Below are 57,671 nucleotides of genomic sequence, written 5' to 3' on the forward strand. Positions count from 1 at the left end.
CAAGGTCTGCCCAACAGCGTGGTGGTGATGCCCACCAGCGATGACGACCGGATCAATGGCGTCATCGAGCTGGGCTTCCTGCGCCCCTTGACCGATCGCGATGTCGAATTGCTGGAGCTGGTGGCAGGCAACATCGGCACGTCCATCGAGGCAGCCCGTTATCGCCAACGTTTGCAGGAGGTCTTGGCAGAAACCCAGCAATTGAACGAGGAGCTGCAAGTCCAGCAGGAAGAACTCAAGACGGCCAACGAGGAGCTGGAGGAGCAGTCGCGGATTCTCAAGGAATCCCAGGCGCACCTGGAAACCCAGCAACAGGAACTGGAGCAGACCAACGAGCTACTGGCCGAGCAACGCGACGCCATGGACCAGAAGAACAGCGAGCTGAATCTGGCCCAGATCCAGTTGCAGGAGCGCGCCGAAGAACTGCAGCGTTCGAGCAAATACAAGTCCGAGTTCCTGGCGAACATGTCCCATGAGTTGCGCACGCCGCTCAACAGTTCGTTGATCCTGTCCAAGCTGCTGGCGGAGAACCCGCAGAAGAATCTCAGTGAAGAGCAGGTCAAGTTCGCCGAGTCGATCTACTCCGCCGGCAATGATTTGCTGAACCTGATCAACGATATCCTGGACATTTCCAAAGTCGAGGCCGGTAAGCTGGAAGTGCGTCCGGAGAGCACCAGTGTGCAACGCCTGGTGGAGGGGCTGCGGGACATGTTCATGCCGCTGGCCGCCGACAAGGGCTTGAGCTTCGAGGTGCAGGTGCTGCCGGACGCACCGTCGATGCTGTATACCGACCGCCAACGCCTGGAACAGGTGATCAAGAACCTGTTGTCCAATGCCGTCAAGTTTACCGAGCAAGGCGGCGTCAGCCTGTCCGTGGCCGGTCAACCGGGCTCGGGTATCGCGTTCATGGTGCGCGATTCGGGAATCGGCATCGCCGCCGATCAGCAGGAGAGCATCTTCGAGGCTTTCCGCCAGGCCGATGGCACCACCAACCGTCGGTACGGCGGTACAGGCCTGGGGCTGTCGATCTCTCGCGATCTGGCAACGTTGCTGGGCGGCTCGATTTCGGTTTCCAGTGAGCCGGGGCAGGGCAGTGTGTTTACCCTGGTGCTGCCTGAACGCTACGTCGAGCCGGGAGACACGCCGGTAGAGCCAAGAACCTTCACCCCGACGGCGACCGCGCCGGCACCGGCTCCGCAGTCACGCGAAACGGCCCGCGCACCGCTGATCGCCGAGGTGGACCTGCCCATCGTCCGGTTCGCCGATGACCGCAACAAGGCACCGTTCGACACCCGTTGCATCCTGGTGATCGAGGATGAGCCCAAGTTTGCCCGGATCCTGTTCGACCTGGCCCATGAACTGGGTTATCAGTGTCTGGTGGCCCACGGTGCCGACGAAGGCTTCGACCTGGCCTCGCACCTGAGCCCCGATGCGATCCTGCTGGACATGCGCCTGCCGGACCACTCCGGGCTGACAGTGTTGCAGCGGCTCAAGGAGCAGCCCGAGACGCGGCACATCCCGGTGCACGTGATTTCCGTGGAGGACCGCGTCGAGGCGGCCATGCACATGGGCGCCATCGGCTACGCCGTAAAGCCCACTACCCGTGAGGAACTCAAGGAGGTCTTCGCCCGCCTGGAAGCCAAGTTGACGCAGAAGGTCAAGCATGTGCTGCTGGTGGAGGACGATGACCTGCAGCGTGACAGTATCACTCGCCTGATCGGCGACGATGACATCGAGATCACCGCCGTCGGCCTCGCGCAAGAGGCGCTGGACCTGCTGCGCACCAATGTCTACGACTGCATGGTTATCGACCTGAAGCTGCCGGACATGCTGGGCAACGACCTGCTCAAGCGCATGTCTACCGAGGATATCTGCTCGTTTCCACCCGTGATCGTTTACACCGGGCGCAACCTGACCCGGGATGAGGAGGCCGAACTGCGCAAGTACTCGCGCTCGATCATCATCAAGGGCGCCCGTTCGCCGGAGCGCCTGTTGGACGAGGTGACACTTTTTCTGCACAAAGTCGAATCGCGGTTGTCCCATGAGCGACAAAGGATGCTCAAGACCGCCCGCAGCCGCGACAAGGTATTCGAGGGCCGCAAGGTGTTGCTGGTGGACGACGATGTGCGCAACATTTTTGCCCTGACCAGCGCCTTGGAGGCGAAAGGGGCGGTGGTTGTCATCGGCCGTAACGGATATGAGGCGATCGATCGCCTGAACGAAGTCGAAGACATAGACCTGGTGCTGATGGACGTGATGATGCCCGAGATGGATGGTTTCGAAGCCACCGCACGGATCCGCAAGGACCCGCGCTGGCGCAAGCTGCCCATCATTGCCGTAACGGCCAAGGCCATGAAAGATGACCAGGAACGGTGCCTGGCCGCGGGCTCCAACGATTATCTGGCCAAGCCGATAGACCTGGATCGTCTGTTTTCGCTGATTCGCGTGTGGTTGCCGAATATGGAAAGAATTTAGTGGAACGAGACTCTGACATTGAACTTCGGTTGTTGATCGAGGCGATCTACCTCAAGTACAGCTACGATTTTCGCGATTATTCCGGCTCATCGATCAAGCGCCGGGTGCAACATGCGCTGGGCCAGTTCGAATGCAAGACCATCTCGGCGTTGCAGGAGCGGGTGCTGCACGACCCGGGCGCCTTCATGCAGTTGCTGCAGCTGTTGACGATACCGGTCAGCGAGATGTTTCGTGACCCGACGCACTTCCTCGCGATCCGCGAGGAAGTGGTGCCGCTGCTCAAGACTTACCCCTCGATCAAGATCTGGATAGCCGGATGCAGTACGGGGGAAGAGGTCTACTCCATGGCGATCCTGTTGCGCGAAGAAGGTCTGCTGGACCGCACGTTCATCTACGCCACCGATATCAATCCACGCTCGCTGGAAAAAGCCAAGCAAGGCATCTTTTCCCTGGAAAGCGTGCGCGCCTATACGCAGAATTACCAGCGCGCCGGCGGCCGACGCTCGTTTGCCGATTACTACACGGCGGCCTACGATTACGCGATGTTCGACAAGTCCCTGTGCAAGAACGTGACCTTCGCCGATCACAGCCTGGCCACCGACAGCGTATTTTCAGAAACTCAATTAATTTCATGCCGTAACGTATTGATCTATTTCAACAAAAAGTTGCAAGATCGTGCGTTCGGCCTGTTTCATGAGTCCCTGAGTCATCGCGGTTTCCTGGTATTGGGCAGTAAGGAGACCCTAGATTTCTCGGCCTACGGCGGGCACTTCGAGCCGTTGGTCAAACAGGAGCGGATCTATCGCAAGTTATGAACCAGTCGACGGACCGATCCGGGGCCCCCATCGAGGCCATTGTCGTGGGCGCATCCGCCGGCGGCGTCGAAGCACTGCTCAAGGTGTTCGGACACCTGCGCCAGGGCTTCGGCCTGCCGGTCATGGTGGTGCTGCACTTGCCGGACCAGCGCGACAGCCAGTTGGCCGAGGTGTTTGGTCATCGCCTCGCGGTACCGGTGCTGGAGGCACGGGACAAAATGGATATCGTGCCTGGCACCTTGTACTTCGCAACTCCCGGCTATCACCTGTCGGTGGAAGCCGATCGAAGCCTGTCGTTGAGTCTGGAGGAGCCGGTGCACCATTCCCGGCCCTCGATTGATGTACTGTTCGAGTCGGCCGCCGATGTCTATGGACCGCGTTTGCTGGCGGTACTGATGACTGGCGCCAACTGCGATGGCGCCCGTGGCCTGGCGCGGGTCAGGGAACTGGGCGGAACCACGGTGGTCCAGGATCCCGACGAAGCCCAGGTCTCGACCATGCCTGAAGCGGCGCTGGCCCTGCACCAGCCCGATCATATCCTCACTTTGCTAGGCATCGGCCAATTGCTGGCCGGGCTGGAATGAACCACATGCCAAGAGATATTCACGCCAAACTGCTGATCGTCGACGATCTGCCTGAGAATCTGTTGGCCCTGCAGGCGCTGATCAAGGGAGACGACCGCCAGGTATTCAAGGCCCAGTCGGCCGACGAAGCGCTGTCCCTGTTGCTGCAACATGACTTTGCCCTGGCGATCATCGACGTGCAGATGCCGGGCATGAATGGTTTCGAACTGGCCGAGTTGATGCGTGGCACGGAAAAGACCCGCAGCATCCCGATCATTTTCGTCAGCGCTGCCGGTCGCGAGCGCAACTATGCCTTTACCGGCTACGAAAACGGTGCGGTGGACTTCCTGCACAAGCCGTTGGATACCCATGCAGTCAAGAGTAAGGTCAACGTCTTCGTCGAACTCTATCGCCAGCGAAAAGCGGTAAAAGAGCAGGTCATCGCCCTCGAACAGAGCAGGCGCGAGCAGCAATTGCTGGTGCAGCAGTTGGAGGCCACTCGTGGTGAGCTGGAGCAGGCGGTGCGCATGCGCGACGACTTCATGTCCATCGTCGCCCACGAGGTCCGCACGCCCCTCAATGGCCTGATTCTAGAGACGCAGCTGCGCAAGATGCACCTGGCTCGGGATAATGCTGCAGCTTTCACTCTGGACAAGGTGCGGGCCATGGTCGAGCGCGACGAGCGGCAGATCAGGAGTCTGATTCGCTTGATCGAGGACATGCTTGACGTTTCGCGGATTCGCACCGGCAAGCTGTCGATCCGTCCGAGCCGCTTCAACCTGACGGCGCTGGTGGAAAACCTGCTGCGCAATTTCCAACCGCAGATCGCGGTCGCCGAATGTTCGTTGAAGTACACGGCAGAGCCGATGGTCGAGGGGCTTTGGGATGAGTTTCGCATCGAGCAGGTGGTCTCGAACCTGTTGACCAATGCCCTGCGCTACGGCGGCAAGAGTCTGATCGAAGTGCGCGTGTACCAGACCCCCGAGCACGCTTGCGTCGAGGTCCAGGACCACGGTATCGGTATCAGCGAGGAGAACCAGAAACGCATCTTCCAGCAATTCGAACGCGTGTCTTCCAAAGCGGCGGCGTCCGGCCTGGGATTGGGATTGTTCATCTCCGAACAGATCGTCACCGCACACGGGGGGACTATCACGGTTGAGAGTCGGATCAACGAAGGGGCGCTGTTTCGCGTGTGCCTGCCCTTGCTGAACAGCGGTGCGCACAAAACCGTCGAACAGACGCAACCTCTGAGTGACTCCAGGGTCGTATCAGCAGCTATTGATCGAACAAAGGCTTCTCATGAGTGAAGATGCGCAAGATGTAGTGTTGATTGTCGAAGATGAGTCGTCGATTCTGACGGTGCTCTCTGCCTTTCTTCAGCTTCAAGGTTACCGGGTGTTGGAGGCAAAGAACGGCGAGGAGGCTTTTGAAATCCTGGCGCGCAAGCCGCACCTGGACATGATGATCACCGATTTCCGTCTGCCGGGCGGGATCTCCGGGGTGCAGATTGCCGAACCCGCGGTGAAATTGCGTCCCGACCTGAAAGTTATTTTTATCAGCGGCTACGCCCAGGAAGTCCGCGATACCGATAGCCCCATCACCCGCAAGGCGCCGATCCTGGACAAACCGTTTGACCTGGATGAGTTGCAGAAAATCATGCAGAAGATGCTTTCGTAGACCTGCTGAGCACGCTTGACCTGCGGTCAGGGAGCTTTCTGTGGCGAGGGAGCTTGCTCCCGCTGGGCCGCGAAGCGGCCCCTCTCAAGCAGACACTGTCCGATCAGATTTGCCCCCATGGGACCGCTACGCAGTCCAGCGGGAGCAAGCTCCCTCGCCACGATAGCCGTCGTGGGCCAGAGATCTCAAACCTCGATCATCTCCCGCACCTTGGCCGTCAGCAGGTCGAAGGTGAAGGGCTTGGTGATCAACTGCATGCCAGGGTCGAGGAAGCCGCCGCGTACCGCTGCATGCTCGGCGTAACCGGTAATGAACAGCACCCGCAGGTCAGGGCGGATCTGTCGGCCGATTTCCGCCAGTTGGCGGCCATTCATGCCTGGCAGGCCTACGTCGCTGATCATCAGGTCGATGCGTTGCTCTGATTGCAGAATAGGCACCGCACTGTCGGCGTCGGCAGCCTCGACAAAGGCGTAACCCAACTCACTGAGTACCGAGCTGACCAGCACGCGCACTGCCGGATCGTCTTCCACGATCAGCACCGTTTCACCATCCTGCGCTTGCGGTGCATGCGGGATGCCCACTGTCGGTTCGGCGATGGCCTCACCCACGAAGCGTGGCAGGAACAGGTTCACTGTGGTGCCTTTGCCGACTTCGCTGTCAATGGTCACGTGGCCGCGCGATTGTTTGCTGAAGCCATAGATCATCGACAGGCCCAGCCCGGTGCCCTGGCCGATCGGCTTGGTGGTAAAGAACGGATCGAATGCCCGGCTGATCACCGACTCGGGCATGCCGCAGCCGGTGTCCTGAACGCTGAGCACTACATAATCGCCGGGTTCGAGGTTGCTGTAGGCCTCGGTAAAGTCGGCATTCAGGTGCCGGTTGAACGTCTGTACCACCAGCGTCCCACCGTCGTGCATCGCATCCCGGGCGTTGAGCACCAGGTTAAGCAGGGCGCTTTCCAGTTGGTTGGGGTCGGCTTCGGCGACCCAGAGCTGCTCGTCCAGCCGCATCTCCAGGCGGATGCTTTCATTGAGGCTGCGTTGCAGCAGTTCGCCCATGGACAGGACCAGGGTGTTCATCTGCACTGCCTTCGAGTCCAGCGACTGGCGACGGGAGAAGGCCAGCAAGCGATGGGTCAGGCCGGCGGCGCGGTTGGCCGAGGTCACGCCCAGGTCGATCAGGCTGTCCAGGTCTTCGGTGCGGCCCCGAGCCAGGCGGCGGCGCAAAAGCTCCAGGCTGCCGATGATCCCGGTGAGCATGTTGTTGAAATCGTGGGCGATACCACCGGTCAACTGGCCGACCGCTTCCATCTTCTGCGATTGGCGCAAGGCTTCTTCGTTATGACGCAACTGAGCGGTGCGCTCTTCTACTTGCTGCTCAAGGGTTTCCAGGATGGTTTGCAGGCGCTGCTCACTATTGCTGAGATCGATCAGGCGGTCCCGGGCTTCGTATTGCCTTCGTCGCCCGCGCAGGGCCGTGGTAACCAGGCTGACCAGGGTGACCGGGTGGAAGGGTCGTTCCAGGAACGTCACGTTGCCCAGTTGTGCGCCAAGACGCGCCAGCGGGTTGAGTTCCGGGCCTCCATGATGGGTCAGCAACACGATAGGCAGGTCAGACCAGGCCGGTTGCTGTTCGATCAGCTGGAACAAGGTCTCCAGGCCAGGGCCGAGCAGGGCTTCGGCGGAAACCACCACCAGCCCGGCGCCACGTTCCAGTTCTTCGCACAGATGCACCAGGTGCTGGCAGATCAGCCCCGCGAAACCGGCCTCGTTGAGAATCTTCAGTGCGATCAGGCTGTCCCGCCCGAGTGGTGCAAGGATCAGGGCCCGCTCGGACAAGGGCTCGGCCAACGTCACCGCGGGTCATCCTTGAGCAATGGATTGCCTTCTCCCAGGTAGGTGGGCACTCCGCGCAGCACGCCCTGGAAGGCTTCCAGAGGTTCGCCAATGGTCAGGCCCTTGCCACTGATGCGGTACTCGCGAATGGTCGACTCGTGGGTGCCGGTGCGTTTCTTGATGATAGAGATCGCCCGGCGAACCTTGCCCAGTGCCTCGAAATAACGTAACAACACAACGGTGTCGGCCAGGTAGGTGATGTCCACCGGCGCCTGCATGTCGCCCACCAGCCCGTGTTGTGCCACGGTCATGTAGGTCGCGGCGCCCTTGCGATTGAGGTACAGCAACAACTCGTGCATGTGCAGCACCAGGGCATTTTCTTCTGGCATGGCCGCCTGGTAGCCGTTGATGCTGTCGATGATGACAGTCTTGATGTCGGCTTCGTCCACGCAACGGCGCACGCGGTGGGAGAACTCGCCGGGTGACAGTTCGGCGGCATCGACCTGTTCGATCAACAGATTGCCGGTGTTCTGCAGGGCCTTCAGGTCGATGCCCATGTTTTTCATGCGTTCGAACAGCAAGCCCAGCTCTTCATCGAAGATGAACAGTGCGGCCTTTTCGCCGCGATTAACGGCTGCGACGGCAAAGATCGTGGAGATCAGCGACTTGCCGGTGCCGGCCGGTCCGAGGACCAAGGTGCTGGAGCCGGTCTCGATGCCGCCGCCGAGCAAGGCGTCCAGACCGCTGATGCCGCTGGACAGTTGCTGGCGCAGGTAGCCGCTGCGGTGTTCGGCGGCCACCAATCGCGGGAAGACATGCACGCCGTCGCCCATAATGGTGAAGTCATGGAAACCGCCGCGGTATTTCTGCCCGCGATATTTGACCACCCGCACACGCCGCCGCTCGGCGCCGTAGGAGGGGGTCAGTTCTTCCAGGCGAATGACCCCGTGGGCGACGCTGTGTACGGTCTTGTCCAGGGACTCGGTGGTCAGGTCGTCCAGCAACAGGACGGTGGCGTCATAACGGACGAAATAGTGCTTGATCGCCAGGATCTGGCGCCGGTAGCGCAGGGAGCTTTGTGCCAGCAGCCGAATCTCCGACAGGCTGTCGAGGACCACACGGGTCGGCTTGACCTGTTCGACCACTTCGAAAATCTGCCGGGTCGCCTCACCCAGCTCCAGGTCCGAGGAGTACAGCAGGCTCTGCTGGTGCTCGGCGTTGAGCAGATCTTCGGCCGGGGTCAGCTCGAAAATATGCATGTTGTCTGGGAGCACCCAGCCGTGGGACTGGGCACCCTGGCGCAGTTCACGCTCGGTTTCCGATAGCGTGATGTACAGCGTTCGCTCGCCGGCCTGCGCGCCGGCTATCAGGAATTGCAACGCGACCGTGGTCTTGCCGGTCCCGGGTTCCCCTTCGAGCAGGAACACATGGCCGCGGGACAAGCCACCGGAAAGGATATCGTCCAGTCCTTCGATACCGGTGGCGGCTTTAGCGCTGAGCAACTCATTGGATGTAGACAAAAATAACCCTCTCATGACTAGGGAAGTCGGCAGCAGGCTAACGTGCGCCTGCAAATGAACTGCCTGAATACTTGACCTTTTGCGGTGTTGGCGGTTCCGCTTGCTTTTACAAAACGCGGGATACTGCACAAGTTTTGCGGTGATCTGTCGGGTGTCGCTGATGGCTCGTTTATAAAAAAATAATCAGGGTTGCGGGCACCTTGTCAAACCTGTTGCTCCTAAAGGCCTTGTTGCAACGCCGGGTCGTCGGGATTGAGTTGTTCGAGCTGCGCCAGCAGGATCTGCACATTCTGCAGCTGCCCGGTTTCCTTCCAGTAATTGATCAAGAGCACCCGCGCCTTGCGGTCAGCGGGGTAGCGCTGGACGATCTCCTGAAGCTGTTTCTGCGCCGCCTCCACTTCCTGCTCGGCATGCAGGGTTGTCGCCAGGTCATAACGGTATTGTCGGTTCTGCGGTTCGAGTTCCACGGCCTTGGACAGACCGAGCAGCGCAAACTCGCTCTGGCCATGGTGCAGCAGCCACATGCCCAATGCATGTTGCAGATAAGCCGACTCCGGCTGGGTTTGCAACTGCCGGGCAAGTAACTGGCGTGCGGCTTCGCCTTGGCCCTGCTTGTCGAGCACCTCGATCTGCATGACCAGTGCCGGCAGGTTGTCCGGTTGCAGCTTCAGGGCTTGTTCCAGCGCTTGTTGGGCTTTCTTCAGCTCGGCGTTGTGCAGATGCAGACGGGCGAGTTGGTAGTGGTTTTCAGCGCTCGGCGGGGCGTCTTCCAATACCTGCTCCCAGGTATCGATCGCCAGCTGCATCGCTCCGAAGTACAGCCCAAGGTCATCGGGTGACAAGCCCAGCAGGGCGTTCACGGCGGCGAAACGTACGCTTTGGTCGTCGTCATCCAGAAGCGGGCCGATCAACAGCGCACGCTGGCCCGTCGGTACCAGCCCGACGATGCTGGTGATGGCGGCTCGACGCACATCAGGCGATTCGTGGTGCAGGTCTGCATCGGCCAGTTTCAAGGCCTGGGGGCTTGGGTAGTTGGGCAGTTCGGCATGCAGCCGCACGCGGCGCTTGGGTGAGATGTCCGGGCGGCCCAGTTGCTGATACAACACCCGCGCTGCACCGGGCTGGCCGTTGCGCGCCTGTTCCAGTGCCTCGCTGTAGCCACGCTTGATCGCCTCGGGAATTTGCGGTGTGGTGCTGCGTAGCCAGATCGCGACGACACTGATCGCTAGCAGGATCGAAAGGCTGAGAATCAGGTAGCGACGAGGCGAAAGCATGCAGGAAATCCATGACCAGAAGCGTGAAGTCACGCAAGCTTCGACCAGGCCGGGGCTTGAGTCAAACCTTGAAAGTATCTGTACACCTGTGGGAGCGAGCTTGCTCGCGATGGCGGTGGGTCAGCCACTGAAAATATCGACTGGCAGTGCCTCATCGCGAGCAGGCTCCCACAGGGGGGCAGGCAAAAAAAGCCCCGCGTCCGAATGCGGCGCGGGGCAAACAATTGGTTGGTTGCGGCCAACCAAAGGAGCTCGGTTGGGGGAGGGTGGGTCAGTTGCTGGCGACGGTTTCCGGCTTCCAGCCGCCACCCAGCGCTTTGTAGATCGCCACGATGCCGCGGTACAGGTCGACTTCGGCCTGGGCCTGGCTGTCTTCGGCGGCCAGGCGTTCGCGCTGGGCGTCGAGCAGCACGAGGAAATCCACGGTGCCTTCGCGGTAGCGAATCTCGGCCAGGTCGGCGGCGGCGCGGCTCGATTCGCTCTGGCGGATCAGCGAGATCAGCCGTTGCTGACGTTTGCCATAGTCACTGAAGGCGTTTTCCGATTCTTCCAACGCTAGCAACACTTGCTGCTCGTAGGTCGCCAGGGCGCCATCCGCCTCGGCATTGGCACCGCGCAAGCGGGCTCGGACGCTGCCCAGGTCGAAGGCTGCCCAGGTAATGCTCGGGCCCAGCGCCCAGGCATTGGCCGCCGAGGAACCGATCTGCGAACCACGCCCGGCGGTGAAGCCCAGGAAGCCGCTCAAGCTGACCCGCGGGAACAGGTCGGCCTTGGCCACGCCTATCCGTGCTGTCGCGGCCGCCAGTTGCCGTTCGGCACTGAGAATGTCCGGACGGCGTTGCAGCAGCTCACCCGGATCGCCGATAGGCAAGGCCTTGGCAATGGCCGGCAGTGCTTTCGGGCTCAGGTCCACGCTCAGTCTGTCCGGGCGCTCACCCAGCAACGTGGCAATGCGGTTACGCTGGCGCACCTGCTCGGCCTGCAACTGCGGCACGCTGGCTTCTACCGAGGCCAGGCGTGCATCGGCGCGAACCACATCCAGTTGATCGCCGACGCCGGCGTCGCGCAGGCTTTCGGTGATCTTGCGCGAATCCTGCTGGTTCTTCAGGTTCGCCAGGGCGATTTTTTCCCGCAGTTGCGCACCGCGCAGTTGACCGTAGGCGTCCACCAGTTCAGCGATCATCGTCACTTGCAATTGGTAAAGATCGGCCTCGGCTGCCTGCTGATCGGCGTCAGTAGCTTCCAGGTTGCGCTGGATGCGTCCGAACAGGTCCAGCTCCCAGGCCATGTCCAGGCCCAGGTCGTAACGCTCGGTGTTGACCCGGTCGTCGTTCTGGCCCATCGGATTCTGGCCCTTGCCCAGTTCGCTGCTGGCACGACTGGTGATGGTCGGCATGGCGTCATTGCTGGCGTCATCGCGAATCGCCCGGGCTGCTCGCAGACGGGCAAAGGCTACGCGCAACTCGCGGTTGCCCTCCAGCGAACGGGTCACCAACGCATTGAGCGTCGGATCGTCGAACTGCTGCCACCACACGCCTTCGAAACGGGCCCGGTCGAAATTCTTCTGGCCGGCGGCACCGTCGGCGGCGGTGGTGATATTCGCCGCCTCCGTTTGCGGTGCCTTGTAGTCCGGGCCTACTGCACAGGCGCTTAAGGCCAGTACCAGAAGGCTCGGCACGAACGCTTTCAAACTCATTGTTGCGCCTCCAGTTTCAAAGCCCGGGCCGCTTTGCGGGCCTCACTGCGTTCGACGAAGTTACGGATCAGCACATAGAACACCGGTGTCAGCAGCAGACCGAAGAAGGTCACCCCGAGCATCCCGGAGAACACCGCCACGCCCATGGCATGACGCATTTCGGCACCGGCGCCGCTGGAGAACACCAGGGGCACCACGCCCATGATGAACGCGAAGGAGGTCATCAGGATCGGCCGCAGACGCAGGCGGCAGGCTTCCAGGACCGCTGCCAGCGGGTTCAGGCCTTCGAGCTGTTTATCCTTGGCGAACTCGACGATCAGGATCGCGTTCTTACAGGCAAGTCCCACCAGTACGATCAGGCCGATCTGGGTAAAGATGTTGTTGTCGCTACCGGACAGAATCACCCCGGTGATCGCCGACAGCAGGGTCATCGGTACGATCAGGATGACCGCCAGCGGCAAGCTCCAGCTTTCGTACTGCGCCGCCAGTACCAGGAATGCCAGCAGCACACAGAGCGGGAACACGAACAGCGCGGTGTTGCCGGACAGAATCTGCTGGTAGGTCAGGTCGGTCCATTCGTAGGTCATGCCGTTGGGCAGTTCTTCCTTGAGCAGTTTCTCGATGGCTTTCTCGGCCTGGCCGGAGCTGTAGCCCGGGGCGGCGGCGCCGTTGATCTCGGCGGTGATGAAGCCGTTGTAGTGCATCACGCGATCCGGCCCTGAGGTGTCACTGACCTTGATGAAGGTCGCCAGCGGGATCATCTCGCCACGGTTGTTGCGCACCTTGAGCTGGCCGATCTGGTCCGATTCGAGGCGGAACTGTTGCTCGGCCTGGACGTTGACCTGATAAGTGCGGCCAAAGCGGTTAAAGTCGTTGGCATACAACGAACCCAGGTAGATCTGCAGGGTGTCGAAGATGTCGCTGACGGCCACGCCGTGGGTCTTGGCTTTCTCACGGTCGATGGCGGCATCGACCTGCGGCACGTTCACCGTATAGCTGGTGAACAGTCCGGCCAGTTCCGGCACGCTGCGGCTCTTGGTGATGATGTTCATGGTTTCTTTGTACAGCTCGTCGTAGCCCAGGTTGCCCCGGTCTTCGATCTGCAGGCGGAAACCACCAATCGTGCCCAGGCCCTGTACCGGCGGCGGCGGGAAGATCGCCATGTAGGCTTCCTGGATCTGCGAGTACTGGCCGTTCAAGGCCCCGGCGATGGCGCCGGCCGATTGGCTCGGGTCCTTGCGCTCGTCGAAAGGCTTGAGGGTCACGAAGACGATGCCGGCGTTCGGGCTGTTGGTGAAGCCGTTGATCGACAGGCCCGGGAACGCCACGGCGCTTTCAACGCCCGGTTGCTTGAGGGCCAGGTCGGACATGCGCTTGATCACGTCCTCGGTGCGGTCCAGGCTCGCGGCGTCCGGCAGTTGTGCAAAGGCCACCAGGTATTGCTTGTCCTGGCCGGGTACGAACCCGGTCGGCGTGGTGGAGAAGCCGAAGAAGGTCAATACCATCAGTCCGGCGTAGACGAACAGGGCGATGCCGCTGCTGCGGATCACGCGGGCAACCGTGCCGACATAGCCATGACTGGCGCGTTCGAAGAAACGGTTGAACGGACGGAACAGCCAACCACCGAGGATCCGGTCCAGGAACCGCGAGAAACGGTCCTTGGGCGCATCGTGGCCTTTGAGCAACACAGCGGCCAGGGCAGGGGACAGGGTCAGGGAGTTGATCGCCGAGATCACCGTGGAAATCGCGATGGTCAAGGCAAACTGCTTATAGAACTGCCCGGTCAAGCCGCTGATGAAGGCCGCCGGTACGAACACGGCGCACAGCACCAGGGCGGTGGCGATGATCGGCCCGGTGACTTCGCCCATCGCCTTTTTGGTGGCCTCCACCGGGACCAGTCCCAGCTCGATGTTCCGCTCGACGTTCTCCACCACCACGATGGCGTCGTCCACCACGATACCAATGGCCAACACCAACCCGAAGAGCGAGAGGGCGTTGAGTGAGAAGCCGAACAGGTGCATCACCGCAAACGTACCGATCAGCGAGACCGGCACTGCCACCAGTGGGATGATCGAGGCGCGCCAGGTTTGCAGGAACAGGATTACCACCAGCACCACGAGGATCAGCGCTTCGAACAGGGTGTGGACCACCGCTTCGATCGAGCCGCGCACGAAGATCGTCGGGTCATAGACGATGCTGTAGTCCATGCCGGCCGGGAAGCCTTTCTTCAGCTCATCCATCTTGGCGCGAACGTCATTGGAGATCTGGATGGCGTTGGAACCCGGGCGTTGGAAGATCGGGATCGCCACCGCCGGCTGGTTGTCCAGCAGCGAACGCAGGGCATATTGGCTCGATCCCAACTCGACCCGGGCGATGTCCTTCAGGCGCGTGATTTCGCCGTTGGCACCGGAGCGGATGATGATGTTCTCGAACTCTTCTTCATTGACCAGGCGACCCTGGGTGTTGATCGACAGCTGGAACGCCTGGGCATTCGGCGCTGGGGGCGCACCCAGCGCACCGGCCGCGACCTGGCGGTTCTGCTCGCGGATAGCCGTGACCACGTCGGTGGCGGTCAGGTTGCGCGAAGCGGTCTTGTTCGGATCCAGCCAGACCCGCAGGGAGTAGTCGCCCATGCCGAACAGTTGCACATCACCCACGCCGCCCAGGCGCGCCAGCTCATCCTTGATGTTGAGCAGGGCGTAGTTGGACAGGTAGAGCATGTCGTAGCGTTTGTCCGGCGAGGTCAAGTGCACGACCATGGTCAGGTCGGGCGAGGCCTTGTCCACCGTGATACCGATCCGGGTCACTTCTTCCGGCAGCTTGGGCTCGGTGCGGGTGACGCGGTTCTGCACCTGCACTTGGGCGTTGTCCAGGTCGGTGCCCAGGGCGAAGGTGATGGTCAGGGTGATCTTGCCGTCAGCGGTGGATTGCGAGGACATGTACAGCATGTTCTCGACGCCGGTGATGGCCTGTTCCAGGGGCGCGGCCACGGTTTCGCCGATGACCTTGGGGTTGGCGCCGGGGAAGTTGGCGCGCACGACCACGGTCGGCGGTACGACTTCCGGGTATTCGCTGATCGGTAGCTGGAACAGCGAGATAGCGCCGGCGATCAGGATCAGCAGCGAAAGCACCGCTGCGAAGATCGGCCGCGAAATGAAGAACTGGGAAAATTTCATCTTGGATTCAGTCCCTTAACCGCGTGGGGTCGCAGCGGCCAGTTTGCCTGCCGAGCTGGACGCCGCCTTGGAAGGCGCGACTTGCGGCAGGTTGCTGGCTTCGAGCGCTTTGCGTTGTTGTGCCAGGGCCGCGAGGGTCTCTTCGCTGGCCATTGGAACCGTCTCAGGCGTGACCGGCGAACCAGGACGCGCCCGTTGCAGTCCCTTGACGATGATGGTGTCGTCCTTGTTCAAGCCGCTACGCACGATGCGCAGGCCTTCGATCTTCGGCCCGAGCTCGACGGCGCGGTAGGCCGGCTTGTTCTCGGCGTCCATTACCAGCACGAATTTCTTGCCCAGGTCGGTGCCCACCGCTTCGTCGTTGATCAGCACGGCGGAGTAGGTGCCGCTGCCCACCAGCTTCAGGCGAGCGTACAAGCCTGGGGTGTAGGCGCCGTCCTTGTTGTCGAACACGGCGCGACCGCGAATGGTGCCGGTCTGCGGATTGACCTGGTTGTCGATGAAGTTCATCTGGCCCAGGTGTGGGTTGCCATCTTCGTTGGACAGGCCCATGTACACCGGCGTGGCCTGGCCGCGCTGGCCCTGGCGGGCGAGTTGGGTGTACTTGAGGAAGACCCGCTCGTCGGCGTCGAAGTAGGCGTAGACCTTGTCGGTGGAGACCACGCTGGTGAGCGTCGTGGTGTCGGCGGTCACCAGATTGCCGGCGGTGATTTGCGCGCGACTGACGCGACCACTGATGGGCGAGGTGACGCGAGTGAAGCTCAGGTTCAGCTTGGCCAGGTCCAGTTGCGCCTGGATCGCGGCGACGGCAGCACGGGCTTCCTGGGCGGCGGTGGTGCGCGAGTCGGCCAATTCGGCGGAAATGGCATTGCTCTGACGCAGGCGCTCGCCGCGCTGGGCTTCGTTCTCGCTGCGAGTCGCGGTGGCACGGGCCTGGGCCAACTGCGCTTCCAGGCGACGGACTTCAGCCTGGAACGGGCGTGGGTCGATCTGGAACAGCAGGTCGCCTTTCTTGACCAATGCACCTTCGGTAAAGGCCACTTCGTCGATCTGCCCCGACACGCGAGGACGGATCTCGACGGTTTCCGGGGCTTCGAGGCGACCGGTGAACTCATCCCATTCGTTGACTGGCTGCTCCAGTACTTTGGCCACGCTGACTTTAGCTGGCGGCATCGAGGCGGCGGTGTCTGGGGTCTTGCCGCAGGCGCTCATCACCAGCACCGCCAGCAGCGCGAGGGGAAAACGCAGTTTTGAGAGTGACTGTTGTGGAAGTGAATGGTCCATGGATAGCATCCGCCAATGTATTGAGAATGGGCGGATGATGCGTGGCGCGAAGCGGCGGAACGAATCGAATGAAACAAAGGTAACTATCATCCGGAATGATATAAGCCATCGACGAGCCCGCATGAGGAGGAGCTTTTGTTAGGGGGCTATCAATCAGATTGATGATTTGAGTATGACCGCCATCATTACTGAGCCCCTTCATTCCGACAAATAAAGGTCACGGATGCGTTTGACCGAGCCATCCTTGCGAAGCGACTCAACCGCCTCGCGCAGGTCCTCGACCATTTTCGCGGAGCACTGCCTGGAGCAAGCCAGGTACAGGTCGGCGTTACTGCCCACCGGGCTCATCAGCAGCTTGCGTTTGGACACTTTCGGCCAGATGTAGCGGCTTTCCGGGACGCCGTTGAACCAGGCATCGATGCGGCCCATCAGGAGCATCTGCGCCGGATTGTCTCCGATTGCCAGTGGGTAGATCTGCTCATCGCTGAACCCTTGGGTGCGCAGGATTTCTTCTTGGGCACTGCCCAGACCGACGCCGATCTTGCGAAAGCTGTCTTTCGCCTGGGCAAAACTGTCCACTTGCCGGTCGAGGCTGAAGAAGGCGCGCTCCATGGGCATGATCGAGGCGATCCAGGTGAAGTGGTCTTCACGCCCGGGTATGCGCGACAGCGGGGTGATCAGATGGTCATGGTCTTCACTCACATGTTTCTGGGCCCTGGCCCAGGGAAGCACGTGGATCTTCACGGTATACCCGGCCCTGGTCATGGCTGCCACCGCGACATCACCGACGATGCCATGCCCTCGGGGATCATCGACAAACGTCAAGGGGGGCGCGTCGAGGATGTGCAGCTCAACGACTGGCGCTTCAGCGTTCGCCCCATGGGCCGCCAGCAGCGCCAGCAACAGAAAAAGCCGGTGAAGCCCTTTAGTGGCGAAATGCAAAACGCGAGTGGTCGGGCTCATGGACGATACTTCCGGCATTGAAAGTGATGTGCCGATCCGTGCATACGGGCGCCGGATACAACGTCTACAGGCCGGTTTCTTATATGAAGCAGCGATCCGGCCGGATCCGCTGCAACGGCACCATCCTGTCACGTCAATATCGTCGCCCTGGCTTTCTGGGGGATTCTGAAGGTATAGATCATTTGCCAGGCGCAAGCTTCGAATTCGGATAGGCAGCGGCAGGCCCGGTGGATCGATATGCGTTCGGTTTCCATCCAGGCCGCTGCGCTCGATAGCGCCTCCGCGGGCAGAAGCTCTGCAAACCATGGCCAAACCAGTCAGGCAACTTGAAGGCTTTGACCATTGCCGCGCATCTGCTTCGGCGCGAGTATTTCCCCTGCTGTTTACGGTGCCCTCAACCAATAACAAGTAAAAGGGATTCTGGTCATGCGCGACTATTCGTCCGTCATCTCGCAGTTCGATTACCTGAACACCGTCACTGCCGCGCTGCACGGCTCGCTCGAAGCGCTCAATGCCTGCGTCGAATGTTGCGACCGGCATGCGCTGCCCGGGCGCATCGCCTTGTTCTGGGAGGGCCGGGACGGCAGCGACGCGATCTGGACTTATCGTGAGTTGCAGGACAACGCCGCACGCTTCGCCAATTTCCTGCGTGCCCAAGGCGTGGGCAAGGGCGACAGGGTCGCCGGTCTGTTGCCGCGCACGGCCGAGTTGCTGATCGTGGTACTCGCTACCTGGCGCATCGGCGCGGTGTATCAACCTTTGTTCACGGCCTTCGGACCCAAGGCCATCGAGCATCGCCTGGGCAGTTCCGGGGCGCGGCTGGTGGTCACCGATGCGGTCAACCGCTCCAAACTCGACGACGTTGCCGGTTGCCCGGCCGTCGTGACCGTCGCTGGTGAAAAAGGCCAGGGCATCGTTCGTGGTGACTACAGTTTCTGGGCTGAAGTAGCGAATCACGAGGCCCGTTGCGAACCGGTGATGCTGACCGGCGAGGACCCGTTCCTGCTGATGTTCACCTCCGGCACCACCGGACCTGCCAAGGCGCTGTCGGTGCCGCTCAAGGCCATCGTTGCGTTCCAGAGCTACATCCGTGATGCCGTGGACCTGCGTCCCGAGGATGCGTTCTGGAACGTCGCCGACCCGGGTTGGGCCTATGGCATCTATTTTGGCGTGACCGGGCCGCTGGCAATGGGGCATCCCATCACCTTCTACGATGGCCCGTTCACCCTGGAAAGCACCTGCCGGGTGATCAACAAATACGGCATCACCAATCTGACCGGCTCACCCACGGCGTATCGCTTGCTGATTGCCGGCGGTGAGCCGTTCGCCCGGTCGATCAAGGGCAAGTTGCGCATTGTCAGCAGCGCCGGTGAACCGTTGAACCCGGAAGTGATCCGCTGGTTTGCCGACAACCTGGACGTAGTGATCCACGATCACTACGGCCAGACCGAGCTGGGCATGGTGCTGTGCAACCACCACGGGCTGGAGCATCCGGTGCACTTGGGCGCGGCCGGTTTCGCTTCGCCAGGTCATCGGATCGTGGTGCTGGACGAACATCATCGGGAATTGGGCGTAGGCCAACCGGGCATTCTCGCGGTGGATCGCAGCCAGTCACCGATGTGCTGGTTTGCCGGCTACGAAGGTGGACCGACCAAGGCGTTCGTGGGCGATTACTACCTGAGCGGCGATACCGTGGAGCTCAATCCGGACGGCAGTATCAGCTTCGTCGGTCGCAGCGATGATGTAATCACCACCTCAGGCTATCGCGTCGGCCCGTTCGACGTAGAAAGCGCGTTGATCGAGCATCCGGCGGTGGTCGAGGCGGCAGTGATCGGCAAGCCCGATCCGGAGCGTACCGAGCTGGTGAAGGCCTTTGTGGTGCTCAGCGCCCTTTACCGCGACTCGCCGCAGTTGGCTGAAGAGTTGCGTTTGTACGTGCGCAAGCGCCTGGCCGCCCATGCTTATCCCCGGGAAATTGAATTTGTCAGTGATTTGCCCAAGACCCCGAGCGGCAAATTGCAGCGCTTTATCTTGCGCAACCAGGAAATCGCCAAGGCGCAAGAGGCCTCGGCTTACAAAGCTTCAGCTTGAACCCAAGGAAATCATCATGCAGATCGACAACAGAATTTTTCTCGTCAGCGGCGGCGCTTCAGGCCTCGGCGCGGCCACCGGTGAAATGCTGGTCAAGGCCGGTGCCAAGGTCATGTTGCTGGACCTCAACGCCGAAGCCGTGGCCGCCCAGGCGCAGCGCCTCGGCTGCCATAGCGTAGTGGCGGACATCAGCAACGAGGCGGCGGCCGAAGCGGCGATCAAGGCGACGGTCGAGGCGTTCGGCGGCCTGAATGGCCTGGTGAACTGTGCCGGCATCGTGCGTGGCGAGAAGATCCTTGGCAAAAACGGCCCCCATGCCCTGGCCAGCTTCAGCCAAGTGATCAACGTCAACCTGATCGGCAGTTTCAACCTGTTGCGCCTGGCGGCGGCGGCCATTGCCGAAACCGAGGCCAACGCCGACGGCGAACGTGGGGTCATCATCAATACCGCGTCGGTGGCGGCGTTCGACGGCCAGATCGGCCAGGCCGCCTATTCGGCGTCCAAAGGCGCCATCGCCAGCCTGACCTTGCCAGCGGCCCGGGAACTGGCCCGCCATGGCATCCGTGTAATGACCATCGCCCCCGGCATCTTCGAAACCCCGATGATGGCCGGCATGACGCCTGAAGTGCGCGATTCCCTGGCCGCCGGCGTGCCGTTCCCGCCGCGCCTGGGCAAGCCTGACGAATATGCGGCGCTGGTCCGGCATATTATTGAAAACAGCATGCTCAACGGCGAGGTGATCCGTCTCGACGGTGCCTTGCGCATGGCCGCTAAATGAAGGAGGACTCATCCATGTCCCACGATCCGATTGTCATTGTCAGCGCCGTCCGTACCCCCATGGGCGGTTTCCAGGGGGAACTCAAGAGCCTTACCGCCCCGCAACTGGGGGCCGCCGCTATCAAGGCAGCGGTAGAGCGTGCCGGTATCGGCGCCGGCTCAGTTGAAGAGGTACTGTTCGGTTGCGTGCTCGCGGCCGGGCAGGGCCAGGCCCCGGCGCGTCAGGCTGCTCTGGGCGCGGGCCTGGATAAATCGACGCGCTGCACCACCCTCAACAAGATGTGCGGTTCGGGCATGGAAGCGGCGATCCTCGCCCATGACATGCTCGTTGCCGGCAGCGCCGAAGTGGTGGTGGCGGGCGGCATGGAAAGCATGTCAAACGCCCCGTACCTGCTCGATCGTGCCCGCGCCGGTTTGCGCATGGGCCACGGCAAGGTGCTGGATCATATGTTCCTGGACGGCCTCGAAGATGCTTATGACAAGGGCCGCCTGATGGGCACCTTTGCCGAGGACTGTGCCCAGGCCAATGGCTTGGGCCGCGAAGCCCAGGATGCCTTTGCCATTGCATCCACCACCCGCGCTCAGAAGGCCATCGAGGACGGCAGTTTCGACGCCGAGATCGTGCCGCTGCAGGTAATGGTGGGCAAGGAACAGGTGATCGTGCGCCACGACGAACAGCCGCCCAAGGCTCGGATCGACAAGATCGCCTCCCTCAAGCCGGCGTTCCGTGAAGGCGGTACGGTGACCGCGGCCAACTCCAGCTCCATTTCCGATGGTGCCGCTGCGCTGGTACTGATGCGCCAGAGCCAGGCCACCGAGCGCGGTTTGAAACCGCTGGCGGTGATCCACGGTCACGCGGCGTTTGCCGACACGCCGAGCCTGTTTCCCACCGCACCGGTCGGGGCCGTGAAAAAGCTCATGCAAAAGACCGGTTGGTCATTGGATGAGGTCGATCTGTTCGAGGTCAACGAAGCGTTCGCGGTGGTTGGCCTGGTGACCATGGGCAAGCTGGAAATCCCCCACGACAAGGTCAACATTCACGGCGGCGCGTGCGCCTTGGGCCACCCGATCGGTGCATCCGGCGCGCGGATTCTGGTGACGCTGCTCTCGGCCTTGCGCCAGAAAGGTCTCAAGCGCGGCGTCGCGGCGATTTGCATCGGCGGCGGCGAAGCCACGGCCATGGCTGTCGAATGCCTGTATTAAGGACTCACCATGCTTGCAACTGAAGAACAGACGCAAATCAGCGAAGCGGCCCGGCAATTCGCCCAGGAACGCTTGAAACCGTTCGCCGCCGAGTGGGACCGCGAGCACCGTTTCCCCAGGGAGGCGATCGCCAAAATGGGCGAGCTGGGTTTTTTCGGCATGCTCGTGCCGGAACAGTGGGGCGGTTGCGACACCGGCTACCTGGCCTACGCCATGGCTCTGGAAGAAATCGCCGCGGGCGATGGGGCGTGCTCGACCATCATGAGTGTGCACAACTCGGTGGGCTGTGTGCCGATCCTCAAGTTCGGCCACGATGAGCAAAAAGCCCGCTTCCTCACGCCCCTGGCCAGCGGTGCAATGCTTGGTGCCTTCGCCCTGACCGAACCCCAGGCCGGATCGGACGCCAGCAGCCTAAAGACCCGTGCCCGGCGGGAGGGCGAACATTACGTGCTCAACGGCTGCAAGCAGTTCATCACCTCGGGGCAGAATGCCGGTGTGGTGATTGTGTTTGCCGTCACGGATCCAGGTGCCGGCAAGCGTGGCATCAGTGCTTTCATCGTGCCGACCGATTCACCGGGCTACAGTGTGGCCCGGGTTGAGGAGAAACTCGGCCAACACGCTTCCGACACATGTCAGATCCTCTTCGAGGATGTGAAGGTGCCGGTAGCCAATCGGCTCGGCGAGGAGGGCGAGGGCTACAGAATCGCCCTGGCCAACCTGGAGGGCGGACGAGTCGGCATCGCGGCGCAATCGGTGGGCATGGCCCGTGCGGCGTTCGAGGCGGCCCGGGACTACGCCCGTGAGCGGGAAAGTTTCGGCAAGGCGATCATCGAGCATCAGGCGGTGGCGTTCCGCCTGGCGGACATGGCGACGCAGATCGCCGTGGCCCGGCAAATGGTGCATTACGCCGCCGCCCTGCGAGACAACGGCCAGCCGGCGCTGGTGGAAGCCTCCATGGCGAAACTGTTCGCCTCGGAAATGGCCGAAAAGGTCTGTTCCATGGCGTTGCAAACGTTGGGCGGATACGGTTATCTCAATGACTTCCCGCTGGAGCGTATCTACCGCGACGTGCGGGTCTGCCAGATCTACGAAGGCACCAGCGATATCCAGCGCATGGTCATCTCGCGCAATCTTTGAACAGGAGTCCTCATGAGTTACGAAACGATTTTATTGGAGATCAAGGACCGCGTCGGGCTGATTACCCTGAACCGGCCCCAGGCACTGAATGCCTTGAACGCTCAGATCGTCAGCGAGTTGAACCAGGCGCTGGACAGCCTGGAGGCCGATCCGAAGATTGGTTGCATCGTGCTGACTGGCTCGAAAAAGGCTTTCGCAGCCGGTGCCGACATCAAGGAAATGGCCGAGCTGACCTATCCGCGGATTTATCTGGATGATTTGTTCAGCGACAGCGATCGCGTGGCCAACCGCCGCAAACCGATCATTGCGGCGGTGAACGGCTTCGCCTTGGGCGGTGGCTGTGAACTGGCCTTGATGTGCGATTTCATCCTGGCGGGCGACAATGCCAAGTTCGGCCAGCCGGAGATCAACCTCGGCGTGCTCCCAGGCATGGGCGGCACCCAGCGCCTGACGCGGGCGGTGGGCAAGGCCAAGGCCATGGAAATGTGCCTGACCGGGCGCTTCATCGACGCGGTGGAGGCCGAGCGTTGCGGCATCGTGGCGCGGATCGTACCGGCGGATGAGCTGTTGGACGACGCGCTGAAAACCGCGGCGCTGATTGCCTCCAAATCGGTGCCGATCAGCATGATGGTCAAGGAAAGCGTCAACCGCGCCTTTGAAGTCAGCCTGTCCGAAGGCGTGCGTTTCGAACGTCGGGTGTTCCACGCAGCGTTTGCCACGCAAGATCAGAAAGAGGGCATGGCCGCATTCGTGGCCAAGCGTTCGCCTGAGTTCCAGGACAAGTAACCCGGCCGTCACTGACGCCATCGCGAGCAGGCTCGCTCCCACATTGGATTTGAGGTGCACGCTGCATTTATGCACGACACAGAACCTGTGGGAGCGAGCCTGCTCGCGATGAGGCCGGTTCGCTCAACATCTCATTGACTGATACACCGCCATCGCGAGCAAGCCCGCTCCCACATTGGTCCTGGGGTGCACAGTGCATTTGTGCACGAAACAGAACCTATGGGAGTGGGCTTGCTCGCGATGCGTTTCAAGCCATCACACCAGATAGTGCTTGAGCTCCCGGGCGATGACCATGCGCTGGATCTCGCTCGATCCTTCGTAGATCTGAGTGATCCGCGCATCGCGATAGTAGCGCTCCACCGGGTAGTCCTCCAGGTAACCGTACCCGCCATGGATCTGGATGGCCGAGGAGCAGACCTTCTCGGCCATTTCCGAGGCGAACAGCTTGGCCTGGGAGGCTTCGGACAGGCACGGCTTGCCGGCGCTGCGCAGCCGGGCGGCGTGAAGGATGAGCAAGCGGGTGGCGTTCAGGCGGGTGTGCATGTCGGCCAGCAGGTTGGCGATGCTCTGGTGCTCGTTGATCGGTTTGTCGAACTGCACCCGGTCCCGCGAGTAGGCCAGCGCCGCTTCGAACGCGGCACGGGCAATGCCCAAGGCCTGGGCGGCGATGCCGATGCGGCCGCCTTCCAGGTTGGAGAGGGCGATTGCCAGGCCTTTGCCCCGCGCGCCCAGCAGGTTGGCTTCGGGAATGCAGCAGTTGGTCAGGGTTACCGCGCAGGTGTCCGAGGCGCGGATGCCCATCTTGTGTTCGGTGCGATCAACGATGAAACCCGGTGTATCGGTGGGCACCAGGAACGCCGAAATACCTTTCTTGCCCAGCTCCGGATCGGTCACCGCAAATACAATCGCCAGCTTTGCTCGCTTGCCGTTGCTGACGAACTGCTTGGCACCGTTGATGACCCACTGACCGTCCCGCAGTTCGGCACGGGTGCGCAGGTTGTGCGCTTCGGAACCGGCCTGGGGCTCGGTCAGGCAGAAACAGCCAATCGCCTGTCCACTGGCGAGATCCGCCAGCCAGGTCTGTTTCTGTTCATCGGTGCCATAGTTGAGCACCGGACCGCAGCCCACCGAGTTGTGAATGCTCATCAGCGCCCCGGTAGCACCATCTCCTGCGGAAATCTCTTCCACCGCCAAGGCATAGGCGACGTAGTCGACATAAGTGCCGCCCCATTCTTCCGGCACCACCATGCCCAGCAGCCCCAAGTCGCCCATCTTTGCCACCAGGCTGTCATCTATCCAGCCGGCCTTTTCCCAAGTCTGGGCGTGGGGCGCGATTTCACCGCGGGCGAAGTCCCGGGCCATGTCGCGGATCATTATCTGTTCTTCGGTCAGTTCGAGGTCTTGCATGGTTCAGTTCCCGTGGTCGTCGAAGCCGTCGAAGAAGCTCGCCACATGGCCGGCGTCCAGCGCCTCCAGGGTAGGCGGGTTCCAGCGCGGGTTCTTGTCTTTATCGATCAGCAAGGCGCGCACCCCTTCGATCAGGTCGCCGCGTTCGAACCATTGCCGGTCCAGGTGCAGCTCCAGGGCAAAACAGTGTTCCAGGCTCAGGTGCCGGCCACGACGCAACATCTCCAGTGTCACGGCCATGGCCAGCGGGGAACGGGTTCGCAGCAGGTCAGCGGTCTTGAGCGCCCATTCGTGGCTGTCGGCAACCGTGACCTGGCGCAACTGCTCGATGATGCTCGGAAGGTCGGGCAGGGCGAAGAAGTGATCGATGGCCGGGCGCAGGTCGGCCAGCGGCGGCTCGGGAAGTTGCTGGACGCCCAGTTTCGCCAGTAGGCCTTGCAGGTCCTTGAGCGGCGTGTCGTGCCATTGCAGTCGGTCGAGACGCTCATCCAACTGCTGGAGTTTGTCACTGTCCACGTACCAGTCGGCCAGGCCGCAATACAGCGCGTCGGCGGCGCGGATCTGCACGCCGCTGACGCCCAGGTAGATACCCAGTTCACCGGGCACCCTGGGTAAAAAGTAGCTGCCTCCCACATCCGGGAAGTAGCCGATACCCACTTCCGGCATGCCCAGGCGGCTGCGCTCGGTCACCACTCGCAGATCGGCGCCTTGCACCAGGCCCATGCCGCCGCCCAGTACGAAGCCGTCCATCAGGGCGAGGACGGGTTTGCGGTAGTGGTGGATCGTCAGGTCGAGGGCGTATTCCTCGACGAAGAACGCCTCGTGCAGCGTGTCACCTTGAAGGTGGCTGTCGTACAGCGAACGGATGTCTCCGCCGGCGCAGAACGCCTTGTCGCCGGCTCCCCGCAGGACCACCGCGTGGATCTGCGGATCGAGCGCCCAGGCATCGAGTTGCCGCTGCAGGCTGCGCACCATGCCCAGCGTGAGAGCATTGAGGCCGGCGGGGCGGTTCAGGGTCAGATGGCCGATGTGATTGCGGATGTCGACCAACACTTCGTAGCCCACGGTTTCGACCGTTCCAGAGGCTTGGGATGAAACCTGAGCAGTCATCGCTAACTCCCTGCTTTTATTGTTTTTTATCAATGGTGATCGCGCCTGTACGGCCGTGATCGTACCAGTGCAAATTTGCACAGCACAACCGGCATACATGCAGGTCCTTTCTGCATATTTATAGCAGCCACAGGATCAACCGCGACTCGAAAGTACCTCCGCGATGCTGCGACGCTTGGCATAGCGCTCGCTGGTGTGGATCAACTGCTCGAGATCTTCAGGCGTCACGTCGAAAAACGCCTCCATCTCCGCCAAGGCCAGTTTCAAGTCTTGAGCGGTGATCGCCTGGCGATCGACGGGAGGGTGGTCGGCCGGAATGACGGCCACCGGCTCGCTGGCACGCTTTGGATAACGCACCCGGGTCAGGTTGTTGTAGGCCAGGGCGAAGGCGAGCAGGCCGGTGCCGGCCAGCAGGGTGGCGCCGACGGCCAGCCAGTCCAGGGCAATAATGGACGGATCCGCCAGCACCATGGTCGCCGCAACGGCGCCTGCCGGCGGATGCAGGCAGCGCAGCCAGCACATCAATATCAGTGCCATGCCGGCGGCCAGGCAGGCGCTGCCCAACGTGCGGCCCAGCACGTGGGCCACCAGCACCGCCACGACGGAGGCGCACAGGTAGCCGCCGAAAATCGACCAGGGTTGGGCGAGGGCGCCCGACGAGACGGCGAACAGCAGCACCGCCGAGGCGCCAAGAGGACCGATCAGGTGTTGGGCCACCTCCAGGCCGAATACCTGGCTGCACAGCCAGACACCGAACATTGTCCCTAGCGCCATGCCGATGGCAGCGCGACTCCATTCAGTGGGACGGGTATTGATTGCAGCGGGAATCCAGCGAGAAAACATTAAGCGATTATCCAAAAACCGAACAAAAAAAGGGGCTTACGGGAGAATCCCTGAAAGCCCTTTAAGTGTTCCAACAGTTGGGGGAGGAACGGCGACAGTTTGCCGATCCGCCACTTGGCTTACAAATTCATATTAATGCTGGTTGAGTGCATTAATTTTGCAGTAAGCCGCTCACGCGCTTCGGGCCGGATACCAGGCTTGTTGAGCGATCGGCAAGTTGCACGATTGCCCCCGGCCCATCGGGAAGTACGTGAATCCCATGGCCGCCATGCGTTCCGGGTCATAGAGGTTGCGACCGTCGAATATGACCGCAGCCTTGAGCCGCTCGTGCATCAGGTTGAAATCCGGCGCCTTGAAGGCCTGCCATTCAGTGCAGATGACCAGCGCATCGGCCCCCGGCAACACCGATTCCGGCGTGCCCATCAGAATCAGCCGCGACTCATTGGGGTAGAGTCGTTGCGTCTGCTGCATCGCCTCCGGGTCGAAGGCCCGGACGCTGGCACCCGCCGCCCAGAGTGATTCCAGGAGCGTACGGCTTGGTGCATCGCGCATGTCATCGGTGTTCGGCTTGAAGGCCAGGCCCCACAGGGCGAAGGTCTTGCCGCGCAGATCGCCCTTGTAAAACGCGTTGATGCGTTCAAAAAGTTTGTTTTTCTGCCGTCGGTTGATCAATTCAACAGCCTGCAACAAGTCACTGGAGCAATGGGCCTGTTCGGCGGTATGAATGAGGGCGCGCATGTCCTTGGGGAAGCATGAGCCGCCGTAACCGCAGCCTGGATAAATGAAGTGATAGCCGATGCGTGAATCGGCGCCGATACCCAGGCGCACCGACTCGATATCGGCCCCCAGATGCTCGGCCAACTCGGCGATCTGGTTGATGAAGCTGATCTTGGTCGCCAGCATCCCATTGGCGGCGTACTTGGTCAGCTCGGCACTGCGCACGTCCATGAACAGGACCCGGTCGTGATTGCGATTGAAGGGCGCGTACAGGTCGCGCATGGTTTCGCGCACTTCATCGCGCTCGCAGCCGATCACGATGCGATCCGGACGACGGCAATCGGCGACCGCCGAACCCTCCTTGAGAAATTCGGGATTGGACACGATATCGAATTGCAGCAGGCGACTGGCCTTGAGCAGGTGTTTATCGATATGCGCCCGCAAGATGTCGCCGGTGCCCACCGGCACGGTGGATTTCTCCACCACGATAATCGGTTGCTCGCGGTAGCGGGCGATGGCTTCACCCACGGCCAGGACCTGCCGCAGATCGGCCGATCCGTCGTCCCTGGACGGCGTACCGACGGCGATAAACAGGACAGGACCATGCTGCACGGCCAGTCGCTCGTCGCTGGTGAAATGCAGGCGCCCGGCCTCCAGCCCTTCCCGTACCAGCGCTGCCAACCCCGGTTCGAAAATGCTCACCTGGCCTTGGCGCAGGCTTTCGACCTTGTGCTCGTCTACATCCATGCACACCACGTCGTGGCCCACCTCGGCCAACACGGCGGCTTGCACCAACCCCACGTAACCACTTCCGAATACACTGATTTTCATGGCGGACTCCCTGGATCATCCCGAGCGGGCGGACATGCACAACCAGCCGTTCGCCGCGTGCGCTCGTGCCAGAGTAGGCCGGGGATATTTCAGTTCACTTACAGTGAGCCGGTGCCGTGGGCGCCGGCGGCAGGTGCGGCGCAGATCGCCGAGTGGCCGGATGAGGAAAGGAATGGCTGGAGAAGGCAAATCAACCTGCGTCCACACCGTACCTGGCCGGCAGCTCCGCGACGAACTCATGCACCACGTCCCGGGCCAGACCTACGATGTCCTCCACCCGTTCCATGCCGGCACCCGTGCGCCAGCTGGCGACGATGTCCATCACCGCGGGCAGCGGCACGCCCTCCAGCAGTTTCAAGGTGCCTTGGGCCAACTCGCCGTGGACCAGCGCTGCGGGCATGGCGCCGATGCCGAAACCATCGCGAACCAGACGGGTGATGGCCGATGCGGAGTTCACACAGTTGATGCGCGGCGAAACGATGTTGGCCGAGTGCAACAGATTGAGAATGTCCTGGTGGGGGCGCGAGTTGCGTGAGAACGTGACGATCCTTTCCTGGGACAGGTCGTCCAGCGACGCGTACCGCCGGTCATAGAGCGAGCCGGTGCGTACCACCCAATGCATCGGATAGCGCGCCAGCAGCGCGTTGCGCACACTGTCCAGGCGCAGGGTGTCGGTCTGGAAAACGATGTCCTGGTAACCCTTCTCCAACTGTGAGCACAGGTTGCTCGCGGTATCGGCCGACAGCTCGATTTCCAGCGCCGGGTAGCGCTCCATCAGGCGGGTAACCAGGGAGCTGAGCCAGGTGTGGATCACCGTGTCCATTGCCCCGATGCGAATCCGTCCGCGCACCTGGCGCGGGTCCTTGATCGCGGCTTTCATGCCTTGCATGGTGTCCATGATGCGCTCGGCGTATTCCAGCACCCGCTGTCCTTCGGCGGTCAGCGACACGCCTTTGGAATCACGCACGAACAAGCGCACGCCCATTTCATCTTCCAATGCCGCGATGCGGCTGGAAATGGAGGCCTGGGTGGTGAACATTTTTTCGGCGGTGAGGCGAAAGCTCCTCAGGCGTGCAACCCAGACGAAGGTTTCCAGAAACTTGATGTTCATTGTTAGGGTTCCTTGGCGCTTTCAGGGACATATCGGACCTGTGGCGAGGGCGCTTGCTCCCGCTGAGTGCGAAGCGCTCACAAACAAGGTCTGCTGCGCAGCCCAGCGGGAGCAAGCTCCCTCGCCACAGTGACTCGACGCCAGCCTTCTCGCTGCTACTGTAGCTCGGGGGGAGTCGGGGTCGCCACGAACTGGACCACCTCGCGAAGCTCCCGCAAATCCGGCATCCCGCCAACCACCGCTTCAGCGCCGCACCACGGATAGTCCAGCCGCGATGCCCAAGCCATGATTACCGGCACGTCATTCGCCGGCAGGGTCTTCATGTGCTCGATGGTGATCGTCAGGTGCTCGGTCAGTCGCGATCGCGGATTGAACTGCCAATCGTATAGCCCACAACCGACGCGGGCTTCGCCGCTCTGTTTGTCGGACATTGCCACCAGCCATTTGCACTGGAAGGTCGTGGCGTTTGCCGGTGGCGGGGCATCCACGCAGAACGTGTACACGTTCTCGAATGCCTGCCCGAAGCGGCTGACCAGCACCTCGCCAATGGCCATGCGGCCTTCGACATGACCGGGAAACGAGATCGAGCCTGTGCGCACGACCATGTCCAGAATGGCCTCTGCGGTAAATGCGTGAGCCAGCAGGTGCGGACGGTTACCGTCCTTGGCGCGTATGTACTGTTCGACGGCTTGCTGCGCGGTGGTCATGGTGATCCCTTGAGGTCTGGAACCCGATCGAAACCTACAGGTCATTGTTCCACAAGTCGGTCACCAGCATGCAGCCTGGGGCATGGGTGATGCACAGCGGTGGACGGGACGCCTGGACCACCGATTGAGGCGTCACGCCACAGGCCCAGAATACGGGGATCTCGTCCGCCCGGATTGGCACGGCATCACCGTAGTCCGGGTTGTCCAGGGAGTCGATGCCGATCAGCGACGGATTGCCAATGTGCACCGGCGCCCCGTGGACGTTGGGCATGCGCCCGGTAATCTGGACCGCCCGGATGGCATCGGCGGCTTTCATCGGCCGCATGCTCACCACCAGCTTGCCGGATAGGCGAGCGGTGGGGCGGGTGTCGATGTCGGTGCGATACATCGCGACATTGCGCCCCAGCTCAATGTGCCGCAGGCGAATGCCGGCTTCCAGCAGGGGTTGCTCGAATGAGAACGAGCAGCCGATGGCGAAGGCCACCAGGTCGTCTTGCCAGAGCGACGCGATGTCCACCGGCTCCGCGCTCAATTCACCATGGCGATAGACCCGGTACCGGGGCACTTCGTGGCGGATGTCGATGGCAGCCCCGAGGTTGCGAAAAAACGGATCGCCTGGCTCGGTCACGTCGAGTAAGGGGCAGGCTTGACGGTTGAGGGCGCAATAACGCAGGAATTCGTTGGCCCAATCCTGGGGCAGGATCACGATGTTGGCCTGCACCCGGCCCTGGCCCAGACCGCTGGTGTGCCCCTGGTATCGACCGGTGGCGATGTATTGGCGCAACGCTGCCGGGTCGTACGCTTGCAGTTGTTCGAAGGGCATGGCCTCGAAGGGCATGGCTTGTTGATTCATCGACGTTTCTCCACGGCTTTGCCGACGCTTTTTTGTTTGCCTGTACCCTAATGACCCCAGGCTGCGACGTCTAACAAGGAAATCTGTTGGCCCTCACAATAAAAAGTTATGCAACGGGCAGGGGTGCAATTGTCGCTCCAGATCGCCCCTACGCTCGCATCAGATTTTCTTATGCCCGATCCTGCTTTTTTCCCGTTTGACGCTGTCGGACCACGACCGGAAGAATCCGACCCCACGGTACGGGACACCGCACCGAGCCCCAACGGCAACGTCTTCACACAACACGTCTTCACACAACAATAAGGTGGCGTGCGCAACGCTCTAAAGCGTGTCCGTTCGCGCCCATAAAAAAGGAGCACGCATGCGACAGCTAACATCTTCCCCCTGTGTTTTCACTCCCGTCGGCACGCTGCTGGGTTTGAGTCTGATGGTCGCGCCCAACGTCCATGCCGAGTTCATCGCCGACAGTAAAGCCACCCTGGAAGCACGCAATTTTTACTTCAATCGCGATTTCCGTCAGGAAGGTGCACGGGACAAGGCTGAAGAGTGGGCCCAAGGGTTCCTGTTACGGATGGAATCGGGCTACACCACTGGCACCGTGGGCTTCGGTCTCGATGCCTTGGGCATGGCCGGTTTCAAGCTCGATTCCGGCGGCGGCACGGCGGGCACCAATCTGCTGCCGCCCGACCTGTCTGGCGGCTCGCAGGATCAGTACAGCGAACTGGGCCTGACCGCCAAGGTACGGGTCTCCAACAGCACGCTGAAACTGGGTACGCTGCAAATCAAGGACCCGGTGGTGAGTTCCAACGACACGCGCCTGCTGCCTGCCACGTTCAGGGGCGGCTTGCTGAACGTACAGGAAGTCGACCGACTGAAGCTCACTGCCGGGCAATTCACCCAGATCAATGTGGTTGACTCCACGGACTATCAGGACTTCACCGCTAACCGCATCGGTGGCAGCAGCGACAGGTTCCAGTTTGCCGGTGGTGACTACCAGTTCCTGCCCAACCTGACGGCGCAGTACCGCTACGGCCAGTTGGAAAACATCTACCAGCAGAACTACCTGGGATTCGTACACACCCTGGACCTGGGTGCTGGCCAGTCACTCAAAAGCGACGTTCGCTATTCGCGCAGTACCGAGGACGGCAACTTCCGTGACCTCGACAACCAGGCGTTCGGCGCATTGTTCACTTACAGCGTCGCCGGTCATGGGCTGGGCCTGGGCTACCAGCGTATGACCGGCGACGACCCGTTTCCCTATATCGGACGCAGCGATCCGTACCTGGTCAACTTCGTCCAGATCGGCGACTTCGCCAACGTTGACGAGCGCTCGTGGCAAGCGCGCTACGACTACAACTTCGCCGCCCTTGGCCTGCCTGGGCTGACCTTCATGACCCGCTACATTTCCGGTGACAACGTGCAACGTACGGCACCGGGAGAAGGTAAGGAGTGGGAGCGCAACACGGACATTGCCTATGTGGTGCAGGACGGGACGTTCAAGGGGCTGGGGGTGAAATGGCGCAACGCGTCGGTGCGTTCGAACTTCGGGAATGATCTGGATGAGAACCGATTGATCGTGAGTTATACGCTCGGGCTTTGGTAACCGGGGGGGGCAAACGTGAGTGCATCTGTCATGGGCCTGGTTGTGAACTTGCTTGCGCCGGCAGGCAGCGGACAGCCATTTCCCATACACTGCGCTCCCTCAGTTGCAGCAAGGACGCGTTGAATGCGCTCGCTCCTCAATAGCTTGTTTCTCTCGATCCTTCTGGTGACTCCGGCCATGGCCGAACCCAGGGCGTTTTCGGTCAACGACCGCAGCGGCCAGTACCTGGTTGAAGTGCTGTTCCCGCAGCCCCCTGAGGACCCCAAGCAACTGGCGCCAGGGGTCATCACCATTCGCGACAGCAAGACACTAAAGGTTCTCCAGCAATTGCAGACCCAGGCGGGCAACGTGCCGGTGGATCGCAACGGCAAGGCCAACGCCTGGCTGCTCGGGCCCTTCAGCTTGCTTTACTTTGACGACTTCAATTTCGATGGCCGCCAGGACCTGGCGATTCGAAACGGAACGGACCCGGAAAAGGACTACAAGGGCCGTTTCGACGTCTATCTGCAAGACCCGAAGAAATCGCAATGGGTCTTCAACCAAGCCTTGACGGACCTGGCGAAGGAGGGCAGCAACGGCATGTTTTCCGTCAGCCCGCTGGATGGCATGCTGCTCTCGCAATCCGAGGGCGATTGCTGCTGGAATCGCGTCAGGCACTGGAAGATGCAGGGCGAGGAACTGGTCCTGCTGCATTCGGAAACCGAGGAGCAGATCCAGCCCAGCGAGCCCGGCGAAAACTCGAGCATGCCCGGCGGCTATGTCCGGCGCACTGTCGGCAATTTGAAAGACGAAAAGTGGCACGAACAGACCCGCCTGGAAGGGCCGACCTGTGAAGACCCGTTGGTGTTCACCGGCAAGCTCGATAGCCAGACCCCGATAGAACTGTGGTATGAGGTCCAGGGCACGGCTGTCATCGGAGAACTGCGATACATCAGAAAAGGCAAAGACGTACCTATCAAGCTGGTGGGATCTCGGGAAGACGAGTTCAGCCCCGTCATCCTTCATGAGTTCGCCGAAGATGGCCTCCAGACTGGCATCTGGCATCTGACCCAGGAACAGGTTCAACCTTTCAATACCACTGGCATCCGGATTGGCGGTGCACAAGACGGCGCTCGCAAACTGAAGATTGCGCTGGACACTCTGGACCGTGAGCCGGACCACGACAAACTGGGTAACGTCGAGCCTGACCAGCGCAGCGGTCATTATCAGATGCGCCAGGACGCCCTGGGGCGTGACGGGGACCTGGATCTGAAAATCCTGCCGGAACGCGATGCCCAGGGGCGTGAAGTGGCGGAGTTCACCGTCACGCTGAAAGGCGGCGTGACTGAGCATCAGATCGTGCCGATGGAAAGCGATAACCTGATCATTGTGCGTACGCCCCAGGCGCCGGAGAAAAACGGCCCGTATCACATCCAGCTGCTGAAGAATTTCGCAGTGATCGGCTACACCGAAGCGACGGATGACCAAGACGTCTTGACCGGTATGTATCGGCGGCAGCGTTGAGGCAATGCTCCGGACCAGGCTGAGGCGGTGATGGCTACGTGGGATACAGATACAGAGCGCGCAGCTAATGTGCAGCGTTGTTTGCCGGACCAGCACAATGATCGGGTCATTAACGGCTACAGCGCTAACTTCATCTGCCGCCACGCCGGCGCGCTGGTGGGGAAGAGTACTTCAGTCGGTCGATAACGGGCGAGGCCGCAGGCGGCTACGATGCGTTGACGTTGCTGGCCTCGGAGAAGAGCCTGCCGGTAGCCGCTTTCACCTTGCGGCAAACCCAGTACATAACCGATACCTGGCTGGAAACTGCCTCCCTGCGCCTGCCACCAGGCTGCGATCGCATGCGAATCGGGCCAGGACAGGTTTTCATCGGGGTCCATGAGGACATTGGGATCCTTGGGGTCGTCGTTCGGGCCGGCATCGAAGTCTGGCAGGTCCTGCAATTCCAGATTCATCAGCGCCAGATCTGCGCCGGTGATCAGGCTGAACGCTTCGCTGGCGATGCGGGCATAGGGCAGGTCGCTCATCTGCTGGATCAGCCACGGCACGCTGACAGGATCGCCCAGCAACCCGATGGCCTGGATGCCGACGCGTCGCTGCGCGGGGTTTTGAACCCGCTGGCGTATCCAGGCCATGCTGGCTTCGCGTTTTTGCCACGCCAACAACACACAGATCGCACGGTACTGGAATTCCCCCGGCTGCTCGGCGAAATGGCGCAGGGGCTCCAGCGCTTGCTCGTCGCCCATTTGCGCGGCGGTCCAGTTGGCCCAGAAGCGCGTGGCGAGATCTTCATGAAACCGCAGGGCCTGGAGGCTCGGCAACAGGTCAGTTCGACGCAATTCACCGGCCGTCCGAGCGGCACGGGCCTGCACACAGGCGTCGGCCTGGGTCAGCCCGGCAAGCAGTGCGGGGCCAGGATCGCGTCGGTGCATGCCGCAGGCTGCCAGACCCAGGCGTCGGAACAGCGGCTCGGGCGAGGCGAGCATGCGCTCGATCCAGGGCGATATCCGCTCCCAGTCCAGCCAACCCAAGGCCATCAGATAACCGCGCTCGGTTTCCATGGCATTTCGCAAATGCCCGCTAAGCCGCGTCAGCACCTTGGCATCGGCAGACTCGAAGGCCAGTAGCGCACTGGCAAACATCTCGCCGACGGTGTGCGGGCCCAGTTGGCTCAGCAGATGCTCCAGGCCGGTGGGGCCGGCGATACGAAGGCCATCGAGATGAGCCTCGATGCGTTCGTCCAGTCTGTCGAGGTCATCGAGGTTGTAATGCGGCGCATGCACGGCATTGTCGTGCAGGAGGATAAGGAAACTGGCTTCTTCGGCGTGTTGCTCGATCATCGATTCGATGGGAACCATGCTGTCTCCAGCGCTCCGCTGCCGGTTATGGAACCAGGTGTCCGAAGAAGTAGCGTTTACCGACTTCAAAGGGCAGGGGGGAGGCCGTGTATCGATCCAGGATCGCTGCGGCGTTCAATGGCTGAAACTCGCCGTTCTTGCCATAAAAGCTGGAGCAATCAACGCCGGAGTACACCTCGAATTTGCGCCGCCAGATGAGAAAATCGCTCCAGTCGATCCAGTCGTCGCTGTCTTTGGGGGTGAGGGTTTTGCGCATGAGCCAGACTTGCTGGTTCATGTCGACAGGCGAGCCCGCAAGGATCGAGAACCTGTCGTTGCCATAGGTGGTCCGCAATTGGGCAAGTCGCGAATCGACAGCTTCTCGGTAGGCGATAGGGTCCAGAGGGCTTGCGTAGAACTCGGGTTCGCCTTCCAGGGGGTCAAGGAGATTGGAAAGATTCGCCTCGACGGCGGCCCGGTCGGCCCGGCGTTCAAGTGAACGCCAGGCTTCAACCATGAACGGTATCAACCAGAGGACACCCGCCCACTGGGCCGCCAGGCAGGCCTCGATGCGCAGGTAGTCGGGGCCTTCAAGCATGAGTTCGGCGAGAAAGTCCAGGTCCGAATCGAGCCCTGCATCCGCAATCAGCCCCAGGCAGGCCGAGATCAGGGTGGGTGCGCTATCGGGCTCCAACACCCATTTGCGCAGTTGGGGTACATGACTGTAGTCGCCCTGTTTCGCGCGCTCCAGGACACAAGCCAGTGCAATCCAGGGATCGCTGTCCTGCCATCCACCCGGTGCGAATACTTGCCCAGGCGCGGCGCTGGAGTAATGGTAGCCACGTCCTTTCCAATAGAAACAGTCGTGCAGGAATTCAGGCCGCTGAGCGTACTTGTAGTGCGTCGTGTTCATTGCTAGGCCCTTCGAAAACTATTGGCGCGTCTGTCCTGAAGCGTACTCAGTTCGGCTTCGAGTTTGGCACACTTGCGGCCAGTGGGCGCGAGGTTTCCCTGTCCGGCCGGGCAACCTCCCGCCGCCTTGGGCACCCTGTGCGCAACCGGGTCTCCCTGAGCCACGCCTTTCCACTCCATGTAGGCGGGCCGGTTCATGGCCCAGTCATTTTCAATGTTCTTTTTTTCCCGCGTGTCGGTCCTGTAGTACTTATTGCATCCGCTGGGTGGCTTTCCGGCGGGTGGCAGAAGGTGCCTGCACTTGGGGTTGGCGCGGACTTTGGCAAGCACCGCCGCGTTCTCGGGACTTTGTGCCGTGTCATAGAATTCGTCTTCGGTCATGAACTCCCCGGACGCTTGCGCCTTGGAGTGCGCCGCCCCGCCACAGCACTCACATTTATGTTTGCCCGGCACCTTCGAATCCTGCTGCACGGGTGAGTACTTGGCGGTATTGACCATCGGCACCGCAGCATTGGCCGCAGGGCTGGCATGATTGGAGGTGGTGATGTCGGTATGGCGATCGACGTTCTTGCCTTCGAAAAGCACGTCCATGGACCATGAAACAAAGTAGGTCTTGCCGGTGATGACGTGGGTGATGACGCCGGCGCCTTGGCTTCTGGTTGCGGCCTCATCGCCCAGGGGCGAGGTTTTATAGAAGGAGATGTTCTTTAACATGACCTCCTTGTTTTCGATTTTTACCGTCTTGCTGCCGTTCTTCATGTCCTTGGAGAACGAAGTATCCGGATACGGCACCGGAATCGGCCCCGCGGGCGGCGGCGGTGGGGTCAGGCAGACATCCGGAAAAGCCGCGATGACCTTGCCGCCGCCGGCCTTGCAAGCGATCTCGTCGCCGTTTGCGTAGACGTCGCAGCTCATAGCCTACCTTCGGATCGGTGCAGATCGCGCACGATTGCAACGGCTCGTGCGCCCTCCAGGGAACCGGTCAGGCAGATCGCGGTGGTACCGGGTGCATAGCCTTTGCGAAACGCCTGGTCTGCGAGTATCAGTTGGACGATTGCGGCAACTGCCGCGGTGTCACCCATGGCCTCTGCCCAATGCCAGAGTGGTTGATCTTCCTTTCTCACTGTTCGAAACAACCGGGCTTCCATCAATGGAATTTCCTTGAATCCGTATTGTTCCCCGGTGACATCGGACAGCCGTAGATCAATCTCGTGGTAACCCAGCCCGGACTGCGTGAGTGCTGCGCGTGCAGCCGTTGCCAGCCCCTCTGCTCGCAACGGTTTGCCAGACAGCAGAGGGGCGTGCTCTTGCGCAAAACCAAGGCCAGAGACTTCCAGGCAGGTATCGTGTTGTCGATTAGCCTGGACCAGCACAGCTGCGGCCGCTTCGCCGGGGAACAGACCGTCGTTGTGCGTCGAGGTCCTCAGCCGGCGATGGCTATCCAGCCATTGGAGTGTCGAGGCATTGAGCAGCGAATCAACGCCGCCCACCAGGCAGGCAGGGGCGCGAGCCTCCCGGATCAAGCGACTGGCTTCATGCAGGGCGTGCAACCCACTGACATGGCCGCAAGGGATGATTCGGGATTGGGTCGGGTGGAACTGGATCCCCAGCCGTGCGGATACATTCTGGATAATGGCCTGGGCCAGCTCTCTGACACTGGCGCCGGGACGTTCGGGTTCCGCCAGGCACAGCAGAAAAGGCACCTGTTTCCAATCCAGTTCCGGTGCGCTCTGTATCAGCTCGACCAATGCATGTTGCATGAGTCCGCTAAGGCGTGTCGTTGCCGGCAACGCCAGGTCCAGGGCGGGCACTGCCGCGCCGATGATGGGTTCGCAGGCGTTGTCAAAGAAAGGAAGCGCCTGCAGGGCTGAAAGTCCGGCACGTTTGGCGGCGCAGGCGCTGGCAACGCTCAGACCCACCGGGCAGGCCATTCCCATGCGAGTGATGAACAAGGCGTGGCCAGGCACGGACTTCATACCTCCTCTTGGGATGGAGGGTACGCCGCCCTTGACCACGCAATCAGCAGGTCCAGCGACTTGAAGTGCTGTTTGCCTCGCATCCGTTCTTCGTACGCCCTGGCCTGTGCGTACTGCGCGGATGTTTGTCCGAGAATGACTCTGGCTACCTCCTTGAGGTTGCGCTGCAGTGGCGACGAAGTTCGCCAGGTCAGGGTGAATCGTCCGGCGTCCGGCTCAAGGATGACGGTGTCGACGATGGCAGCCGCGTCCCTGGCACTGCCGTCGTGAAGAACGATGAGTACCGCCAGCCTGAGGTTTGTCGGCAGCCTGAACGCCGAGCGGCCTTTAGCGTCGAGATTGAGCAGCGCAACCTCTTCGCCCCCTTGCGGGTAGTCCATCTGTTGATCCTCTGGCGCGCTCTGGAAGTAGCGCACGTCGAAATCCTGTGGCAGGAATGGGAACTGATGATCTAGCCAGTGCTGATCGTAAGTACCTGCCCAGCGGACCCGTTGCTGCCACGCTCGACCCACCGGACCGAATGCCATTGGCCCGTAGTTGCCGTCGGGCGTCGTCGCCGGCAGGTGAAGTTCCTCGGTATTGGGCAGCGGCAAGCCGTTAAGCTGCGCCTCGTTCGCATCGGGGTAGAATCCGACCCCGACCGGGTTGCACGGGTGCCACCGAGGTTTTGCCGGATCTGTGCGATCCACGCCGCCATACGCCTGCGCGTAGGTAACGGGCAGGGTTGTGAATGGCTGGGGTCTGCTTATCGAGTAGGACAGGGCGCCCGCCTCGTGGGTACGTGGCCCAACGACTTTGAATGCCTTGACCAGCGTCCCGACTTTCATGGCTACGGTCACCTCTGTTGCCGGCTCGCCATTGGGCGCGTAACAGTGCCCGTTCAGCAGGACATCGCAACGTGGCTTGTAGAGGGCGAAGTCATTTTCATAGGACGCGGCTGATTCGGCAGGATCACCCGGGAACACGTCGGCTGTGGTCAGCGGCACCTGCTGTGCGAGCAAACGGGGTTCCTGGCTGGGATGATCCGGTATGCCATAGGTGCCTTTCGCCACCACTACCAGCCACTCACGGCCGGTCTTGTCGGTCGAGGTCGTGTAGCCGCCAATCAGACGACTCCGGTTGATCAACTCCATGACGTGAAGGCCTCAGTTGATCTGCACGGAACCACCCTTGATGCGGTTCACGCCGGTTGATCGACTGGACAGATAGGCGCCGCGCAGCAACACCTTGCCTTCTCGGGTCAGGGTGATGCTGGCCTTGCCGCAGCGCAGGACGATTTCTCGCTCTGCCGTGAATTCCAGCCGCTCGCCATCCAGATGGGCGACGGTTGGCGCTGCGGTTGCTGGCAGTCGTTGAATGCGGCCGATGACCAGCGGCCGCGTCGGATCTCCCGCTTCAAACATCAGTGCGACCTGGGCGCCGATGTCCTCGCGGCTGAGTGCGCTGGTGGTGCGCGCTGCGAGCCCCGTGTCTGCGGGGCAACCGGGGAACCCCACCACGGGAGCATCCGCGGTGGGTACATCCAGCAGCACGCCAATGACGACACCGTCCAGGCGTGTGAGTGCGGAGGATGAGGCGGTCATAGCGCAGGCTCCGTGGCTAGTTCTGCAAAATCTTCTGGCCCTTGACGACGACGTTCCTGTCGGCCTTGATCTTGATCGCACCGGAACCGTCGATGGTGATGTTCTTGCCGCTGATCATGATGGTGCCGTCCTTTTTCATGGTGATGCTGGCCGCGCCCGTGGTCAGGGTGATCGAGTCGCCGGCGGTGAGGGAAAAGTGTTTGCCGACGTCCAGGCTGTCGTTCTGATTGATACCCGTTGTGCGGTTCTGGGAGACGTCACGGGATTCGTTCTGACTGATCCGGGTGCTTTGATTGCCGCTGATCTCGATGCTTTCGTTGCCTTGGACTGTTTCGTTGCGGTTGCCTGTGATCGCGATCTTTTCGTTGCCGCCCACGTCTTCGCTGCGGTTGCCGGTGATGCTGATGGTTTCATTGGCGCCGACCTTCTCCGTACGGTCCGCCCCGATGGAAATGCTTTCGTTGCTGCCGACTTTCTCTGTGCGATTGACGCCGATGGTGATCTTCTCGTTGCTGCCCACTTCCTCGGTACGGTTCACGCCAATGGAGATGGTTTCGTTATTGCCCACGGTTTCGGTGCGGTCGTGTTTGACGTGCACGGTCTCGTCGTTGTCGATGGTCTTGCTGCGGTCGTGGCCGACCCAGTGGGTCTCGTCGTTCTCGACCTCGATGTCCTGGTTTTTCTCGGCATGGATGAACAGCTGCTCGGCGCCTTTCTTGTCCTCCATGCGGATTTCGTTGAAATTGGCCGGCGTGCCGTCCTTGCTCGAACGGCTTTTCACACCGCTCTGGGTCGCATTGGCCGGCAGCTTGTAGGGTACGGTCTGTTCGGCGTTGTAGACGCGACCGGTGACGATCGGCCGGTCCGGATCGCCTTCGAGAAAGCTGACGATTACTTCCTGACCGATCCTCGGGAGCTGCATCGCGCCCCAGTTCTTGCCGGCCCAGGCCTGGGATACGCGAATCCAGCATGAGCTGTTTTCGTTGGATTGATCGTGACGGTCCCAGTGGAAATGCACCTTGATTCGACCGTACTGGTCAGTCCAGATCTCCTCGCCACCGGGCCCGACGACCACTGCCGTTTGCGGACCGCGAACGATGGGTATCGGCGTCAGCGGGAGCGGACGATAGACCTGGGTTGCGTCCATGCAGTCCAGCTCGCTGGTGAACTGTTCGGCCAGGTCCGGCTGCCCGCTTTCATAAGGATCCTGGCGGATCTGATAGCGAGCGATCACCACCAGGTATTCGCGGTTCTGGTCTGCCCGTTCGTTGCCGGTCAGGCTGAACAGGTGACCGGAACCCAGCCCACGGGCGCGGCCGCGCAATTGCACGCGCTCGAACTGGCTGTGGATGGCTTCGATGCGAGTGCGGGCGTAGTGCTCGCCATCGCCGCTTTGCAGATATTCCCCGGGATAGTCGTAGAGCGGGTGGTCGCCGTGGCTATGGTTGCGCAACACACTGGAGCGCACCTGCAGGTTGGCGCGCGGGCGCAGAAAGTCATAGTCGTTCAGTGCCAGGGAGCCGGGTTGTACTTCCCGCGCCAGTTGCCATTCGTAGAAATGATCGCGTTCGCGCATTTGCCGCTCGGGCGGATAGAAGGGAACCGAGGCGTAGTCCTGCACGGTGGAATGCGCGCCATAGGCATCGGCGAGCACCAATACATGCCGCGCCTTTTCATGGCGAAAGTAATAATAGATGCCTTCCTGTTCCATCAACCGGCTGACGAAATCGAAGCTGCTCTCGCGGTATTGCACGCAGTATTCCCACTCGTTGTAGCTGCCGCTGAGGCTGTCTTCGAAATCGGAAAACCCCAGGTCACGGAACACTTGCTTGATGATGTCCGGCACCGTCTTGTTCTGGAAAATCCGACAGTCCGAGGTGCGGGTGAGCAGCCAGAGCCACGGCCGAAGGCTGACCCGATAGCCCGCGAACTGACCGTGTCCGGTCATTTGCCGGCAGTTGCCGACAATGCCATGAAAATAACGTTTGCCACCGTCGTGCAGCTCCAGGGTCAGGCCCACTGGCTTGCCCAACAACTGGTCGAACGTAATGGCCCGGTCTTCGGAGGTCAGGTCCAGTTCGTAATGGAACAGCCGACCCAACTCTTCGCTGCCTTCCATACTCTTGAGCAGCAAGACATTGCCACCGAGGGGGCTGTCGACCTGCACCAGGCGGTTGTTCTGCGTGATCTCCATATCGCCTCGTGATTCGCACCCGGTCAGCGCGAATGTGTGGCCGAATCCGTTATCCGCCGAGAGCGACTATCCGCACTTAAGAAAATGCACATGAAGCATCTCCCGGCCAAACTGACAGCACTGATGTGAGTTCACGATAGGTGAACCGGACCGTCTGATCAGTTTTTTTGGTTATGGGAGTTATTTCGAAAAGCAATGGAAGGCCTTTCGAAAGACCGGCTTCGCCGCACGAAAATAATGGATCTGCCACCCTTCGGATCACCGCCAGAGAGGTGCCAGCAGGTCTAGGGTGCACCTTTGGCGCCGGTTGAAACCACAGCCTCTGCTGTCGATGTCTGATTAGGAACCAGCAATCGTTGGGTGCGACATTTGAACTTCACACTCTTGCGCGGCGCCATGCTCCGGGCTGACTCCATGCACAGTGCCTTGGTGGCGTAGGTAGGCTCCGGCTTGCGTTCTTCGATGCAGCCCTCACCGCCGGTGCAAATAGTCATCACCATTACGTAGACGGTCATCATCCTGGCTTGCTCCCATCGAACCGATGCGATTGATGCATCCTGCGTTAGCCCTGGCAGGCTAGAACGAGTAGCAATGACAAGCGGATGATGAGCCCTTCTTCAAACGGCCAGCAATGGTGGAACGACGCCTTTTGTCGGAAAAATGTCGCAATTTGAAGGTGATTTTTGGCCTTGAAAAATTAACGCCAATTTATTGGCTGTCGCGGCATGTGCACCATGAGAAAGCTATGAGAGGACCGCATCGTTCGCAACCGACGAAGCCCTCAACGCTGCCAGACCTGCCCATCCGCGCTGACCACCCAGGGCGCCTGGCCGGCACCGATATGCACACCACCGATCCAACGCTGCGCCGGATTCTGATCAAGCCAATTGGCCTGGCCTAGTAGGATCTGCTCACCCAGAGCGGTCAGCCGCAGAGGCCGCTGATGCCGATCTTCCCTTGGCTTTTCAGCGATCAATGGGCGAGGTGCATCGATCAAAGGACGCAAGAGCGCGTAAAACATCAAGTCACCCAGGTAGGGCAGCGGTTCATAACGGGTCATGAGATGGCCGAACACTTTCGCAGCGGGCAATTCGCCGTGAGCGGCGAGAATGCGCAGTGTCAGGCGCTGGCTGAGACTCAAGCCATCGGTAGCGCCCGGAAGCTCCTGCAACTGCCGCGCAAGGGCGGGCCCAAGTAGCGGCAAGGCTGGGTGATGCTGGCGAGCCAGGCTTGCCCACTCGCTCGGGTCCGATGCAGTGAAGGCAGCCCATGCCAGGCGTGCCACGGCCAAGGCATCGTCACCCAAGCGACGGCGTTGTGGCCACAGCCAGGCGAGAAGGTCCGGTGCCAGTTGCCCAAGTCCGATGAATCGCTCCACGCCCGGCACCTGGGCTGTTTCGATGAGTTCCAAGCGTCGGGGCAAGGTGGAAAGACTCGCCAGCACCCGAATCAGAAACAACTGATCGTAGGCATCGCCCTCACACCACAGCACCAGTTCGCTATCGCCATGCAAGCGGGACAGTGCCATACGCTGGAGTGCCTGACGCTGTTCAATATCACGGGCAGATAGCCCGAAGGCTTGTTGCAGATAAGCGGCGCGTATTGACCAGTACTCGGCTTCAGGCAATGCGGGCACAGGTCCCATGACCATCGGGTCGTCGAACATATGAAAGGCACCTGAAAAGCCTGCGATGCGAAGGCTGTGCTCGATGTCGTTGCCGCAGCGCCAGTGCTGGACCGTGCTTTCTCCCGTCGCGGCGAACGTTGGGTGACGTGCGGCGAACGAGACTGCTTCGACATGAGCGATCAGCTTGGGCCAACTGGCAAAACCAGCCTCTCGGGCGACGAGCCATTGGGTGTCTGCGAGGCGATAATCGGGGCCCAGGCAGCCCAGCGCGCGCAGCTGTAGACGCGCTTCGTCAGCCTCATTGGCCTTGAGTGCGCTTAGAAGACGTTTGGCACGTTTTCGCAGTATGGGTAAATCCAGAAGACCATCACGACGTGATGCATAAAACGCGGGCATACCAACTCCTCAAGAGGCTCGGTCCGCCGACAAGCCGGGAGCTGGAACGGAAAATGTTGAAAACCTGCTTGGGTCACCCCTTCGCGCGGACCGCGGGCGTAGCGAACTCCGAGGGTTGGACTTTAACGGCAGGCTTGCGATGAGGCAAGGCTGACGACTGAGTCGACTGCAGTGTTATTCCCGCAGCAACGCCGCCCGCCGTCCCGCCATGAAACACAGCGTTCCACCCATCGCCGTCAGCAAGCCAAGGGCATAGAACATCGTCGGCGCTGGCGTGTGCAAGAGCAGGAAACCGCAGATCACCGGGCTCAGAGCGCCGCCGAGGGCCGCCAGGTTTTGTGCGCCGTAGTAGCTGCCGCGCAGCTCTTCCGGGGCCAGGGTGTCGACGAACAGGAATTCCGCCGGGTAGATGATCATCTCGCCCAGCGTGAAGATGAACATTGCCACGCACCAGCTCACCAGACCATCGGCCAGGCTGAAACCGATCAAGCCGAGGATGAACAGGCTGGTGCCGCCGGCAATCCAGTAGCGCAGTTGCTCGCGCTTGAGGAACCGGCCGATCTGGTATTGCAGCAGGATGACACTGATGGCGTTGCAGGCGAGCAGGGCGGCCATGGTTTGCAGGGCGCGTTGTGAGTCTTCGGTGACCAGCAGGTATTGCGACAGGTACAAGGTGAATCGACCGTGGACCACGGTGCTGAACAGGCAGCCGCAGGTGAACATGATCAGGGTGCGGTCGTTCTTGAGGGTGGTCAGGGTCTTCAGGAAACTCGGCGGTTGGCCGATGACAGGCAGCGGATCGGCGTCCTTCGGGATGGCGCTCATCAGGAAAATGCTGAAAAACGCAATGCCGCCGGCCATCAGAAACGGTGCGGTCGGGTAGACCCCGGCGATCACTACGCCGAGCATCGGGCCGGTGGCGTAGCCGATGTTGGTCAAGGTGTAGCGCAGGGAGAATGCCTTGGCCCGCTGGCCCACCGGCAGTTGCTCGCTGAGGATGGCCTTGGAGCCGATCAGGAACAACGCCGAGGCCGTCTCAGTGACGACCAGGATGGTGGTGGTCAGGTAAAGGTTTTCGGCGAAGGTCAGCAGCACGAAACCGATGGCGCTGGAAAGCATGGCCAGGATAAGCAACTGGCGCTTGTCCAGTCGGTCGATAACGTAGCCGCCGTACAGCGCCAGCAAGGTGGCGATGAACACCGCGATGCCCAGCAGCAGACCGACGTCTTGCTGATTGAGGCCGAGCTTGGTGCTCAAGAACAAGGTGAGCAGCGGGCTGGTGATGGCGCGGCTGACGACAATGGTCAGCGAGCAGATCATCAAGCGGCGGATCACGAGGGAGTAGGTGGCCACGGGAAACAAATGTCCTTATTCGAATGCGGTAGCGTTTATCGGCGACCGATGGTTCACGCCAGCCATTGATGCAGCTCTGCCGTTGACTCCAGGGCTTGCATACGTTGCAGCCGGGCCAGTAGCGCCTGGGCCTGCGGTCGAGGGATCGTCCGCTGGGCCAGGCTGAAGAACTTCTCCTCCAGCGCCGCGTCGCTCAGCGGATTGCCCGGTGCGCCCAGCGGTATGTCTACACACAGGCTGGCCTGCCGACCGTCCAGGGTCCGCACGCTCACGATGGGCTCGCCATCCTCCGATAACGTCGGGTCCACTTCAAGGCGAATCCGAGAAACCCATTGCGCTATGCGCGGATCGCTGCGCATTACGTCGTCATAGGCCTCCAGCCGGCAATGTCCCAGTACCAGTCGTACGGCGAGGGCGTAGCGCAGGCTCATCTGTGCGGCGGCCAGACGGGTGACGTCCTGGCCGCCGCACATGTCCTGGAGAAACTCGCAGAGCGTGACCTGGATGTCCTCGATCTGCCCGGCGCCGACATCCAGTTCGGCCAGCAACAGCCCCAACGCATCGATCGCCGAATGGGTGCCACGGCAAGCGGCGTAGGGCTTGATCGAGCAACGGGCAAGTTTCCAGACGCAGCCCAGGTCCTTATCCAGTGCCTCAGGGACGGCAGTGCTACCGGCCAGGGTCTTGAGAAACCCGCCCCAGACGTCCTCGAACAAATGGCCCGGTCCGGTGATCCCCTGCTGAGCGAATCGTGCGGCCAGCAAGCCGCCTTCGGCAGCGCGACCGCTGTGGAGTTTCTTGCTCTGGGAGCCGTCATGGATAAAGGCCCACAACCCGCCGCTGAAACTGCCGGCAATGCCCAGGGCCGACACGGTTTGTGCGGTGCCCAGGCCGAGGACCCGTGCGCTGGCGGCCGCTGCGCCAAACACGCCGCAGGTTGCAGTGGAATGCCAGCCGGCGCCGTTATGTGCTGAATAACTGCCACAGGCTTCCAGCACCCTACGGGCGATCTCGTAGCCGATCACCACCGCCGTGATGAACTCCCGGCCGTTCACCGGGTAGTCGACCATCGACACCGCCGCCATGACCGCCGGCAGCACCACGGCGCCTGAGTGATCGCAGCCTCCGGTGTCGTCCAGCTCCAGGGCATGGGCAGCGATGCCATTGAGCGTCGCAGCCTGGGCAGCGCCGGTGCGCCGATCCGTGCCCCAGACTGGCGTATCGCCGGGTTCATTGGCAAACACTGCCTGGGCCTGTCGCGCCACCTCACTGCCGGCGCCGGCGAGGGCCGCGCCGAAGGTGTCGAGGATATGCCGCTTGGCCTGGGTCACCAGCGCTGCGGGTAGATCTTCGAATTGTGTTGTCACGCAGAACTGCGCCAACCGCTCCATTGGGGGCACACGGTGCCAAGTGTTCATTCGCCCTGGCTCCGATAATGGCGCTCGTACACGGCCGCCGGATGGTCCTCTGTCACGCTTGTTGCCGACGCTGCCCACCAATGGGCAACGTCACCCGCCGTGGTGAGCCATACATCCGGATGCCGTTGGATGCTTTCCAGCAATTCCCGTAGCAGGCCGATGCGCCCGGGCGTGGCGATGATTTCCGGGTGCAACCGCAGCACATAGCACAGGCCGAATCGGTGGAACCCGGCGAAGTCCATCAACAGGTTGCCCAGGGTGTGGCTGTACGAGGCGATCCGTGACTGACCGGGTGGCACGGCGGGGCTGAGGTTGAAGGCAAAGTAGGGTTCGTCTTCGAGTTCGTAGTGCAGCGGCAACTCGATCACGTCGGGCGCGGTTGGGTGCGCGAAAGGCAGGTCATCGCCGCGCCACGATGACGACCAGCGGATGCCTTGCTGGTGCAGTGCCTGGATGAATCCCGGTGCGCCATTGCCAGCAGGAATCCGGAAGCCGGTCGGGCGATTGCCGGTGAGCCGGGCCAGGGCTTCGCAGCCCTTGGCGACGTCGGCGGTTTGTTCGGCCAGGGTCAGGTTGTCGTAGTTCTGATGGCGATAGCCGGCGCAGGCGATTTCGTGCCCGGCGGCCAGGATCGCCTGGATGTGCCCGGGGTTTTCTTCGCCGACGATGCCGGGAATGCACCAGGTGCCGGGTACCTCCAGTTCGGCCAACAAGCCGAGCAGACGGTCAACCCCGCGCTGGCTGCCGTAGCGCCAGACCGACAGGGTCTTGTCGCGCCCGGCCACTTCCGGGGCCTGGGTAAGGATGCCGTGGATGTCGTTGTAATCGACGGTCACCACCACTGCGCAACGGTAGCCGTCGGGCCAGACTTTGGAATCAGCCATGGTGATGCTCCTTGAGCCACCAACGGGCGACATCGCGGCAGGTGGCGAACCACACGTCATCGCGCTGGCGCATGTGTTCGAAAAGTTTTTCCAGCAACAGAATGCGGCCCGGTTTACCGATGATCTTGGGGTGGAACAGGGTGGTCAGGCACAACCCTTCATTCATCGCGCCGTCGTACTCGCGGCACCAGTTATCCAGCGTCAATTGGTAACTGGAGGTGCGGTCCAGCCCCGAAGGAAAGTCCGGGCCGCGGGTGTAGGCGAGGGAGGCGTAGTCGTCCATCTCCCAGCGGCCGGGGATTTCCACCAAGGGCGTATCCTGTCCCGGGACGTCAACCAGATAAGGCCGGTCATCGCCGCGCATGCTGCTGGAATAAATCACGCCAGCCTGTGCCAACATGGCCGGGGTCTCGGCGCGCCAGTCCCCGGACGGAGTGCGGAAGCCTTCTGCGCGTATGTTCAGGTAGTTGCTGAACACCTCGCGGGATTTGTTCATCACGGCCTTCTGCTGGTCCAGCGTCAGGGCGTAGAACGATTCGTGTTTGTAACCGTGGTAGGCCACCTCGTGTCCGCGCTCGATGATCGCCTGGCACCGCCGGGGCCAGTTTTCCACGACCCAGGCCGGGACGAAGAAGGTGGTCGGAATCTGGAACGCGTCGAGCAGATTCAGCAGGCGTGGCAGCGCACGATAGGGGCCGTAGCCGCCGAAGCCGAAGTACTCGGGCTTGTGCCAGATCGAGCCGTTGAGCATGGCATCGCCGGTCGGGCCGTCGAGGTCGAAGGCCAGGGCGAGGCAGGCTTTGTGTCCATCGGGCCAGGTGGGGGAAGACATTTTTGTGCTCCAACAATTAATGAACGCCCCCGCGGGTTTTATTGTGGCGAGCTTGCTCGCGATTGCGGTGGGCCAGGCAGTCGAGTAGAGACTGATCGGACGCCATCGCGAGCAAGCTCGCTCCCACAGGGGCGGGCGGGGTGTTGCAGGTTCTGCGTACACCCCGGCCCTGGTCATTTACCGGCGTTGATGGTCACCGTCTTGATCGCACCCAATTCCAGATCCCACTTTTTCAGGATGGCCTGGTAGCTGCCGTCATCGACCATGCTTTGCAATGCCACTTTCACAGCCTCGCTCAGCTCGGGCTTTTTCTTGCTCACGCCCAGGCCGGTGAACTGCACGGAAATCGGCTGGCCGACGGTCTTGTACATGTCCTTTTCCTGGGTCTTGAGGTAGGAGAGGGTCTCGCTGCCTTGCATCGCCGCGTCGATTCGACTTTGGCGCAGCTGTGCACGAGCGTCTGCCGAGCCTTCGGTACCGACCACCACGATGGCCGGTTTACCGGCCGCTTCACAGGTGCCCTTGCTGAACTCGGCGATTTCCGCCGGGAAGGTGGTACGGCGACTGGTGCCGACTTTCTTGCCGCACAGGTCGGTGACGTCGTTGGTGTCCTTGTTCTTTTGCAACGTGTAGAACTGCGGGCCGCTGGTGAAGTAGTCGACGAAGGTCACGCTGGCCTGACGCTCGGCGGTGTCGGTCATGCCCGACAGCACCATGTCCACCCGGTCGGTGGTCAGGGCGTTGATCATCTGTTCGAAGCCGGTTTCCTGCCATTTGATCTTCACGCCCAGACGTTCGGCCAGGGCATTGCCCAGGTCATAGTCCAGCCCGGTCAGGGTGTTGGTGGCCGGGTCCTTGAAATCCATGGGTGGATAGTTCGGCATGATCGCGACGACGATCTCGCCCTTGTCCTTGATGCTTGCGGGCAAATCGGCGGCGAAGCTGACGCTGGAAGCCACCAGGCCGGCGAGTACTGCTGGGATTACGAAGTTCTTCATGGTCGTTCTCTTATGAGTGTTGTGACGCCAGACGGCGCTTAGGTTCGAACGGCAGAAATGAAGCTTTGGGTGCGTGGGTTTTGTGGACTTATAAGGATTTCTTCGGGGCTTCCAGCCTCCACGATCTGCCCGCCGTCCATGAACACCATGCGATTGGAAACCTCGCGGGCGAAGCCCAGTTCATGGGTGACGACGATCATGGTCATGCCGGTCTGCGCCAGATCGCGCATCACCGACAGCACCTCACCGACCAGTTCCGGGTCGAGTGCCGAAGTGGGTTCATCGAACAGCATCAGCTTGGGCCGCATGGCCAGGGCGCGGGCGATCGCCACCCGTTGCTGCTGGCCGCCCGACAATTCGATCGGGTAGCTGTTGCGTTTGTCGGCCAGGCCAACCCGCGCCAGCAGCTCCAGTGCCTCTTCGTGCGCTTCCTTGGGCGAACGCTTGAGCACCTGGCAGGGACCTTCGACGATGTTTTGCAGCACGGTCATGTGCGGGAACAGGTTGAAGCGCTGGAACACCATGCCGGTGGCCAGGCGTTGCCGGGCGATCTGCGTCTCGTTGAGTTCGTGGAGCTTGTTGCCGACCACGCGATAACCCACCAGCTCGCCGTCGACCCACAGGCCGCCCTTGTCGATCTTTTCCAGTTGGTTGACGCAGCGCAGCAAGGTGCTCTTGCCCGAGCCGGACGGACCGATGATGCACAGCACCTCGCCTTGTTCGACTTCGATGTTGATGTCTTTGAGGGCGTGGTACTGGTCGTAGTATTTATTCAGGCTCACGGCCTTGACGATGCTTCTCATGTCGCTTCCCCTCACGAACGCTTGCCGGCGCCGCGAGCGAAACGGCGCTCCAGACGACTTTGACCAAAGGACAGCACCGTGACCGTGGCCAGGTACCAGATACCCGCGACGATCAGCAGCTCCATGACCCGGGCGTTGGCGTAGTAGATGTTCTGAGCGTTGTAGAGCAGTTCCGAATACTGGATGACGCTCGCCAGCGAGGTCATTTTCACCATGCCGATGAACTCGTTGCCTACCGGTGGAATGATGATCCGCATGGCTTGCGGCAAGATGATCCGGCGCAGCGCTTGCAGGCGCGGCATGCCGATGGATTTGGCGGCTTCGTACTGGCCGGTGTCCACCGACAGCAGGCCGGCGCGCACCACTTCGGCGGTGTAGGCGCCCTGGTTGATGCTCAAGCCGAGCAGGGCGGCCACGAACGGCGTCATCAGGCTCACAGTGTCCATTTCGAACAAGCCGGGAATGCCGATGGTGGGGAAAATCAGTGCCAGGTTGAACCACAACAGCAGCTGCAGAATCAACGGCGTACCGCGGAACAGCCAGGTATAGGTCAGCGCCACGTAGCGCAGGATAGGGTTGGCCGACATGCGCATGATTGCCGTGATCACCCCGAACACAATCCCCAGCGCCATGGCCAGCACGGCCATGACGATCGTGTTGAACAGGCCCCACAGAATCGCCTGGGACGTGAGGAACTGGCCGATATACGACCATTCGATCTTGCCTTCGGCGAAGGCCCGCACCAGGCCCAGCAGCGCGATGACGATCACCGTGGCGAAGAAGATGCGTCCGTAATAGCGCCGTGGCACATGCTGGTATTGGGTGATGTCGAACTGGTTTTCCGCCAGTTTGCGCTCCGCCTGGAGTTGTTCTGCCTGGGTGTGGCTCATGTGGGTTCTCCGTACACTTTATTTCGGGTCAAACACCTGGTCCCTGCGGGAGCAAACCCGCTCCCACAGGGGTGTCTGATTCAGAGGCGGAACCCCTGGTAGTCCTCGGTCCACTTCTGCTGGGCGACGAGTGCGGTCTTCAACCGGCCGATCTGCTCACGCACTTGCTGCGGTGCGGTACCACCGCGGCCGCTGCGGGCTGCGATGGCGGCCTCCAGGGTCAGGCTCTCGCGTACTTCTGGCGTCAGGCGTGGATCGATTTCGGCCAGCAGCGCCGGGGACGCGTCCCACAATTCGATGTCGTGTTGCTCACAGGCCTTGACCAGCGCACCGGTGATTTCGTGGGCTTCCTTGAACGGCACACCGCGCATGGCCAGCCAATCGGCGACCTCGGTGGCGAGGATGAAGCCCAGCGGCGCCTGACGCCGCAGCTCTTCAACGTTGACCTGCATGGTCGCGACCATCCCGGCCATGGCGGGCAACACCAGCAGCAGCGTGTCGACGCTGTCGAGTACACCGTTCTTGTCTTCGCTCAAGTCGCGGTTGTAGGACAGCGGCAACGATTTGAGGGTGGACAGCAGGCCCGTCAGGTTGCCGATCAAGCGACCGGCCTTGCCGCGAGCCAGCTCGGCAATGTCCGGATTCTTTTTCTGCGGCATGATCGAGCTGCCGGTCGCGTAGGCATCGTCCAACGTGACCCAGCGAAATTGCCGCGACGACCACAGGCAAAATTCTTCAGCGAGGCGGGAAATGTTGATGCCGAGCATGCTGGCGATGAACAGGAACTCAGCCACGTGATCGCGGCTGGCTACAGCGTCGATGGAGTTTTCACACACACCGCTGTAGCCCATTTCGCGGGCCGAATGTTCGGGCAGGCGAGCGATTGCGGAACCGGCCATGGCTGCGGCGCCCAGTGGCGACAGCGAGGTGCGCGCATCCCAATCCACGAGGCGCTGCACATCGCGCAGCATCGCTTGGGCGTGGGCCAGCAGGTGATGGGCGAAGACGATCGGTTGCGCTTGCTGCAAGTGGGTGAAGCCGGGGCAGATACTCTCGACGTGTTGTTCGGCCTGGGTTACCAGCGCCTGTTGCAAGGCCAGCACTTCGACGGCCAGAGTGCGGACGTGATCGCGCAAGAACAGGCGCAGGTCGTTGGCCGTCTGATCGTTGCGCGAGCGTCCGGCACGCAACTTGCCGCCAAGGGCGCCGAGGCGCTCGGTCAACAGGCGCTCGATGAAGGTATGGACGTCTTCGTCGTCCAGGGTCGGAGCGATGCTGCCGGCGCGGAAGTCGACGCCGATCTGGTCCAGCGCGGCGAGCATGGTCCGGGTTTCTTCTTCGCTCAGCAGGCCGGCGCGTTGCAATTCACCTGCATGAGCCTTGGACCCGGCGAGGTCGTAAGGGGTCAGGCGAAAATAGCGCTCAGGGCAACGCGACAGGGCCGCGAGGGCCTCGGACGGGCCGCTCTTGAAACGCGCACCCCAGAGGCGATCAGTGGTTTGAGACATCGTTATTTTCCTCATCGGTAAAGCGAACTTGAAGCGTTGTGCCTGGCCCGGAACATTGGCCCTGGACGATGGAAATCCACCAGGCATGGCTCGGCTTAGTTATTCATCAAGGGCAGGGGGGAACGCAGTTTCGACGCGGAAAGGGCTGATCGAAGTGTCAGCTTTTAATGTCTGGAAATCAGTGAGTTGGCACTCGGAGGCGAAAAATCTTAGCGGTTGCCAAGCCAGGTTTTCTGTGATCATTATTATTAGCCAGCGTTGTTTTTGTTGTTGGACACAGAGTGTTGAATAGGGCGCCAGAGGTAAATAAGCATTATGGAAACCCCACTTTCCAATTCCGGAAACCCGCCGCCTAAACCGCCTCACCGGGCTCCGTTGGCGCTCAGCGGCCTGGACTTCAAATTGCTCAAAGTCTTCAAGGCCGTGGTCGAGGCCGGAGGTTTCAGCGCTGCGCAGAATGAGCTGAACGTGGGGCTGGCGGCGATCAGCAAACAGATCTCCGATCTGGAAATCCGGATTGGCATGCGCTTGTGTACCCGAGGTCGCGAGGGGTTTCATCTGACCGAAGAAGGCAAGTTGGTGTATCAGGCATCCATTGACCTTTTTGCCTCGGTCGATAACTTTCGAGATCGGCTTAGTTCAGCTCAGAATGAACTTGTCGGCGACCTGGGTGTGGGGGTGATTGATAACACCATTTCCGACGCTAATTCTCCGTTAGTTGCAGCGCTTAGACGCATGAACGAGCAGTCGCCAAAAGTAAGGCTGCAACTTCAAGCGTCACAGCTGGATGAAGTGGAGCGTGGTGTGGTGGAGGGCCGGTTAGTGGCCGGAATTGTCCCGGTTTACCAGCAACGAGAGGAATTCGACTACTACCCCTTGTACCAGGAGCGCTCGCTGGTTTATTGCGCGCTGGGGCATCCGTTATTCGATTTGCCAGAGGCGCAGGTCAATAGCGAGATGCTCAAGGAATATGAATGCGTCAACCATCGCTATGCGATTCACCGAGATAAACTGAATTTCGCCCGTTACGACAGCTTTTCTGCCTCGGCGACCCAGGTGGAAGCGGTTGCGCTACTGGTCAAGACGGGCCGTTTCGTAGGCTTTCTACCGCAACACTACGCCGCCGCAATGGTGGAGCAGGGCCTTATGCGCGCGGTGCGTCCCGACTTGATCAGTATCGTCACGCCTTTCAGCCTGATCTTGCGGCACAACACCGTACGCAGTCCGCTGGTCAAGGCATTTGCCCAGGCGCTCGGGGTGGATTTGAAAGTGCCGCGGTAAGCTGCTGTGCATGGCGGAAGGCCGCGAGTCTACAATGATGTCGTAATGCCTCTACCTTTGTCTCTCAGCGTGTTAGATTCGTCCCGCAGCCGCCTGGAGGCCAACCACCCAGGCGTTGCGTGAGGACATCTCATTCCATGGAGGTAGGCGAACATGAGCGAAAAAAGAGAGCCGTGGTTTTCCCTGAGGGACATTCGATACCATCGGGACGGCGCGCATGCGATTGATAATATCCATCTACTCTTCCCCCTGGGCACCGGAAAATACGACTACGCGTTGCCCACCGACAGTTCCAATACCGTCCTCAGGCTGGTGCATTTTCTGTTTTCATCCCTTGATGAGAAGGAAGAGTTCGACAACGAAAACTTCCAGGCATTGCTGGCGCAGCTAAAGAGTCCAGACGGCTTGACCATGCAATCGCTCATCAAAGATGAGTTTCTGGCGGCTGACTTCCTGGTCTACAGCTCGTTCAAAGCGCATAAGGCTATCGATCAAAGCCTGGGCTTGATTCCTGAGCTGAATATCGGCCTGCGTACCTCGATGGTGATTTTACAAAGGGTGCTGGGCAGCTTTCAGTCTGTCTCGATACTGATCAAGAACAGCATGTATTTTGACGTGAACTGTCTGCTTCGTTCCATCCTGGAACAGGTGGGCCACGCTTATCAGATCATGAACGCGCAAAGCATGGAGGAGGTTGACAGGTTTGAGTCAACCAAATCGATTACTGCACTGAAAGCGGTCATTCCCGACGCAGGTATGCTCAACGGAATGCTGAGCGACTACATACACAACAACAAGGTCGTCTGGGGCGTGTATGTCGAAAGCGAGCCGAGGGAGACGGGCGAAGGGCACCGCAATTACGTGGTCACCCGTTCAGGTAAAAGGACGAAGGACTGCATTCTGGTGTTTAGCCGCATTATCGAAGCCTATCTGGCGGTGCTTGCGCGCGTTTATCTGGATCGTTGCCAGGACATTGACAGCAGCTTCAGGCAAGTGGTCACCGATTGCTCCGAGCACATTGCCAAGCTTAAAAGGGACATGGGGGAAAAGTATTACAGCGAGCCAGAGACGGCTCTGTAAGCCGCTTTCAGAAGTTGCCAGCGGTCCGGCGTTATTCATCGGCGAATGAATCGGGTGACGCCAACGCCTGGTTTGTAAGGCAGGCTTGAGCTTGTCAGGCCCCATCAAGTTAAAGGAACTGACTTTTGAGATTTGTATGGCGTGATCCGAGCAGTACTCCCACTTCGCTCACCAAAAAGGCATTGACTGCCGAACTGTCTCTTCTGCGTGAGCATTTTGAACTCGCCCTCCCTTCCCGGCTGACCCGGCGGCCGAAGGTTAACCCTCGAATATGGAGCTCTAGAGAAGTGAAGTCGGCGCTTGTCGCGGCTTTCCATGAAAAGTGCGGGTATTGTGAGAAGGATCTGAGGCCTTTTGAATTCGAAGTGCACCACCATCGCCCAGTAATGAACGCCAAAGGTCGGATCAGCTTCTCGGGTGCTCCGAGCCCCGATCATTACGCATGGTATGCCTATGAGTGGAGCAATCTTGTTCTGGCCTGTGTCGTTTGCGCACGGTACAAAGGCTCGCAGTTCCCGACAGAGGACAAGCGGGTCGCGCCGTTCACGCCGCTGACGATGGCCGATGAGGAGCGTCCGGTTCTCATAGATCCATCCCACGACGATCCCTACGAGTATCTTGCATTCAGCGCCGACGGATATTGCCTGTCCAGAGGTACACGAGGCAAGGAAACGGTCGACATCCTGAAACTCAATCGAAGCGAGCTGGTGGGACGACGCGCTGCCATTTTTTCGGAGCTTGGCATCAGTATCGAAAAAATGCGCGGAAGAGGCTACGCGCGGATTCTGTCCGAGGTCGAGAGCAGGCTGGATGATCGCCGTTCCCATGTGGGCGCGGCGAGAAACTGGATAACGGACTCCTTGCTGGCAACGTCAGCGAGAACGATCCCACCCACCGAAGCCGAGTTCAATAGCGAACTGGCCGGTTTCATTGATTTGGCCAACCCGGCGATGTGGCGCGATTTCTTGGCTCACCTCAAGGGTAAAGATAAACCGCAGACGTCTCATCCCGCGGATCTTCTTGAGGTAATCGAGGAGACACAAGCGACCAAGTTTGCACGCATCCGCTCGGTCCATATCAAGAATTTCAAGGGGTTCGGAAAGTTCAAGATAGACTTTTCCAGCCAGGCAGTAGAGGAGCGAGGCATAGCGCCTGCAGTGGTGGTACTCGGTGAAAATGCGGTAGGAAAAAGCTCGCTGCTTCAGGCCATTGCCTTGGGCACGATGGGGCGGGATTTGCGCAAACAGACCAAGGTAGATTTTGATGCTTTTCTGCGCCACTCAGGTGGGTATGTGGACCGGACAGGGCGGCAAATTCTTGAACACAGGTCATCGACCCAGGCTAGCATCAAGATCAACTTTGATGATGGCAGCAGCAATGAGCTACACATTCAGCGGGGTGGGGAGATCCACGAAGAGGTATTCGAAAGTGCCTTGGTTCTCGGGTACGGTGCCCACCGTCTTTTCAACGACCAGCCAACAAGCTACAGACATATCAAGAGAGTCTCGAGCATTGTCTCGTTGTTCAACAAACAAAGAGTTTTGCCGCACTCCGCTGATTGGCTTGAGTCTCTCGATGAGAAAACTTTCCCAACGGTCGCTCGGGCACTGCGAGAAATTCTCAACCTGGCAGACGGCGATGAGATTGTTCGTTCGGAGCGCAATGGCATCCTGATTAACAAGAACGGCGAAGATATACCCCTGATGCAGCTCAGCGATGGCTATCGGTCATTATTTGCAATGGCTCTGGATATTCTCCGGAACATGGTCAGGCAATGGGGAGATCTTGAGAGTTCACGTGGCATTGTCTTGATTGATGAAATCGAAATCCATCTGCATCCACGCTGGAAGATGCAGGTGGTGAGCGCCTTGCGCCGTGCTATGCCGCAGGTCCAGTTCATTATCACAACCCACGACCCTCTTTGTATCAGAGGGATGTTCGACGGTGAAGTGCATGTACTGATACGCGACGATTCCGGAGCAATAGCGGAGGTGACCGGTCTGCCAGGGGTAACCGGAATGCGCGCCGAACAATTATTGACCTCCGAATATTTTGGCCTAGCCAGCACCTCGGAGCCTGAAACCCAACAGCGCATTGATCGGTTGCTGCTTTCCGATGCCCGGAGTGCAGATCCGCAAGGGCAGTTTTCCGAGCAATTGAACGCGTTTTCGATGATTGGTGATACCCCGGAGCGGCAGGTGGTAAATGAAGCCCTGCGTCGGCATATCGTCGAACAGTTGCGCTCCAATCGACTCGACCGTGCTGCGGTTCGCGAAGAATCTATCAATCTCATTCTTCAGCGTCTGCGCGGTGGTGTCGATGAGGCCGGGCAATGATCTACGTCAATCGCAATACGGTGACTGAACCTGCATCGCTTGCCAAGGCTGACGGTCGTGGAGCGAAAGAAAGAATCCGAGCCGATGCGTTTTACACGGCGCTGGCGGCTCAACCGGCGCCCCCCAAGACAAAGTCCAAGGTGAAAGCGGCAAAAAAGTCGAAGAAGAAAAAGAAATTCAACTTCGCGGCTTACCGATCAAAGGATGTGAAGAAAAAACTGGACCAGCTCTTTCACAAGAAGTGTGCTTATTGCGAATCCAGTTACAAGGCTGTGATGTCTGCTCAGGTCGAGCACTTCAGGCCAAAAG

Annotated in this window: 47 protein-coding genes (2 of these 47 running past the window's edge); 16 read left to right on the forward strand and 31 right to left on the reverse strand. The window is 60.8% G+C overall.

The window, feature by feature from the left end; all coding sequences use genetic code 11:
• The 5 genes in view from ACLEJR_RS11990 to ACLEJR_RS12010 are tightly spaced (at most 5 nt apart) and all read left to right on the forward strand, a layout consistent with a single transcriptional unit that may run on beyond the window.
• Nucleotides 1-2,475 carry the 3' portion of a response regulator gene (locus ACLEJR_RS11990; RefSeq protein WP_440814148.1) on the forward strand. It extends 1,014 nt beyond the left edge of the window, so 2,475 of the gene's 3,489 nt are visible here — the last part of the coding sequence; its start codon lies beyond the left edge, outside the window; it ends in the stop codon at nucleotides 2,473-2,475.
• The gene (locus ACLEJR_RS11995; RefSeq protein ID WP_440791676.1) at nucleotides 2,475-3,290 is read left to right on the forward strand and encodes a CheR family methyltransferase; all 816 of its coding nucleotides are present in this window, start codon (nucleotides 2,475-2,477) and stop codon (nucleotides 3,288-3,290) included. The genes ACLEJR_RS11990 and ACLEJR_RS11995 overlap by 1 nt, the downstream gene beginning before the upstream one ends.
• Nucleotides 3,287-3,874, forward strand: coding sequence for a chemotaxis protein CheB (locus ACLEJR_RS12000; RefSeq protein ID WP_440814151.1), 588 nt, complete (start codon nucleotides 3,287-3,289; stop codon nucleotides 3,872-3,874). Before ACLEJR_RS11995 ends, ACLEJR_RS12000 begins: the two co-directional genes overlap by 4 nt.
• Nucleotides 3,875-3,879: 5 nt before the next feature.
• Nucleotides 3,880-5,160, forward strand: coding sequence for a hybrid sensor histidine kinase/response regulator (locus ACLEJR_RS12005; protein WP_440791679.1), 1,281 nt, complete (start codon nucleotides 3,880-3,882; stop codon nucleotides 5,158-5,160).
• On the forward strand, nucleotides 5,153-5,530 hold the full coding sequence (locus ACLEJR_RS12010) for a response regulator (RefSeq protein ID WP_440791681.1): 378 nt from the start codon (nucleotides 5,153-5,155) through the stop codon (nucleotides 5,528-5,530). The genes ACLEJR_RS12005 and ACLEJR_RS12010 overlap by 8 nt, the downstream gene beginning before the upstream one ends.
• A gap of 185 nt (nucleotides 5,531-5,715) precedes the next feature.
• Here the strand turns inward: ACLEJR_RS12010 and ACLEJR_RS12015 are convergent, their stop codons facing one another.
• From ACLEJR_RS12015 to ACLEJR_RS12045, 7 genes are all read right to left on the reverse strand, one after another.
• Complete coding sequence (locus ACLEJR_RS12015) at nucleotides 5,716-7,386, reverse strand: response regulator (protein ID WP_440814154.1); 1,671 nt, start codon at nucleotides 7,384-7,386, stop codon at nucleotides 5,716-5,718.
• Complete coding sequence (locus ACLEJR_RS12020; RefSeq protein ID WP_440814156.1) at nucleotides 7,383-8,885, reverse strand: ATPase domain-containing protein; 1,503 nt, start codon at nucleotides 8,883-8,885, stop codon at nucleotides 7,383-7,385. The genes ACLEJR_RS12015 and ACLEJR_RS12020 overlap by 4 nt, the downstream gene beginning before the upstream one ends.
• Before the next feature lie 218 nt (nucleotides 8,886-9,103).
• Entirely contained in the window at nucleotides 9,104-10,159 is a 1,056-nt protein-coding gene (locus tag ACLEJR_RS12025) for a tetratricopeptide repeat protein (RefSeq protein ID WP_440791685.1), read from the reverse strand.
• A 271-nt stretch (nucleotides 10,160-10,430) separates the two neighbouring features.
• On the reverse strand, nucleotides 10,431-11,855 hold the full coding sequence (locus tag ACLEJR_RS12030) for an efflux transporter outer membrane subunit (RefSeq protein ID WP_440791687.1): 1,425 nt from the start codon (nucleotides 11,853-11,855) through the stop codon (nucleotides 10,431-10,433).
• Nucleotides 11,852-15,031 carry an efflux RND transporter permease subunit gene (locus ACLEJR_RS12035; RefSeq protein WP_440791689.1) on the reverse strand — a complete coding sequence of 1,060 codons (3,180 nt, stop codon included), beginning with the start codon at nucleotides 15,029-15,031 and terminating at the stop codon, nucleotides 11,852-11,854. Before ACLEJR_RS12035 ends, ACLEJR_RS12030 begins: the two co-directional genes overlap by 4 nt.
• Before the next feature lie 15 nt (nucleotides 15,032-15,046).
• Nucleotides 15,047-16,315, reverse strand: coding sequence for a multidrug efflux RND transporter periplasmic adaptor subunit MexE (mexE, locus tag ACLEJR_RS12040; RefSeq protein WP_440791691.1), 1,269 nt, complete (start codon nucleotides 16,313-16,315; stop codon nucleotides 15,047-15,049).
• A gap of 198 nt (nucleotides 16,316-16,513) precedes the next feature.
• Complete coding sequence (locus ACLEJR_RS12045; protein WP_440814158.1) at nucleotides 16,514-17,278, reverse strand: substrate-binding periplasmic protein; 765 nt, start codon at nucleotides 17,276-17,278, stop codon at nucleotides 16,514-16,516.
• A 426-nt stretch (nucleotides 17,279-17,704) separates the two neighbouring features.
• Between ACLEJR_RS12045 and ACLEJR_RS12050 the strand changes: the two genes are divergently transcribed.
• The 5 genes from ACLEJR_RS12050 to ACLEJR_RS12070 are packed head-to-tail and all read left to right on the forward strand — an operon-like array spanning nucleotide 17,705 to nucleotide 23,272.
• The gene (locus ACLEJR_RS12050) at nucleotides 17,705-19,369 is read left to right on the forward strand and encodes an AMP-binding protein (protein ID WP_440814160.1); all 1,665 of its coding nucleotides are present in this window, start codon (nucleotides 17,705-17,707) and stop codon (nucleotides 19,367-19,369) included.
• Nucleotides 19,370-19,385: 16 nt separating this feature from the next.
• Nucleotides 19,386-20,147 (forward strand): SDR family NAD(P)-dependent oxidoreductase, encoded by a 762-nt coding sequence (locus ACLEJR_RS12055; RefSeq protein WP_440791696.1) that lies wholly within the window; start codon nucleotides 19,386-19,388, stop codon nucleotides 20,145-20,147.
• A gap of 14 nt (nucleotides 20,148-20,161) precedes the next feature.
• Nucleotides 20,162-21,349: an acetyl-CoA C-acyltransferase gene (locus ACLEJR_RS12060; protein ID WP_440814163.1), complete on the forward strand. Its 1,188-nt coding sequence runs from the start codon at nucleotides 20,162-20,164 to the stop codon at nucleotides 21,347-21,349.
• A gap of 9 nt (nucleotides 21,350-21,358) precedes the next feature.
• Nucleotides 21,359-22,486, forward strand: a complete 1,128-nt coding sequence (locus tag ACLEJR_RS12065; protein ID WP_440814165.1) for an acyl-CoA dehydrogenase — start codon at nucleotides 21,359-21,361, stop codon at nucleotides 22,484-22,486.
• Nucleotides 22,487-22,498: 12 nt separating this feature from the next.
• Nucleotides 22,499-23,272 carry an enoyl-CoA hydratase gene (locus tag ACLEJR_RS12070; protein ID WP_440814167.1) on the forward strand — a complete coding sequence of 258 codons (774 nt, stop codon included), beginning with the start codon at nucleotides 22,499-22,501 and terminating at the stop codon, nucleotides 23,270-23,272.
• 255 nt (nucleotides 23,273-23,527) lie between these two features.
• On the opposite strand, the gene ACLEJR_RS12075 is transcribed toward ACLEJR_RS12070, so the two are convergent.
• The 7 genes from ACLEJR_RS12075 to ACLEJR_RS12105 all read right to left on the reverse strand — a co-directional run bounded on the left by ACLEJR_RS12075 (nucleotide 23,528) and on the right by ACLEJR_RS12105 (nucleotide 30,851).
• Nucleotides 23,528-24,679, reverse strand: coding sequence for an acyl-CoA dehydrogenase family protein (locus ACLEJR_RS12075; RefSeq protein ID WP_440791703.1), 1,152 nt, complete (start codon nucleotides 24,677-24,679; stop codon nucleotides 23,528-23,530).
• Nucleotides 24,680-24,682: 3 nt separating this feature from the next.
• Nucleotides 24,683-25,789: an enoyl-CoA hydratase/isomerase family protein gene (locus tag ACLEJR_RS12080; RefSeq protein ID WP_440791705.1), complete on the reverse strand. Its 1,107-nt coding sequence runs from the start codon at nucleotides 25,787-25,789 to the stop codon at nucleotides 24,683-24,685.
• Nucleotides 25,790-25,924: 135 nt separating this feature from the next.
• On the reverse strand, nucleotides 25,925-26,632 hold the full coding sequence (locus tag ACLEJR_RS12085) for an HPP family protein (protein ID WP_440791707.1): 708 nt from the start codon (nucleotides 26,630-26,632) through the stop codon (nucleotides 25,925-25,927).
• A gap of 171 nt (nucleotides 26,633-26,803) precedes the next feature.
• On the reverse strand, nucleotides 26,804-28,180 hold the full coding sequence (locus ACLEJR_RS12090) for a UDP-glucose dehydrogenase family protein (protein ID WP_440814170.1): 1,377 nt from the start codon (nucleotides 28,178-28,180) through the stop codon (nucleotides 26,804-26,806).
• 190 nt (nucleotides 28,181-28,370) lie between these two features.
• Entirely contained in the window at nucleotides 28,371-29,291 is a 921-nt protein-coding gene (locus ACLEJR_RS12095) for a LysR family transcriptional regulator (RefSeq protein WP_440814172.1), read from the reverse strand.
• Between the two features lie 155 nt (nucleotides 29,292-29,446).
• The gene (locus ACLEJR_RS12100; RefSeq protein ID WP_440791713.1) at nucleotides 29,447-29,998 is read right to left on the reverse strand and encodes a hypothetical protein; all 552 of its coding nucleotides are present in this window, start codon (nucleotides 29,996-29,998) and stop codon (nucleotides 29,447-29,449) included.
• Between the two features lie 34 nt (nucleotides 29,999-30,032).
• Nucleotides 30,033-30,851: a putative hydro-lyase gene (locus ACLEJR_RS12105; RefSeq protein WP_440814174.1), complete on the reverse strand. Its 819-nt coding sequence runs from the start codon at nucleotides 30,849-30,851 to the stop codon at nucleotides 30,033-30,035.
• A gap of 361 nt (nucleotides 30,852-31,212) precedes the next feature.
• Between ACLEJR_RS12105 and ACLEJR_RS12110 the strand changes: the two genes are divergently transcribed.
• Both ACLEJR_RS12110 and ACLEJR_RS12115 read left to right on the forward strand, forming a co-directional pair.
• A complete protein-coding gene (locus tag ACLEJR_RS12110; RefSeq protein WP_440814176.1) occupies nucleotides 31,213-32,454 on the forward strand; it encodes an OprD family porin in 1,242 nt (413 codons plus the stop codon).
• Between the two features lie 123 nt (nucleotides 32,455-32,577).
• Nucleotides 32,578-33,957 (forward strand): XAC2610-related protein, encoded by a 1,380-nt coding sequence (locus ACLEJR_RS12115; protein ID WP_440814179.1) that lies wholly within the window; start codon nucleotides 32,578-32,580, stop codon nucleotides 33,955-33,957.
• Between the two features lie 116 nt (nucleotides 33,958-34,073).
• Here ACLEJR_RS12115 and ACLEJR_RS12120 read toward each other — a convergent pair whose 3' ends face one another.
• The 17 genes from ACLEJR_RS12120 to argH form a co-directional block, all read right to left on the reverse strand.
• The gene (locus ACLEJR_RS12120; protein ID WP_440814181.1) at nucleotides 34,074-35,312 is read right to left on the reverse strand and encodes a TIGR02270 family protein; all 1,239 of its coding nucleotides are present in this window, start codon (nucleotides 35,310-35,312) and stop codon (nucleotides 34,074-34,076) included.
• 25 nt (nucleotides 35,313-35,337) lie between these two features.
• On the reverse strand, nucleotides 35,338-36,204 hold the full coding sequence (locus ACLEJR_RS12125; protein WP_440814183.1) for a hypothetical protein: 867 nt from the start codon (nucleotides 36,202-36,204) through the stop codon (nucleotides 35,338-35,340).
• Between the two features lie 2 nt (nucleotides 36,205-36,206).
• The gene (locus ACLEJR_RS12130; RefSeq protein ID WP_440791724.1) at nucleotides 36,207-37,118 is read right to left on the reverse strand and encodes a DUF4150 domain-containing protein; all 912 of its coding nucleotides are present in this window, start codon (nucleotides 37,116-37,118) and stop codon (nucleotides 36,207-36,209) included.
• Nucleotides 37,115-38,179 (reverse strand): beta-ketoacyl synthase N-terminal-like domain-containing protein, encoded by a 1,065-nt coding sequence (locus ACLEJR_RS12135; protein ID WP_440814185.1) that lies wholly within the window; start codon nucleotides 38,177-38,179, stop codon nucleotides 37,115-37,117. Before ACLEJR_RS12135 ends, ACLEJR_RS12130 begins: the two co-directional genes overlap by 4 nt.
• Nucleotides 38,176-39,312 (reverse strand): DUF2169 family type VI secretion system accessory protein, encoded by a 1,137-nt coding sequence (locus ACLEJR_RS12140; RefSeq protein ID WP_440814186.1) that lies wholly within the window; start codon nucleotides 39,310-39,312, stop codon nucleotides 38,176-38,178. Before ACLEJR_RS12140 ends, ACLEJR_RS12135 begins: the two co-directional genes overlap by 4 nt.
• 12 nt (nucleotides 39,313-39,324) lie before the next feature.
• The gene (locus ACLEJR_RS12145; RefSeq protein WP_440814188.1) at nucleotides 39,325-39,762 is read right to left on the reverse strand and encodes a DUF6484 domain-containing protein; all 438 of its coding nucleotides are present in this window, start codon (nucleotides 39,760-39,762) and stop codon (nucleotides 39,325-39,327) included.
• 16 nt (nucleotides 39,763-39,778) lie between these two features.
• Nucleotides 39,779-41,956 carry a type VI secretion system Vgr family protein gene (locus ACLEJR_RS12150; RefSeq protein WP_440814190.1) on the reverse strand — a complete coding sequence of 726 codons (2,178 nt, stop codon included), beginning with the start codon at nucleotides 41,954-41,956 and terminating at the stop codon, nucleotides 39,779-39,781.
• A gap of 284 nt (nucleotides 41,957-42,240) precedes the next feature.
• A complete protein-coding gene (locus ACLEJR_RS12155; protein ID WP_440814191.1) occupies nucleotides 42,241-42,474 on the reverse strand; it encodes a hypothetical protein in 234 nt (77 codons plus the stop codon).
• Nucleotides 42,475-42,737: 263 nt separating this feature from the next.
• Nucleotides 42,738-43,979 carry a DUF1835 domain-containing protein gene (locus ACLEJR_RS12160; RefSeq protein ID WP_440814193.1) on the reverse strand — a complete coding sequence of 414 codons (1,242 nt, stop codon included), beginning with the start codon at nucleotides 43,977-43,979 and terminating at the stop codon, nucleotides 42,738-42,740.
• A 174-nt stretch (nucleotides 43,980-44,153) separates the two neighbouring features.
• The gene (locus ACLEJR_RS12165; protein ID WP_440814195.1) at nucleotides 44,154-45,332 is read right to left on the reverse strand and encodes an MFS transporter; all 1,179 of its coding nucleotides are present in this window, start codon (nucleotides 45,330-45,332) and stop codon (nucleotides 44,154-44,156) included.
• A 53-nt stretch (nucleotides 45,333-45,385) separates the two neighbouring features.
• Nucleotides 45,386-46,723, reverse strand: a complete 1,338-nt coding sequence (locus tag ACLEJR_RS12170; RefSeq protein ID WP_440814357.1) for an MmgE/PrpD family protein — start codon at nucleotides 46,721-46,723, stop codon at nucleotides 45,386-45,388.
• A gap of 23 nt (nucleotides 46,724-46,746) precedes the next feature.
• On the reverse strand, nucleotides 46,747-47,634 hold the full coding sequence (locus tag ACLEJR_RS12175) for a polysaccharide deacetylase family protein (RefSeq protein WP_440814197.1): 888 nt from the start codon (nucleotides 47,632-47,634) through the stop codon (nucleotides 46,747-46,749).
• Nucleotides 47,627-48,466 (reverse strand): polysaccharide deacetylase family protein, encoded by an 840-nt coding sequence (locus ACLEJR_RS12180; protein ID WP_440814199.1) that lies wholly within the window; start codon nucleotides 48,464-48,466, stop codon nucleotides 47,627-47,629. Before ACLEJR_RS12180 ends, ACLEJR_RS12175 begins: the two co-directional genes overlap by 8 nt.
• Before the next feature lie 173 nt (nucleotides 48,467-48,639).
• Nucleotides 48,640-49,464 (reverse strand): ABC transporter substrate-binding protein, encoded by an 825-nt coding sequence (locus ACLEJR_RS12185; protein ID WP_440814200.1) that lies wholly within the window; start codon nucleotides 49,462-49,464, stop codon nucleotides 48,640-48,642.
• A gap of 38 nt (nucleotides 49,465-49,502) precedes the next feature.
• The gene (locus ACLEJR_RS12190) at nucleotides 49,503-50,267 is read right to left on the reverse strand and encodes an amino acid ABC transporter ATP-binding protein (RefSeq protein ID WP_440791744.1); all 765 of its coding nucleotides are present in this window, start codon (nucleotides 50,265-50,267) and stop codon (nucleotides 49,503-49,505) included.
• An 11-nt stretch (nucleotides 50,268-50,278) separates the two neighbouring features.
• On the reverse strand, nucleotides 50,279-51,157 hold the full coding sequence (locus ACLEJR_RS12195) for an amino acid ABC transporter permease (protein WP_440791746.1): 879 nt from the start codon (nucleotides 51,155-51,157) through the stop codon (nucleotides 50,279-50,281).
• Nucleotides 51,158-51,237: 80 nt separating this feature from the next.
• Nucleotides 51,238-52,665, reverse strand: a complete 1,428-nt coding sequence (argH, locus tag ACLEJR_RS12200; protein WP_440814202.1) for an argininosuccinate lyase — start codon at nucleotides 52,663-52,665, stop codon at nucleotides 51,238-51,240.
• Nucleotides 52,666-52,980: 315 nt separating this feature from the next.
• On the opposite strand from argH, the gene ACLEJR_RS12205 reads away from it, so the two are divergent.
• The 4 genes from ACLEJR_RS12205 to ACLEJR_RS12220 form a co-directional block, all read left to right on the forward strand.
• Nucleotides 52,981-53,946, forward strand: coding sequence for a LysR family transcriptional regulator (locus tag ACLEJR_RS12205; RefSeq protein WP_440791750.1), 966 nt, complete (start codon nucleotides 52,981-52,983; stop codon nucleotides 53,944-53,946).
• 153 nt (nucleotides 53,947-54,099) lie between these two features.
• Nucleotides 54,100-55,026 (forward strand): hypothetical protein, encoded by a 927-nt coding sequence (locus ACLEJR_RS12210; RefSeq protein ID WP_440791752.1) that lies wholly within the window; start codon nucleotides 54,100-54,102, stop codon nucleotides 55,024-55,026.
• Between the two features lie 125 nt (nucleotides 55,027-55,151).
• Nucleotides 55,152-57,362 carry an AAA family ATPase gene (locus tag ACLEJR_RS12215; protein ID WP_440814204.1) on the forward strand — a complete coding sequence of 737 codons (2,211 nt, stop codon included), beginning with the start codon at nucleotides 55,152-55,154 and terminating at the stop codon, nucleotides 57,360-57,362.
• A protein-coding gene (locus ACLEJR_RS12220) for a hypothetical protein (RefSeq protein WP_440791756.1) crosses the window boundary here: on the forward strand, nucleotides 57,359-57,671 show its start. It continues 698 nt past the right edge of the window; the window shows 313 of its 1,011 coding nt (coding positions 1-313); the start codon lies at nucleotides 57,359-57,361; the stop codon falls past the right edge of the window. Before ACLEJR_RS12215 ends, ACLEJR_RS12220 begins: the two co-directional genes overlap by 4 nt.

Source organism: Pseudomonas sp. SMN5 (assembly GCF_052041925.1).
Lineage (GTDB): Bacteria > Pseudomonadota > Gammaproteobacteria > Pseudomonadales > Pseudomonadaceae > Aquipseudomonas.

Bases quoted from the DNA above. Each gene is read 5' to 3' on its own strand.
- ACLEJR_RS12150 (WP_440814190.1), bottom strand. From the start codon at position 41,956: ATGGAGATCACGCAGAACAACCGCCTGGTGCAGGTCGACAGCCCCCTC.
- ACLEJR_RS12185 (WP_440814200.1), bottom strand. From the start codon at position 49,464: ATGAAGAACTTCGTAATCCCAGCAGTACTCGCCGGCCTGGTGGCTTCC.
- ACLEJR_RS12090 (WP_440814170.1), bottom strand. From the start codon at position 28,180: ATGAAAATCAGTGTATTCGGAAGTGGTTACGTGGGGTTGGTGCAAGCC.
- ACLEJR_RS12170 (WP_440814357.1), bottom strand. From the start codon at position 46,723: ATGGAGCGGTTGGCGCAGTTCTGCGTGACAACACAATTCGAAGATCTA.
- ACLEJR_RS12125 (WP_440814183.1), bottom strand. From the start codon at position 36,204: ATGAACACGACGCACTACAAGTACGCTCAGCGGCCTGAATTCCTGCAC.
- ACLEJR_RS12060 (WP_440814163.1), top strand. From the start codon at position 20,162: ATGTCCCACGATCCGATTGTCATTGTCAGCGCCGTCCGTACCCCCATG.
- ACLEJR_RS12005 (WP_440791679.1), top strand. From the start codon at position 3,880: ATGCCAAGAGATATTCACGCCAAACTGCTGATCGTCGACGATCTGCCT.
- ACLEJR_RS12105 (WP_440814174.1), bottom strand. From the start codon at position 30,851: ATGAATCAACAAGCCATGCCCTTCGAGGCCATGCCCTTCGAACAACTG.
- mexE (WP_440791691.1), bottom strand. From the start codon at position 16,315: ATGGACCATTCACTTCCACAACAGTCACTCTCAAAACTGCGTTTTCCC.
- ACLEJR_RS12155 (WP_440814191.1), bottom strand. From the start codon at position 42,474: ATGATGACCGTCTACGTAATGGTGATGACTATTTGCACCGGCGGTGAG.
- ACLEJR_RS12100 (WP_440791713.1), bottom strand. From the start codon at position 29,998: ATGACCACCGCGCAGCAAGCCGTCGAACAGTACATACGCGCCAAGGAC.
- ACLEJR_RS12000 (WP_440814151.1), top strand. From the start codon at position 3,287: ATGAACCAGTCGACGGACCGATCCGGGGCCCCCATCGAGGCCATTGTC.
- ACLEJR_RS12080 (WP_440791705.1), bottom strand. From the start codon at position 25,789: ATGACTGCTCAGGTTTCATCCCAAGCCTCTGGAACGGTCGAAACCGTG.
- ACLEJR_RS12205 (WP_440791750.1), top strand. From the start codon at position 52,981: ATGGAAACCCCACTTTCCAATTCCGGAAACCCGCCGCCTAAACCGCCT.
- ACLEJR_RS12035 (WP_440791689.1), bottom strand. From the start codon at position 15,031: ATGAAATTTTCCCAGTTCTTCATTTCGCGGCCGATCTTCGCAGCGGTG.
- ACLEJR_RS12050 (WP_440814160.1), top strand. From the start codon at position 17,705: ATGCGCGACTATTCGTCCGTCATCTCGCAGTTCGATTACCTGAACACC.
- ACLEJR_RS12135 (WP_440814185.1), bottom strand. From the start codon at position 38,179: ATGAAGTCCGTGCCTGGCCACGCCTTGTTCATCACTCGCATGGGAATG.
- ACLEJR_RS12120 (WP_440814181.1), bottom strand. From the start codon at position 35,312: ATGGTTCCCATCGAATCGATGATCGAGCAACACGCCGAAGAAGCCAGT.
- ACLEJR_RS12160 (WP_440814193.1), bottom strand. From the start codon at position 43,979: ATGCCCGCGTTTTATGCATCACGTCGTGATGGTCTTCTGGATTTACCC.
- ACLEJR_RS12115 (WP_440814179.1), top strand. From the start codon at position 32,578: ATGCGCTCGCTCCTCAATAGCTTGTTTCTCTCGATCCTTCTGGTGACT.
- ACLEJR_RS12070 (WP_440814167.1), top strand. From the start codon at position 22,499: ATGAGTTACGAAACGATTTTATTGGAGATCAAGGACCGCGTCGGGCTG.
- ACLEJR_RS12145 (WP_440814188.1), bottom strand. From the start codon at position 39,762: ATGACCGCCTCATCCTCCGCACTCACACGCCTGGACGGTGTCGTCATT.
- ACLEJR_RS12180 (WP_440814199.1), bottom strand. From the start codon at position 48,466: ATGTCTTCCCCCACCTGGCCCGATGGACACAAAGCCTGCCTCGCCCTG.
- ACLEJR_RS12025 (WP_440791685.1), bottom strand. From the start codon at position 10,159: ATGCTTTCGCCTCGTCGCTACCTGATTCTCAGCCTTTCGATCCTGCTA.
- ACLEJR_RS12010 (WP_440791681.1), top strand. From the start codon at position 5,153: ATGAGTGAAGATGCGCAAGATGTAGTGTTGATTGTCGAAGATGAGTCG.
- ACLEJR_RS12190 (WP_440791744.1), bottom strand. From the start codon at position 50,267: ATGAGAAGCATCGTCAAGGCCGTGAGCCTGAATAAATACTACGACCAG.
- ACLEJR_RS12065 (WP_440814165.1), top strand. From the start codon at position 21,359: ATGCTTGCAACTGAAGAACAGACGCAAATCAGCGAAGCGGCCCGGCAA.
- ACLEJR_RS12030 (WP_440791687.1), bottom strand. From the start codon at position 11,855: ATGAGTTTGAAAGCGTTCGTGCCGAGCCTTCTGGTACTGGCCTTAAGC.
- ACLEJR_RS12110 (WP_440814176.1), top strand. From the start codon at position 31,213: ATGCGACAGCTAACATCTTCCCCCTGTGTTTTCACTCCCGTCGGCACG.
- ACLEJR_RS12075 (WP_440791703.1), bottom strand. From the start codon at position 24,679: ATGCAAGACCTCGAACTGACCGAAGAACAGATAATGATCCGCGACATG.
- ACLEJR_RS12055 (WP_440791696.1), top strand. From the start codon at position 19,386: ATGCAGATCGACAACAGAATTTTTCTCGTCAGCGGCGGCGCTTCAGGC.
- argH (WP_440814202.1), bottom strand. From the start codon at position 52,665: ATGTCTCAAACCACTGATCGCCTCTGGGGTGCGCGTTTCAAGAGCGGC.
- ACLEJR_RS12195 (WP_440791746.1), bottom strand. From the start codon at position 51,157: ATGAGCCACACCCAGGCAGAACAACTCCAGGCGGAGCGCAAACTGGCG.
- ACLEJR_RS12140 (WP_440814186.1), bottom strand. From the start codon at position 39,312: ATGGAGTTGATCAACCGGAGTCGTCTGATTGGCGGCTACACGACCTCG.
- ACLEJR_RS12085 (WP_440791707.1), bottom strand. From the start codon at position 26,632: ATGTTTTCTCGCTGGATTCCCGCTGCAATCAATACCCGTCCCACTGAA.
- ACLEJR_RS12130 (WP_440791724.1), bottom strand. From the start codon at position 37,118: ATGAGCTGCGACGTCTACGCAAACGGCGACGAGATCGCTTGCAAGGCC.
- ACLEJR_RS12045 (WP_440814158.1), bottom strand. From the start codon at position 17,278: ATGAGCCCGACCACTCGCGTTTTGCATTTCGCCACTAAAGGGCTTCAC.
- ACLEJR_RS12210 (WP_440791752.1), top strand. From the start codon at position 54,100: ATGAGCGAAAAAAGAGAGCCGTGGTTTTCCCTGAGGGACATTCGATAC.
- ACLEJR_RS12175 (WP_440814197.1), bottom strand. From the start codon at position 47,634: ATGGCTGATTCCAAAGTCTGGCCCGACGGCTACCGTTGCGCAGTGGTG.
- ACLEJR_RS12095 (WP_440814172.1), bottom strand. From the start codon at position 29,291: ATGAACATCAAGTTTCTGGAAACCTTCGTCTGGGTTGCACGCCTGAGG.